Genomic DNA, 55,351 nt, shown 5'->3' on the forward strand with positions numbered 1-55,351 from the left:
CAAGGGCGTCCTCGACGGCGGCGCACCCGGCGTGCACCTCTACACGTACAACAAGCACGAGGCCGCGCTCGACCTGCTCGAGGGCGCGCAGCTGGACGGCTCGACACGCTGAGGTCGGCGCCCACGTCCCCCGAACCCCGCACCACCACGACACGAAGGCTGGACCCCATGAGCGAGACCCCGCAGTTCCCGACCGGCTCCGTGCTCGGCTACCCGCGCATCGGGCCGCGCCGCGAGCTCAAGAAGGCCGTGGAGGCCTTCTGGGCCGGGAGGTCCACGGCCGACGAGGTCGAGGCGACCGCCGCGGCGCTGCGCCGCCGGACGCGCGAGCGCCTCGTCGAGCTCGGCCTGCCGAAGGACACGGCCGCGATCCCGAGCGCGTTCTCCTTCTACGACCAGGTGCTCGACGCGACCGCGGTCGTCGGCGCGATCCCCGCGCGCTTCGCGGACCTCGTCGGTGAGGACGGCACGCTCGACCTCGCGGCGTACTCGACGGTCGCGCGCGGCCGTGGCGACGACCTGCCGCTCGAGATGACCAAGTGGTTCGACACCAACTACCACTACCTCGTCCCGGAGATCGGCCCGGAGACGACATTCTCGTACGTCGGCACGCGCCCGGTCGCGGAGTTCGTCGAGGCGCTCGCCGACGGCGTCCTGACCCGCCCGGTGATCGTCGGCCCGGTGACGTACCTGGCGCTCGCGAAGGCGACCGAGGGTGCGCCCGCGGATTTCGCGCCGATCGACCGGCTGCACGACCTGCTGCCCGTGTACGCGGACCTGCTGCGCGACCTCGCGGCGGCGGGGGCCACGTGGGTGCAGCTCGACGAGCCCGCGCTCGTCTCGGAGAGCATCGACGTGCCGGTCGAGCGTCTGCTCGCGGCGACCGCGGACGCGTACCGCGTGCTCGCGACCGAGCTCGCGCGCCCGCAGCGTCCCGCGCTGTTCGTCGCCGCCCCGTACGGGGACCTGGGCGCCGCGCTCCCGGTGCTCGCGGGCACCGACGTCGAGGCGATCGGGCTGGACCTGGTCAAGGGCACGGCGCCCACCGAGGCGGTCCCGGGCCTGGAGTCGAAGACGCTCGTCGCGGGCGTCGTCGACGGTCACAACATCTGGCGCGCGGACCTGGACGCCAAGCTGCAGGTGCTCGAGCAGCTCGAGGTCATCGGTGCGGGCGCGGTCGCGGTCGGCACGTCGACGTCGCTGTTCCACGTGCCGCACGACACGGCGGACGAGCCGAACCTGGACCCGACGCTGCGCTCGTGGCTCGCGTTCGCGGACCAGAAGGTCGCGGAGGTCGTCACCCTCGCGGAGGGCCTGTCCGAGGGCCGCGAGGCGATCCACGAGCAGCTGCTCGAGGCGTCCGACGCGGTCGCGTCGCGCCGCAGCGCGCCGGGGGTGGTGCGTCCCGAGGTGCGCGAGCGCACGGGCGGCCTGTCCGACGACGCGTTCGCGCGCGGCTCGTTCGACGAGCGCAAGGAGGCCCAGGCGCAGCGACTGAACCTCCCGCCGCTGCCGACGACCACCATCGGCTCGTTCCCGCAGACGCCCGAGATCCGTAAGGCCCGCGCGGCGCACGGCAAGGGCGAGCTGACCGACGAGCAGTACGTCGAGGAGATGAAGGCGGAGATCCGCCGCGTCGTGGAGCTGCAGGAGCGGATCGGTCTGGACGTGCTGGTGCACGGCGAGCCCGAGCGCAACGACATGGTGCAGTACTTCGCGGAGAACCTCGACGGCTTCGCGGTCACGGAGAACGGCTGGGTGCAGTCGTACGGCTCGCGCTGCACGCGCCCGTCGATCCTGTGGGGCGACGTGTCGCGGCCGAAGCCGATCACGGTCGACTGGACGACGTACACGCAGTCGCTCACGAGCAAGCCGGTCAAGGGCATGCTCACGGGCCCGGTGACGATCCTCGCGTGGAGCTTCGTGCGCGACGACCAGCCGCTGCGCGAGACCGCGAACCAGGTGGCCCTCGCGCTGCGCGACGAGATCACGGACCTCGAGGCCGCGGGCATCGCGGTGATCCAGGTCGACGAGCCCGCGCTGCGCGAGCTTCTCCCGCTGCGCGCGGCGGACCACGCGGACTACCTCGACTGGTCGGTGCGCTCGTTCCGGCTCGCGACGTCGGGCGTGCGTCCGGACACCCAGATCCACACGCACCTGTGCTACTCGGAGTTCGGCCAGATCATGGGTGCGATCGACGGTCTGGACGCGGACGTCACGTCCATCGAGGCGGCGCGTTCGAAGATGGAGATCGTCGAGGACATCGCGGCGGCGGGCTACCCGCGCGCGGTGGGCCCGGGCGTGTACGACATCCACTCGCCGCGCGTGCCGTCGGTCGAGGAGATCACCGAGCTGCTGACGGGTGCGGTCAAGGCCATCGCGCTCGACCAGCTGTGGGTCAACCCGGACTGCGGGCTCAAGACGCGCCGGTACGACGAGACCACGCCGAGCCTGGAGCACATGCTCGTGGCGACCCAGGCGGTCCGCGCCACGCTCTGAGACACCGCGCGAACGGGTCGGCCCAGCCCCGGGCCGACCCGTTCGTCGTCCCGACCCGAGCCCGCGCGTGCTGGACGCGGGCCGAGACCAGGGCGATCGCGAGCACGTCGGACGGTGGGTAACGTCCGGGAGGTGAGCCTGTTCGACGTGTCGCTCGAGGAGCTGCGGACCCGCACCAGCCAGAAGTGGCGCCGCTACCCGCCCGACGTGCTGCCGCTGTTCGTCGCGGAGATGGACGTGCGCGTGTGCGAGCCGGTGGTGGCGGCGGTGACCCACGCGCTGCGCCGCGGCGACACGGGCTACCCGGCCGGCCGGCCGTACCAGGAGGCCTTCGCGGGCTTCGCGGAGCGCCGCTGGGGCTGGGCGCCGGACCCGGCGACGACGGCCCTGGTGCCGGACGTCATGCAGGGCGTCTCGGAGCTGGTGCGGCTGCTCACGGACGACGACGGCGTGGTCGTCATCAACCCGCCGGTGTACCCGCCGTTCCGGGCGTTCGTGCGGCGCACGGGCCGCGCCGTGGAGCGTGCGGACCTGGGCGCGGACGGTCGCCTCGACCTCGCGGCGCTCGACGAGGCGTTCGGCCGGGCGCGGGCGGGCGGGCGGTCGGCGGTGTACCTGCTGTGCCACCCGCAGAACCCGACGGGCACGCTGCACGCCCCGGACGAGCTGCGCGCGGTCGGCGAGCTCGCGGCGCGGCACGGCGTGCGGGTGGTGTCCGACGAGGTGCACGCCCCGCTGGTGCTCGACGCGGACGTGCGGTTCGTGTCCGCGACGACGGTGATCCCCGGCGCGGTCGCGGTGCACTCGGCATCCAAGGCGTTCCACCTCGCGGGCCTGAAGGCGGCGCTGGCCGTGCCGGGCCCGGACGCCGTGGCGGACCTGGCCCGCCTGCCCGAACTGGTGTCGTCCGAGGTCGGGCACGTACCGGTCCTGGCGCACACCACGGCGCTCACGCACGGCGACGACTGGCTGGACGCGCTCCTGGAGTCGTTGCGGGACTCGCGTGCGCACCTGGGCGCGCTGCTCGACTCGCGGCTGCCGCGCACGCGGTGGACCCCGGGCGCGGCGACGTACTTCGCGTGGCTGGACCTGCGCGAGCAGCTGCCGGGCGAGGAGGACCCGGCGGCACGCCTGCTGGCGGACGCGCGCGTCGCGCTGAACGCGGGCCCGACGTTCGGGCGCCCGGGCGCGGGCTTCGCGCGGCTCAACTTCGCGACGTCCCGCGCGATCCTCACCGAGGCGGTCGAGCGCGTGGCGCGCAGCCTGCCCGCCTGAGGTCGCACGCGCGCGACCGGCCCGCGCGGTCGTGCGCGGGCCGGTCGCGGCGGGTGGCCGGTCAGGCCGACGCGGACGTGATCTCCGGCGTCGGGGCGGCGGTGCCGTGCTGCACCTCGATGCGCCGCGGCTTGGCCTCCTGGGCGACCGGGATGGTCAGCGTGAGGACGCCGTCGGTGTAGGTCGCGCTGATCGCGTCGAGCGCGAGCCCGCGGCCGAGCGTCAGCTGGCGCGCGTAGGTGCCGGACGGGCGCTCCTTGGCGAGCCACTGCACGTCCTCGTCGGTGCGCGGCGAGCGCTGCGCGCGGATGGTCAGCGTGCGGTCCTCGACGTTGACGTCGATGGTGCCCGGGTCGGCGCCCGGCAGGTCGACGTGCAGGACGTAGTGGTCGCCCGAGCGGTACAGGTCGACGGGCATCGCCTGCGAGAGCGCGGCGGTCCGGTCGGCGTTCAGGACGGACGTCAGGAGTCGGTCCATCTCCCGGAACGGGTCGGTACGAGTAGCCATACCCTCACCTCCTTCGCAGCGAGGTGCCGGACCACCCGGCGCCTCGGGTACGTACCGGGCGCGCGGCCCGGTGGGCTACGGCACTGTTCTAGCACTCTCACCGACCGAGTGCTAAACGAGGTTCGCTCAGGGCAGACGCGCGCCGGAGAGGTGCTCGACGATCCGCACGTCGGCGTCGAGCCACGGCACGTCGAGCCAGTGCGCACGCGGCAGCCACCGCAGCTCGTCGTGCTCGACGAGCGGCTCGGGCGTCCCGGCGCTCACCTCCGCGAACCACAGGCGCATCGCGTACGTCTCGGACAGCCGCCACGCACCCTCGTCGGGACCGACGACCTCGTCGCCGAGCGTGACGCGCACGCCCAGCTCCTCCCGCAGCTCACGGTGCAGAGCCTGCACCGGGCTCTCGCCGGCGTCGACCTTGCCGCCGGGGAACTCCCAGCGGCCGGCGAGGCTCGCGGGGGTCGCGCGGCGCGCCGCGAGCAGCGCGTACGGGTTGTCGAGGTCGTCGACGATCGCGGCGGCGACGACGAGCACGGGAGCCATGCGGCGAGTCTGCCAGGAGCGCCCCGGGCGGTCCCGCAGACGACGACGGCCCGCCCTCGTCAGGGCGAGCCGGTCGGGTGCCCGCTGCGCAAGGCCGGCCTCGAGGCCGCAACGGGGCGCGCCGCCAAGGCGGCGCGCCGCGGCCGCCCGGCGCGCTCCGCGCGCACCACCACCGACCAGTCGGCCGTCGAGCAGACTCCGACCCCGGCCGCCACCAACGACGCACAGCCCGCGACGCCCGAGTCCTGACCCCAGCACGAAGAGCGGCGCCCACCCGTTGGTTCCGCCCTTCGTCGTCCCACCGGTCAGCCCCTCGTCCACCTGTGGACGGCTCGAGCTCCACCGCTACGCGGCTCCACCCGCCCACAGGTGGACGACGGGACCCAACCTGACCGCGCGCACACAGGCGCCACCCTCAGGTCAGTGCCTCACGCCGGTCACGGATGGCGCCTGTGCACGCACTGCTCCGTGCGGAATCAGCCGCCGGCATCCGCGCGCATGGGGTGCCACCGCGACACGCGGCAGACGCAACGGGCGCGAGCGGTCACCTTTCCAGCGGTCGGTTGGGACGGCCGAGCTGCGCGGTCCGAACCGCGCGCGCGGCCGCGGCGTCGACAAGGGCGGCACCGCGCGCCGGCCGGGCCATGCTCAGCTCACGCACTGGCTCCCCCGTCACGGACGTGACCCGGAACAGGTCGTACTCGAGCACGGCCGGGCACTCCTGTGCGACCCGGCGGGCGTTGCCCTCGCACACCGACGGGCCGTCCGGTCCGGACGGGAACACGTCGCGCAGGTACTCGCTCGGCACCCAGCGACCGCCCAAGCCGGTCTCGTCGACGCCCTCGACGAAGTTGACACTGACGTCACGCCAGCGCGCCTCGACGCGTGCCGCAGAGATCGCCGCGGTCGTCTCCACATCAACGACGCGGATGGCGTAGCCGGCAGCGTCCAGACGCTGCGCGACCTCCAGACCAACGTCGGCACTGGACAGCACGGTGTCGATCACCACATCGAGGCGTTCGTCGATCGCGGCCTCACGCAGGAGGCGGGCGAGGTGCGACGACTCCTCATGTACGAGCGACGCGAGCTCCAGTGGCGCGAAGCGCTCCCCGGCCGCTTCCAGCTCGCGCACCTCGGGCGGCTTGATGACCGTCTCGTACGTGCCATCGGCGATCGCTTCACGCAGCAGCTCGTGCTTGAAGTCGTCGGCGTCGATGCTCAGCCACCGGTCAGCATCGGCGCCGAGCAGTGCGGCGCGCGCGTGGCTCTTGCCCGCCCCCGGCGGCCCGGCCAGGATCATCGCGCGGGGCGTGCGTCCGGACGCGACCCGACCCGCGAGCGAGTCCGCCAGCAGTCGCGCGTGCAGCAGTGCCCGCTCCGCGGTGGGCTTACCGCCGCGGAACCACGCGCGGTGATTGCGCGTCGCGTTCGGGCCCATCGCACTGAGCGGACCGCCTGCGCGCATCAGGCGTCGCACGGTCTCTCGGTGCGCCTCGAGCGCACCGGGCGACTCCTCGGTCATGCGGCCACGCCCAGAGATGCCGGCCGGGCGGTGGTGTCAGCGAGCTGGGGAATCACCGCGCAACGGTATCGACCCGATCGAGCACTTCGGTGTAGGTCTCGGCGTCGATCAAGCCGCGATGCAGCGCACGCTCGACCTGCTCCCACTCGCCGTTGTTCCCGGTCATCCAGTCCACACCGTCGGTGGCCCGGGCCGGCGCGTACGGCCACCGCGCGAGCTCGTCGACGAGCTGCCCCCGCTCGATCAAGCCCGCAACGAACCGCTGGATGATCTCCTCCGGCGACCCGCCCGAGAAGCCATCGCGAACCTCGGCCACCTTGAGTGCACGGTCCATCCGCTTGGACACCGCCGGCTGAGAAATCCCCAACTCCTGGGCGATCTGCGACTGCGGGACGACCGCCTTGAGCGAGCGCAACGCCCGCAGTTCCTCAAGGTCGTCCACGCTCTGACGCGCACGCAGGGAAACCACGCGCCTGAGCACAGCCTGGGGATCTTGCTGAAGCACACTCATCGTCACACCTCCGACATAACCCAGGCTATACCCGCGGTGCGCGCTCGTCTATGCGACCGCTTCGTCGGCGGGGTGCCGAACGCCCGCAGGGCCAAGCGGCCAGGATGTCGAACGTGAGCCCGACACGCTGGTACGACGACAAGCGCCCCGCAGAGGAGGAGGCCGCAGCGCTACTGCAGCAACTCTTCTCAAGTCTGGAGGCGGCAGAAGCGCGGTGCGATGCGTTCACTGTGCGAGCCGGCAGCATTCTCGAGGGCGACGACCGGGCAACCGCTTACGACCCGATCTCCTTCCAGGTGCGGTACCTCTTCGTCGCGGCATTTGACTACACGGGGGCTCTTCGCCGAACGCTCGAAGACCACGGGATGCCTGTCGTCGCCGTCTACCCGCTGGTTCGCGCGGCGCTCGAAGCTGCGGCACAAGTGCTGTGGCTGACGACAGGCGGCACCCGGAGCAAGCGGGTCTTCCGTGCCCTGCAGCGGGTGTGGGACGGCGCCAAGCTCTGCGACGAGGCTCTGCGGCACCTCGACCCAACTAGCCGGCCGCTGCTGCCCGAACTTCGGGAGCGGCTTGATGGACTCCTTGCAGCTGCAGGTGCGGGCCAGCGGTCGCTCGACCGCACTCCCCCATCGATGACCGACATCGTCATCGACGCCGGTCGACACTTCCAAACCGGGCGCCTGCGACCCATCGACGTCTGGCGGCTGTGCTCCTCGATGGCACACGCGAATCGCAGTGTCTCGCTCGCGGTGCTCGAGAGCCGCCAGGTCGGTCCTGGGAACGATCTCGGAGGCGAGTACGTGATGACGACCTCCTACCGTGTCGTCGCGGTGTTCGTCTCGGTGCTAGCCGAACTGATCGGGGCCGCCCTTGATGCTCAGGACCAACGCAACGCCCACGCGTAGCGGTGCCCCTTCTCGCGCACCCGGCCCCGAAGGGCGGACTCTCAGGCCGAGTTGGCCGTGCGGATGATGGTGATCGTCTCGGTGGGCGTGATGTCGCGGACGACGCTCGCGGCGCTGCCGGCGGGGATCTGGCCGACGGTCCACGGCGGGGTGTTCTGTGCGGTCATGATCGGCTCCTTCGCTACCGGGTGGGCGGCCCTGCGCCGCCGTGTCTTCCCCGGCCTGGTGGCGCAATCAGCGCCCGCGGAGAGGCGCGGGGTGCAACCCGAAGGGCGGTCGTGGTGGCGAGGTGCGGCGGGCTCAGTGAGCGCAGCGAACGCAGCCGCAGCTCGTCACCGTGGCCGGCGGCGCAGCCGCTTGCGTCCCGGGCCGCGCGGGCGAACATGGAGTGCCAGGACGGGGACGAGCGGCGCAGAACCACACGCGGCGACAGGCACCCGACCGAGATCGCGGCCATACCTGGGCCCCGTAGCTTGCTGGTGGGCCTCGCTAGCCGAACAGTGTGCGGTGGGTTCCCCCCGCCAGCGGAGTGGCCGGCTGGGCGAGCAGTGGCTCGAGGATCTCGGCCCACCGGGACCAGCGCTCAAGCCGCACACCTGCACCCAGGACGGCACGGTTGTACGTCGCGTCGAACAGCACATGCCGCCACGTCGGCTCGAGCGCGCCGAGCACCGTGGGGCGGTCGTCGACCAGGACGTCACCTCGCACGAGGGTCTTGTCCTTCGTGACGATCACACGTTCGCTCCAGCCATCGCCCACGTGCTGCTCGACCCAGGCGAGCTTGTCGCTCGTGCACGTCGGGTTCGCCAGAATCGGTGCGGTGCAGATCCGCACGTCCCACGCGTGCTCGAGCATCGCGTGCAGCGCTGCAGCAGCGCCGTCGACGGCGGGCAGGTCGGCGAAGAATCCAGCCTCACACACCAGATCACGGGCGGCAGCCCGCCAGTCGGCGGGGACCTGGTCGTCAACGTAGAACCGGCTCAGGTCCGCGTACTCGCGCCCGGGTGCGTGCGGCCACCTGTCAGCCCACCGCTGCCAGAAGCCAGCGGCGAAGTCGACGACCACGCCGTCCATATCGACGAGCACGATCAGAGCGCGCCCGGGCACACGTGCGGCTGGCGTCGCTGATCGGCTGGGCTGATCTGGCATGTGTGCCTCCTTCCAGAGAGCGTGCGCCGTGCGCGTGGGGCGAGGAGAGTTCAGTTGCAGCGGGCTCATCACCCTGACGATCGCGCAGAGCAATACCTGGCATCAGGGAGAAGTGGTCCCCGCACCACCGTCATCGCGGCCTCGGAGCATCGGCTCGAGCGAGAGCTCGCGACACGCTGGATGCCCCGACGCCCAGGACCCGGCCGATGTAGGCGAGGCTGGCACCCTGTGCGCGCATCCTGACCGCAGCGGCGGTGCGATCAGGGGTCATCACGCTTGGTCGGCCCCCGATGCGGCCCTGTGCACGCGCATGCTCGAGACCGCGGCGGGTGTTGTCACGAATGGTGTCGACGCGCAGCTGCGCGAAGACCGCCACGATGCCGAACAAGGCACGACCCATCGGGGTCGTCGTGTCGATCTCTGGCTCGGTGAGCGACTTGATGTTGATGCCGCGGTCATGCAGGTCGTTGATGGTTTCGATGGCCATCTTCTCGCTGCCTGCTATGCGATCCAGGCGCCGCACGAGCAGCGTGTCCCCAGGACGTAGGTAGTCCAGGCAAGCAACCCACTGCGGACGTTCCAGCACTCTGCTGGACTCGCCGTGGTCGACGAAAACCCGCGCGGCGCCCGCCACTCGCAGCTCGGCCTCCTGCGCCGCAGAGCTCTGTTCGCGCCGAGACACCCGTGCGTAGCCGACGGTGGTGCTCACCGCCCTTCCTCGCCTCGATCACTACCGGGGCGGCTGCCCGACCCGTGGGGACGCGCCAGCCCCCGAACCGGTCGGACACCCGAAGATCCGCGGGCCGCGCCGGTCGCAGGTCGCGGGTAGCTGACACGCAGGACAGCGCGCGCCCGCGCCACCACCGGATCCTCCGCGCCTTCCGGCCCGGACTGCCGATCGAGGGCGATCCGTCGGAACGTCGGCACGAGTGAGCCCGGCTCCGGGTCGTACGCGAGCAGGTCCGGCCGGCTGAGCATCGAGGCCTGGTTCCACTGCTCGGGCGTCACGCGCGAGAAGTCCAGCGTGAACCGCGACCGCTCCGCGACGTGCTCCATGAACACCTTCGAGGTGCGGCCGTTGCCCTCGCGGAACGGGTGCGCTTGGTTCAGGTAGGCGAACACCGTGGCCGCCCGCTCCCCGAACTGCTCGCGGTCCAGCTCCCGCCACGCGGTGCCGGCGACGAGCCGGTGCACGTCGCTCAGGTAGCGCTCGACCTCACCGCCGCGGACCTCCGCGAAGCCGCGGCCCACACCCTTGAACATCTCGACCGTGCGGTACTCCCCCGCCCACTCGTAGACGTCCTGGAACAGATGCCGGTGGATCGCGCGCACGTGCGCCGCGTCGTACGTCCGCGCGATCGCCACCTCACCACTCACCAGCTCACGCTGGCGCACCGCTGCGCGCCCGTACTCCTTGACGTGCAGGGCGCCAGCATCGCGCTCGTCTAGCAGATTCCGCAGGGTGCTCTCATCCGGCGGGGGGTAGAAGTACGACTCCCACGAGTCGAACCCTCCGGCCATCAACGAGCCACGGAGACCTTGCGTCGGCGCTCGGCCGCAGCGTCGACACGGCGCAGGTACTCCGCCCGGTCGATCGCGCCTCGCGCCTCGTCGGTCAGGTTCTCCACGTCCTCGCGGTTGGGCTCCCAACCCTCGTGCCACGCACTGGCCAGGGACTGCACCACCGCGCGCCGCTGGGTGTCATCGAGCTGTGCGAACAGCTCAGGCCAGCGCTCCTCGACATCGAACTTCGTAGCCACGGCGCGGCTCCCCTCTCCTGGGCCAGGCACCAGTCTACCGGACCAACCAAAAACGGTCCATATCAGGTTTCGGTGCGCCCCGGTTTCGGTGGTGAGTTTCGGTGCGCCGGCTCCCGTTCGGCGTCGACGTCGACGCGCTGCGCCGGCCGACCGACCGGAAACGATCGGATCCGGCGGGTTGTAGAAGTTCTACAAGCCTTGACGTCCAGCGGCTGGTCTATGGCGGCCGTCAGGCTCGGTTCAGAGTTCGCCCACCATGGGCGAGGTGCTGGCGAGCATGGTCTTGAGCAATCCACGGACTCGACTGTCGAGGTCACCGCGCAGCGGTCGGATGCCGTCGAGGTCCCACCCCTCGGGATCGGGGAGCGACCAGGTCTCGACGTGCGGATGCACAGGCAGGGCGAGGTTCGGCTTGAGCGCGATCACGATGTCCGCCTGAGCGACCAGCTCGGGCGTGACGGGCCGCGGGACCTGATCGCTCCGGTCGATGCCGAGCTCAGCCAGCGAGGCCAGAACCGTCGCGTCGACCCGGTCGCCCGGCTCGGTGCCGGCGGACAGCACGCCTACCGTGTCGCGGGCCCTAGCGACCGCCAAACCTGCGGCGAGCTGGGAGCGGCCGGCGTTGTGCACGCAGACGAACAGCACCGTTCGCCGGACGTTCGCCTCTGCCTGGTTCCGGGTTGTGTTCACATCTGTCAATATAGAGACATGTCGATGCAGTGCGAAGTCGTGATCGTCGGATCGGGCCCCGCCGGGTACACCGCGGGGATCTACGCCGCCCGGGCGGGCCTGTCCCCGCTGATCGTCGCGGGGTCGGTGACCGCCGGCGGTGCGCTGGTGAACACCACCGAGGTGGAGAACTTCCCCGGCTTCCCCGACGGCATCCAGGGCCCGGAGCTGATGGACAAGCTGCGCGCGCAGGCCGAGAAGTTCGGGGCGCAGGTGCTCCTGGACGACGTGACCGCCCTGGACCTGACCGGGCCGGTGAAGAGCGTGACCACCGGCAGCGGTGCGGTGTTCACCGCGCGGGCGGTCGTGCTGGCCACCGGCTCGGCGTACCGCGAGCTCGGGCTGGCCGATGAGAAGCGGCTGTCCGGGCGGGGGGTGTCCTGGTGCGCCACCTGCGACGGGTTCTTCTTCCGCGGGCGGGAGGTGGTCGTGGTCGGCGGCGGGGACTCCGCGGTCGAGGAGGCCACGTTCCTGACCCGGTTCGCCTCGAAGGTGACCCTGGTGCACCGCCGCGACACGCTGCGGGCCTCGAAGATCATGGCCGACCGCGCCGCGGCGAACCCGAAGATCGCGTTCGCGTGGAACAGCGAGGTCGTCGCGATCCACGGCGAGGACAAGGTCACCCGGCTGACGCTGCGCGACACCGTCACCGGCGCCACCCGCGAGCACCCGGCCACCGGGGTGTTCGTCGCGATCGGGCACGTGCCGCGCAGCGAGCTGCTGACCGGGCAGGTCGACCTCGACGAGAACGGGTACGTGCGGGTGCAGGGCCGCACCACCCTGACGGACGTGCCCGGGGTGTTCGCCTGCGGCGACGTCGTCGACCACACCTACCGCCAGGCCATCACCGCGGCCGGGTCCGGCGCGGCCGCGGCCCTGGACGCCCAGCACTACCTGACCGGGCTCGGCGACGTCGGCATCGCCGGCCCCGTCGCGCCTGGTGTCGCCCACCAGCTGCTGGAGGTCTGATGCCTACCACCATCGTCACCGACGCCACCTTCGAGGCCGAGGTGCTGCGCTCCGAGGTCCCGGTGATCGTCGACTTCTGGGCCACCTGGTGCGGCCCGTGCCGCCAGGTCGCCCCGGTGCTCGAGCAGTTGTCCGAGGACTACGCGGGGCGCGTGAGAATCGTCAAGCTCGACGCCGACGCCAACCCGCAGACCGTCAGCGCCGCCGGCGTGGTGTCCATCCCGACGCTGAGCTTCTACGTCGACGGGGCACCGGTGAAGGCGTTGATCGGCGCCAAGCCCCGCCAGGTCATCGCCGCCGAGATCGACGACCTGCTCACCTGAGCACGCCCCTCCGAGACGAAGGACCTGGTTCGTGGCTCAGACCTTGCCCGCACCCCAGCAGCTCGCCCCCCGGCGCCTGTCCACCCTGGACCGGTGGCTGCCGGCCTGGATCGGGGCGGCGATGCTCGCCGGCCTCGCGCTCGGCCGGTTCGTGCCGTCGCTCGCCGACGGGCTGGCGCAGCTGGAGGTCGGCGGGATCTCGCTGCCGATCGGGCTCGGGCTGCTGGTGATGATGTACCCGGTGCTGGCCAAGGTCCGCTACGACCGCGTCAGCGCGGTCACCGGCGACACGCGCCTGCTCGTCAGCTCCCTGGTCCTGAACTGGATCCTCGGGCCGGCGCTGATGTTCGCCCTGGCGTGGGTGTTCCTGCCCGACCTGCCCGAGTACCGCACCGGCCTGATCATCGTCGGCCTGGCCCGGTGCATCGCGATGGTGGTGATCTGGAACGACCTGGCCTGCGGGGACCGGGAGGCCGCGGCCGTGCTGGTCGCGATCAACTCCGTCTTCCAGGTCGTGGCGTTCTCCCTGCTCGGCTGGTTCTACCTCAGCGTCCTGCCGGGCTGGCTCGGCCTGGACACCCAGGGTCTGGACGTCTCGGTCGGGCAGATCGCGCTCAACGTGCTGGTCTTCCTCGGCGTCCCGCTGGCCGCCGGGTTCGCCTCCCGCGCGATCGGCGAGCGCACCCGGGGCCGGGACTGGTACGAGTCGCGGTTCGTGCCGCGGATCGGGCCGTGGGCGCTGTACGGGCTGCTGTTCACGATCGTGCTGCTGTTCGCCCTGCAGGGCGACGCCGTGACCCGCAACCCCCTCGACGTCGCCCGCATCGCCCTGCCGCTGCTGGTCTACTTCGCCGTGATGTGGGCCCTCGGGCTGGCCACCGGCAAGGCGCTGGCCCTGGGCTACGCACGCTCGACGACGCTGGCGTTCACCGCCGCCGGCAACAACTTCGAGCTCGCCATCGCGGTCGCGATCGGCACCTTCGGCGCCACCTCCGGGCAGGCGCTGGCCGGTGTCGTCGGACCGCTCATCGAGGTCCCCGTCCTCGTCGGCCTCGTCTACGTCTCCCTGTGGGCGGCACGCCGGTGGTTCGCCACCGACCCCTACGCCACCCCGGCACCGCAGGAGGTCCGCCCGTGAGCACCCTCTCCCCCGAACGGCCGGCGCCGACTGGCTCGGACTGCACCCCCACACCCGAGGCGCACGCGATGGGCGCGCAGGCCGCCACCCAGGTCGCGACCATGCTCAAGGCGCTGGCCGACCCGCTGCGGCTGCGGATGCTGTCGTTCATCACCACCAGCTCCACCGGTGAGGCGTGCGTGTGCGACATCGCCACCGTCGCCGACGTCTCCCAGCCGACCGTCTCCCACCACCTCAAGGTCCTCAAGGACGTCGGCGTGCTCACCTCCGAGCGACGCGGCACCTGGGTCTGGTACCGCGTCGCCCCCGACGTGCGCGGCGCGGTCACCGCCCTGCTGGACTCCTTCGCCCCCGCGGCGCTGGACGCTGCTCACCACCGCGCCCGCCCGCTGACCGGTCTCGGCGACGTCGACGCCACCCTGACCCGGGTCGCCGACGACCTCGCCCCCCGGTTCCCGGACCTCGACGCGGAGCTGGTGCTGCGCACCGTGCGCGAGTCCTACGCCGCGCTGGCCCGCGGCGCCGGCACCGCCGCGCACCTGGTACCGACGGCACAGCGGTTCGCCGCCCAGCGCCTGGCCGACATCACCCGCGCCACCGCCCCGGGCGGGCACGTGCCGCAGGTGCTGTTCGTGTGCGTGGCCAACGCCGGCCGCTCCCAGCTCGCCGCGGCCCTGCTGCACCACTACGCGGGCGACGCCGTCATCGCCCGCTCCGCCGGGTCCGCCCCGGCCGCGGCGGTGCACGCCACGGTCCGCCCGCTGCTCGAGGAGCTCGGCACCGACGCCGAGGCGGTGTTCCCCAAGCCGCTGACGGACGACGCCGTCCGTGCCGCGGACGTCGTGATCACCATGGGCTGCGGCGACACCTGCCCGATCCTGCCGGGCAAGCGCTACGAGGACTGGGTCGTCGGCGACCCCGCCCTGGCCTCCCCCGAGGGCGTCGCGGCCATCCGCGACGACATCGACGCGCGCGTGCGCGCCCTGCTCGCCGACCTGCTGCCGCCCACCACCGACCGACCCGAGGAGCACCCCTGATGACCGACACCGCCACCGACACCACGACCGACGGCGCGACCACCAAGCCCAGCGTGCTGTTCGTCTGCGTGCACAACGCCGGCCGCTCGCAGATGGCCGCCGGGTGGCTGCGGCACCTGTCCGGCGGCGCCGTGGAGGTCCGCTCGGCCGGGTCGATGCCCGCCGACCAGATCAACCCCGCCGCCGTGGAGGCGATGCTCGAGGAGGGCATCGACATCCGCGCCGAGAAGCCGAAGGTCCTGACCACCGAGGCCGTGCAGGCCTCCGACGTCGTGGTCACCATGGGCTGCGGCGACGCGTGCCCGTTCTACCCCGGCAAGCGGTACGAGGACTGGAAGCTCGAGGACCCCGCCGGTCAGGGCGTCGAGGCCGTCCGCCCGATCCGCGACGAGATCCGCACCCGCATCCTCACCCTGCTCACCGAGCTCGGCGTCCAGCCGGTCAACGCCTGACCGCGCCTGCGACGACGGCCCGGACGCTGCGGCGTCCGGGCCGCGTGGCGTTCACCCGCCGGCCAGGGTCTTCTGCAGCAGCGTCGTGCCCAGCCACCGGTCGAACTTGCGACCCACCCGCTCCAAGCGCCCCGCCGGGTCGAACCCGGCGCGCCGGTGCAGCGCCAGCGAGGCCGCGGTGTCCCCGTCCGCGACCACCGCGATCACCTCCCGAGCGCCGGCCGCCGCAGCCTGCTCCAGGACCGAGGCGAGCAGGCGGGTGCCGATACCGCGCCCGGTCGCCGCCGGGTCGAGGTAGATCGTGTCCTCGACCGTGTGCGCGTACGCCGGCCGCGGCCGCCACGGACCAACGTACGCGAACCCCGCCACCTGCCCGTCCAGCAGCGCGACCAGGAACGGCCACCCCGCGCCGGTGACGGCGCCGAGCTTGTCCCGCCACACCGCCTCACCGGGCGGGTCGAGCTCGAACGTCGCGGTCGACGTGGCCACGTAGTGGTCGTAGATCCGCGCGAGCCCCGCGACGTCGCCACTGGTCGCGGCGCGCACCTGCACGCTCACTCGGTGCCGTTCCCCGGCTGGTCGCCCGAGCGGCCGTGCACGACACCGGTGGCGAAGCCGATGCTCGCCGGCGCCCCGATCCCCAGGGTGACCAGCTGCGGCTCGGGTGCGCTGCCGCAGCACGAGCCGCCGTCGGCGTCGAGATCGGTCGAGCACACCCCGGTCTCGGGCAGCTCGAGCTCGACCGCGTCCGCACCGGCGCGGTCCCCGGCCAGCGCCGCGGCGATCGAGCGGACCTGCTCGTACCCGGTGGCGAGCAGGAACGTCGGGGCGCGCCCGTAGGACTTCATCCCGACCAGGTAGAACCCGTCGTCCGGGTGGGACAGCAGCGTCTCCCCGTGCGGGGGCACCGTCCCGCAGGAGTGGAAGTTCGGGTCGATCAGCTCGGCCAGCCGCGCCGGGGACTCCACCACCGGGTCCAGGTCCAGGCGCACCTCACGCAGCATGTCCAGGTCGGGACGGAACCCGGTCGCGTTCACGATCGCGTGCACCTGCAGGTCCAGCGCCTCCTCGCGCGCGCGGCCCAGCACCCGCACGCCGTCCCCGGTCGGCACGAGCTGCTCGATCGACACCCGGGTCACCAGCGTCAGCCGGCCCGCCTCGACGGCGTCCCTCAGCCGGGTACCGAGCAGCCCGCGCGCGGGCAGCTCATCGGCCGCACCCCCGCCGAACAGCCGCCGCGCCGAGCCGGCGCGGATCGCCCACGTGATCGTCGTACCCGGCGCGGACTCGGCCAGCTCCACCAGGCTCAGCAGGGTGTTCGCCGCCGAGTGCCCCATGCCCACCACGAGGGTGTGCCGCCCGGCGAACCGCTCCCGCTGCGCACCGAGCACGTCGGGCAGCGGCCCGGTCACGAAGGCCGCTGCCTGGCGCTCCCCGACCGCCGGCAGGCCGCTGGCACCCAGCGGGTTCGACGTCGCGTACGTGCCGGACGCGTCGATCACCGCCCGCGCCAGCACGTCCTGCACCTGCCCGTCCGGGGTCACGGTCCGCAACCGGTACCCGCGACGCTCCCGACCCAGGGTGCGGGTCTTGTCCGCACCGTCACGCGCCACCGCCAGCACCCGGGTGCCCGTGCGCAGCCGCGAGGCGATCGCCGGCACACCCGCCAGCGGAGCCAGGTAGTCGCACACCAGGTCCGCACCCGTCGGGAGCGCGTCCGCGTCCGGCGCTACCCACCCGGTCGGCTCCAGCAGCCGACGAGCAGCCGCGTCGACGTCATAGCGCCACGGCGAGAACAACCGCACGTGCCCCCACGACGCCACGGCCGCCCCCGCACGCTCGCCCGCCTCGAGCACCAGCGGCTCCAGCCCCCGCTCCAGCAGGTGCGCCGCCGCCGCCAACCCCACCGGCCCGGCACCGATCACGACGACCGGCAGCTCCTCACGCACGACCTCGGCCATGACCACTCCTCGCATTGAAGTACGTCGATAGGTGACGCCGAGCAACGTATCCACAACCGTCGATGCGTGGCAAGATGGCTGCCATGACCGCAACACCGCTGCCGCTCGCCACGCCGCCGTCGACCGGCACGTGCTGCGCACCGCTGACCCGGGCAGCGGCCGAGCCGGAGACGGCACGCGAGCTCGCGCGGGTGTTCAAGGCGCTCAGCGACCCCACCCGCGTCCAGCTGCTCTCGATCGTCGCGGCCCACCAGGACCGCGAGGCGTGCGTGTGCGACCTGACCGAGCCCGTCGGCCTCGCCCAGCCGACCGTCAGCCACCACCTCAAGATCCTCGTCGACGCCGGCCTGCTCACCCGCGAGCAGCGCGGACGATGGGCGTACTACTCCCTGGTGCCCGGCGCCCTCGATCACATCGCGCACAGACTCGACGCCGCGGTGGGATAGCAACAACGTCTGCGGTCTGGCTCGATCCCCCGAAACCCCGGACCGGAACCGGAACCAACCGATACCTGGGTCTGCCCCCGGTCTGGTTGACACTCGGGGTTTGCGGTAGTCAGGCCGCGTCTGCGGCCGTGTAGATCATCTCAAACTCGACGGGCGTGAGCTTGCCGAGGGCGCGTTGGCGTCGTCGGCGGTTGTACTTGGTCTCGATCCAGGTCACGATCGCCAGGCGCAGGTCGTCGCGGGTGTGCCAGCGGCGGGTGTTCAGGACGTTCTTCTGCAGCAGGGAGAAGAAGCTCTCCATGCTCGCGTTGTCGCCCGCGCCGTAGGAGCGGCCCATCGACCCGACCAGGCCGTTGTTCGCCAGCAGCCGCTGGGTCGCCTTCGCACGGAACTGGCCGCCTCGGTCCGAATGACACACCGTGCCGGCCGGTGAGCGCAGCGCGATCGCGTTGCGCATCGCCGCCCGCGCCAGGGACGACTTCATGCGCGAGTCGATGGAGTACCCGACGATCTTGTTCGAGTAGACGTCCTTGATCGCGCAGATGTAGAGCTTGCCCTCGGCGGTGGGGTGTTCCGAGATGTCCCACAGCCACACCTTGTCCGGGGCGTCCGCGACGAACTCGTGACGGACCACGCCATGCTCGTCGACCACGGCGAGCAGGTCGTCGTGCGGCGCGGGACCGCTCGATCCGGCCTTGGACCGTCTCTTGTGGTGGCTCGCGGTGATGCCGGCGAGCCGGCACAGCCGGTGCACCCGGTTCTCCCCGACGCTGATCGCGTGCTCGTCGGCCAGTTCGTCGGTGATGAACCGGTAGCCGAGCGTCGCGTCGTCGCCATGGATCTCGTAGATCGCGTCCAGGACGTGCGCGTCGTCCCAATCCCGCCGAGACACGGGGTCCTTGAGCCACTTGTAGTACCCCTGGGTCGACAGGCCCAGGACCCGGCACGCCACCGCGACCGGCACCCGCACTCGGGCGCCGGCCGCGGCCATCTCACGGACGAGCGGGAAGACTATTTTCCCGGCAGACCCGCCTGCGCCAGGTAGGCGGCCGCGCGACGCAGGACCTCGTTCTCCTGCTCCAACACCCGGATCCGCCTGCGCGCCTCACGCAACTCGGCGCGCTCGGCCTGCGTCGGCCCGGACCGGCGACCGTCCTCGACATCGGCCTGCTTCATCCAGTTCGACAACGACCCTTCGGAGATACCGAAGTCCTTCGCGATCTGCGTCAGCGGCACCTGCCCCTTGCGGGCCACGGCCACGACGTCATCACGGAACTCCTTGGGATACGGCTTCGCCACGGGGACATCCTTCCAGCGAGGACCAGATCCTCACAGGTCAGGTGTCAACCAAACTCGGGGCAGACCCCCTCGAAAGAACCGGGCGACGTATGTGGTGGATGCGGCCGGGGCCCGGCGCACGTCGCCCGAAATCGATCGTTTGCGGTTGGGCGCGCCGCGCAGAGGTCTCAGCCCCTGGGGCGGTCGCGCCGGACCGCATCGCCAAGCCAGGGTCTTGACGGCAGGCGTGAACGTCGTTCACACTGGCGCACGTCATCCGGTGTGGATGACGTTCACACCCCGGGGGAGCATGGACATCGAACTGGTTGGGCTGGCCGAGGTCGCAGCTCTCGCCAACACCAAGACGACCGTTGTGTCGAACTGGCGGACCCGCGACCGACGCTTCCCTCAGCCCGTCAGCGAGCTCCGCAGCGGCCCGGTGTTCGACCGGGACGCCATCGTCAAGTACCTACGGAGAAGAGGACGCCCAATGGCACACGTGATTTCAACGATCAACCTCAAGGGTGGCGTCGGGAAGACGACGACCACCGTCGCTCTGGCCGAGATGCTGTCTGCCGAGTTCGGCAAGCGAGTGCTCGTGGTCGACCTCGATCCTCAGACCAACGCGACAACGGTCCTGATCGGGGAGCAGCGGTGGCGCGACCTCAACGACGCGGGGCACACCCTCGCGACGCTGTTCACCGATGCCCTGGCCGGTGACAGCGAGGCCCCTAAGTTCGACCTTGAGAAGTCGCTTCAGCGGTCGGCGTCGCCGGTCGAGGCCGTGCGCAACGTGGACCTGCTGCCGTCGTCGCTGGACCTCATCGACGTGCAGGACCGCCTGGGAACGCTGCCGCCGGGTCGGTTCTTCTCCAACAATCCGACCGACCTGCTGCGCCGCGCAGTGAAGCCGATCCTGGATGGCTACGACTACGTTCTGATCGACTGCCCGCCCAACCTTGGGATCGTCACCCTCAACGGGTTGCGCATCTCTGACGGGTACATCATCCCGACCATCCCTGACGTGCTCTCGACGTACGGCATCCCGCAGATCCAGTCCCGCGTCAAGGCGTTCGCCGACAGCCTGAGCGAGTCGATCGCCGAGGTTGGCATCGTCATCACGAAGTACCGCAAGGGCACCAACGTGCACGAGACCACCATCGAGCGGCTTGAGGACGACCCGAACCTCCCGATCGTGTTCGACACGCGCATCCCCGAGGGCAACGCGATCGCCGCATCGGTTGAGCACACCACCATCTCGACCCTCCGGCAGAAGTACGCCTACCAAGGCGGCTTCGAGGCGTTCCGCGCGCTGACCGAGGAGTTCATCGAGGCCGTCGAGGACCTGGCGTGAGCACAGAGCGACACTCGGACGTGGCCGGCGCGGCACAGCAACTCGGCGATGCAGTGCTTGCTCTTGGCGCGACACGCCCTGACCTGGCGGTCGGTATCGCGGCTCTCGCGACGGCGGTGGCCGCGGAAGCCGCTCGCACGCCTCGGTTCGCCAACGCAATCCAGGCGGCCTTCACCCAGCCAGCCGAGGCCTCGACAGGTCAGCCCCGGGCGCGCCGTCCTGCGCGTCGCGCACCCGGGCCGATCGACCCCTTCGCGGTGTACGCGGACGGGGGCGAGTCGCGCCTCCGCGAGCAGCTCCTCGCCCTCGAACTAGAGCAGCTGCGCGACATCGTGGCTCAACACGGGATGGACCACGACCGACTGGCGATGAAGTGGAAGGACTCCTCGCGAGTCGTCGACCGGATCGTGGAGAAGGTCACCAGTCGGGTCGCAAAGGGCTCGGCATTCCGAGACGCGTAGCCGCGCCCCGGACGCGTCGCGGGGCGTGACACTAGACACCCAGCTCCACTAGGAGGAGAACGATGGCGAGTGAAGCCTGTCCAGTCTGCGGCGAGGAAGCCGACGCCGACGAGATCGACCCCCACGGGCACTTCGGATCAGACGACGACTCCTGTGCGATCTGCGGTGATGAGCACTTCGTGGTGGGCAACGTCCCCGACCACGAGTGGACCAACGGGATCTAGCCCCACACCAGCGGCCGGTGAGGTGGTCCTACGTGACGCACAGCATCCGACAGGCACGCCGGGAGGGTCCCCGGGCGGCGCCCTAGCGTCAGTAGTGTGGCACCCATGTCGAACGTCGTCTCGCTGCCCTCCGTCAGGCCCAAGGTGCTCGAGTTCTTCGCCGGCATTGGCCTCGCCCGGATGGGTCTGGAGAGGGCCGGCTTCCAGGTCGTGTGGGCCTGACTACGCTGAAGATCGTTGCCATTGACCGTTCCTGGCGGCTTCCTGGCCGACAGGTCATGTCCTCGTGTTCTTCGGTTCCTGCGCAGCCGTGTCACGGACACGGCCGCATACACGAGTACCGCTCCGCACACTGCGTCCAGCAGCCAGTGGTTCGCGGTGACCACGACGACCACGGTGGTCAGTACGGGATAGGCGTGGACCCACAATCCACGGCGTCCGGGCACCAGGCGGCGCAGGGCCAGTGCGCACCACACGGCCCAGCCCACGTGCATGGAGGGCATGGCCGCGAGCTGGTTGCTCAGCTGCCCGAACCCTCGGGGCGCGGAGGCCTGAGCGCTCCACCATCCCCATCGGGCGGTCTCGCGCAGGGTGTCGACGTAGCCGGGCATGAAGCGCGGGGGAGCCACGGGGTAGGCCAGGTAACAGATCAGGGCCGCGATGGTGGCCAGGACCAGGGCGTTGCGCAGGCGACGGTAGTCCTGGGGACGTCGTCGGGCCACGGCGAACAACACGACCGGAGTGATGAGGTAGTGCAGGAGGGCGTACCAGTAGGCCGCGATCACAGCCAGGACGGGAACCGCGGCCAGGGCCTGGTTGCACGCCAGCTCCACGTTCAGGTGCAGGACGCGTTGCAGATCGACGATGTCCATGGCGTGGCGTATCGCCGAGGCCCGGTTGTCGCTGGCCAGCTGACGGCTGGCGGTGTAGCCGACGTACAGGGCGACCAGCAGCGACAACTCTTTCCACACCGACGGCGTGTGGACACTCGGTGCGGGGGCGAGGGGCGAGGCGCCCTGAAGAACCACATGGCCACGCCTGATCGCCACGGGGCTGGAGGTACCACGCCAGGAGGCTCGTGCGTGCTGCTGGGGCTGGGAGGTCCTCACCTGTATCACCCCCACGTGCTCGGTGGTGGCGCTTGGCAGCGCAGTCATGGTGGGCCGACCAGCGCACCTGGTCGGGTCCCTCGGGGTGGTGTGTGGGTGCGGTGGCGTTGGTTCGCCTCCGGTCTCGCACGCCGTGCATGGGGAGGGTGGTTGGGCCCGGCCGGGGGGAGCGGCCGGGCCCAACCGGTCTCAGACCTCCTGTGGCGTGGCGTCCACGGGGGTGAGGTCCTCTCGGCGCCCTGCCTTGATCGTCATGACTGCGGTGACCATGACCGCGGTGACCAGCAGGACTCCGGTGGCCCACAGCAGGGCGGTGTGCAGGCCCTCGGTGAAGGCGCTCTGGGCCTGGGTGGCGATGCGCGCGGCGGTAGCCCTCATGGGCGCGGGCACCTGGGAGGCCATGTGGGTGGACGCGCCGAGGGAGTCGCGGATCTTGTCGATGTTCGCGGCGGGCATCTGCGCGGGGAACCCGCTCACGGGCAGTTGGTCGCGGTAGACCGACTGCATGATGCTGCCCAGGACCGCGATGCCCAGGGCGGCGCCGAGTTGGCGGGCCAGGTCGTTCATGGCCGAGCCCACGCCCTGTTTGGCCGCGGGCAGCGCGTCGGTGATGGCACTGGTCGCTGGGGTCATGGCCAGGCCCATCCCGAATCCCAGGGGCAGCAGGCCACCGATCAACACACCGTAGGGGCTGTCGGTGTCCAACTGGGCCAGCACGGCGAACCCGGTGGCCACCAGGAGCAGACCGGTGACCATGACCGGTGTGGCCCCGAGCTTGCCGGCGGCGCGCGGGGCGATGACCCGGGAGGCGGGCATCAGAACGACGGCCATGGGCAAGACGGCCAGGGCCGCCTTCAGGGCGCTCTTGCCTTCGACGAGTTGCAGGTACTACACGATCAGGAACACGAAGCCGAAGAAACCGAAGAACTGCCACGTCACCGTCAAGGTCCCGGCGCTGAAACCGCGCAGCTTGAACAGCCGCGGGTCCAGGAGGGGCTCGTCGCGGGTGAGTTCCCAGATGACGAAGATGGCCAGGATCACGATGCCCGCGCCCAGGCCGCCCAGGGTGCGTGTGGAGTCCCAGCCCTGGGTGGGGGCTTCGATGATCGAGTACACCAGGACGCCCAGACCGGCCACGGAGACCAGGGCACCGATGATGTCCAGGCTCGGCGCGGTGGGGTCAGCGGACTCGGGGATGAACCGCACCGTGCCCACCAGGGCCACCAGGCCCAGGGCGATGTTGAAGGCGAACACCGAACGCCAGGACCAGAACTCCAGCAGGACCCCGGCGGCCAGCAGGCCGAGCATGGCGCTGGCCCCGGAGACGCCGGCCCAGGTGCCCACCGCGCGTACGCGTCGTTCGGGCGGGAAGGTGCTGGTGATGGTGGACAGGGTCGCGGGCATCACCAGGGCCGCGCCCACTCCCAGGATCCCTTGGACGGCGATGAGGTGTTCGACCTCGTTGACCGTCATGGCGACCCCGGCCCCGGCCACGAAGATGACCAGACCGGCGATCAGGGCTCGGCGGCGTCCGTAGCGGTCACCGATGGCACCGGCCGGCAACAAGAGCGCGGCGAAGACCAGGGCGTAGCAGTCCGCCACCCAGGCGATCTGGGTCTGGGTAGCGCCCAGGTCCGCAGCGATCGAGGGGGTGGCGAGGTTGAGCGCGGGCACGGCGGAGACCACCGCCGCCAATGCGAACATGATCACCGGCAGGACGGCCGGTCCGATAGGTCGGGTAGCCGCGGTGGGCGCGCGGTGTGTGGCGGGCGAGCTGGCCATGACTGCCTCCCTGTATTTCACCCTTGGCGAATTGAAGGTGGCAGGGTCGCCGGCTACATTTCAAGCATGATGAATTCCGGTGCGCGGAGAGACCCTCAGATGCAGGGGTGGCGCCCGCTCGCCCCGGGACGAACCACCCTCCTGGGACGTTCCATGGGGGTCTTGGGCCGAGGTCATCGGGCTATTGCGGGTCAGAGCGGTACCGGGAGGGCCCCGCGGTGCGGTGTGGGGGTCCGGTGGTGATGAATAGTCCGCGACGCGGTCGGCGTACCGGTAGTCCAGACACCCGGGCCCAGATCCTGGCCGTGGCGCGCCGCCACCTGCTGGACCAGGGGTACCAGGGTCTGCGCATGCGGGCGGTGGCCGCCGAGGCGGGGGTGGACGCGGCCCTGGTGAGTTACTACTTCGGGTCCAAGAAGGGCCTGTTCGGGGCCGCGTTGGCGTTGACGGCCAACCCTCCCGAGGCCTTGCGCGCGGCGATTGCCGGTGACCTGGCCACCCTGCCCGAACGGGTGCTGCGCACCTTGGTCACCGCCTGGGACGACCCGGTGCAGGGGGAACCACTGCGCTTGATGATCAACGCGGCGGCACACGAGCCGGACCTGGTGCGCCTGCTGCGCGAGGTGGTGCAGACCGAGATGGTCCACCAGCTCGCCGAGCGGTTCGGTGGCCTGGACGCCACCGCCCGGGCCGCCGCGTTCGGCGCCCAGCTCGCGGGGTTGATCCTGGTGCGTTACCTGCTGGTGGTCGAGCCCGTCGCGTCCATGCCGGTGGAGGACCTGGTGCGCTTTGCTGCTCCCGGCCTGCACGCGGCGATGCAGGGGCCCACCGGTCGGCCCCGATCGATCGCGGCCGTCGATGGCCCCAGGGGCACGGTCGCCAACAGCCCGCGGCCCCGCAGGGCGCACTGAGGAGGCGCCCCGACCGCCTTCAGCCTGCGCACAGGAACTCCCAGATCCGCTGGGCGGCGGTGCCCGCGCCGTCCATGTCCCCGATCGCGGTGGCCATCGCCTGGGCGTTGCGGCGGTAGGCCGGGTCCGCCAGGACGGTGCGCACCGCACGTCGGATCACCGGGGCGCACCAGCGGTGTTGTTGGATCCGCAGGCCCGCCCCGGCGTCCATCACGTGTTCGAGGTTGACCTGCTGTTCCAGGACCGTGCCGACTCCGATCAGGGGCGTTCCGGCGGCCATGGTGGTCTGTACCGTGCCCTGACCGCCGTGGCCGACCAGCACGTCGGCGAGTCGACTGGCCGCCAGTGCGGGAACGAACCGGTCGGTCACCAGGACATTCGGGCCGGTTCCGGTCACCGCGTACACCTCCTCCAGTGCACACACCGCGGGCGGCACGAGGATCACGGCGTTCCACAGGTCTTCCTCGGTGGGCCCCTGTCGACGACGGCTGAAGACTGGGCGGTAGTCGACGGGTGAATCGTGAGCAGCCCGCGGTACTGCTGTGGGGTGATCAGCGTGGAGGACTGGGCCGAGATTCGTCGGCTGCACAGGTCAGAGCGGTTGTCGCAGGCGGCGATCGCGCGGCGTCTGGGGATCTCTCGGAACACGGTCGCCAAGGCGCTGGCCTCGGCCGAGCCGCCGCGGTACTCCCGGCCCGCGGCAGGGTCGGCGGTCGACGCGTTCGAGGCGGCGATCCGCCGTGAGCTGGCGTTGGACGCGAGGATGCCCGCGACGGTGATCGCCGAGCGGATCGGCTGGACGCGGTCGATGACGGTGCTCAAGGTGAGGGTCGCGCAGCTGCGGCCGTTGTTCGTGCCGCCGGACCCGTCCGACCGGGTCGAGTACGAGGCGGGCGGGGTTGCGCAGTGCGATCTGTGGTTTCCGCCGGTGCCTGTCCCGGTCGGTGGCGGCGCCGCGCGGGTGCTGCCGGTGCTGGCGATGACGTGCGGGTACTCGCGGATGACCTCGGCGGTGATGATCCCGAGTCGCAAGGCCGGGGACATCCTGGCCGGGATGTGGCAGATCGTCGCCGGCTGGGATGCCTGCCCGCGCACGTTGGTCTGGGACCGGGAGGCCGCGATCGGCGGGTCCGGCAAGCCGACCCTGGAGGCGACCTCGTTCGTCGGGACCCTCGGCGTCCGGCTACGCCTGGCCCCGCCGCGTGATCCGGAGTTCAAGGGGCTGGTCGAGCGGCGCAACGGGTTCTTCGAGACCTCGTTCCTGCCCGGGCGCACGTTCACCTCCCCGGGCGACTTCACCACGCAGATCAGCGCGTGGCTGCCGGCGCGGGCCGCGACCCGGCCGCTGCGCGCCCTGGGCGGCGCGCGGCCGCTGGACCGCTGGGACGCCGATCGGGCCGCGATGGTCACGTTGCCGCCGATCGCGCCTGTCAACGCCGGGCGAATCTTGACCCCCTGGTGCTGGTTGAACTTTGACCCCCCTGATGGTCTTGACTACTTGGTCTTGCGGTGGGCGCGTGTGCGGTAGGAGTCACCGTCCAGGGGGATGACGTGGGCGTGATGGACGAGGCGGTCGATGGTCGCGGCTGCGACGACGTCGTCGCCGAGGGTCTCGCCCCAGCGGGAGAAGGGCAGGTTCGAGGTCACGATCACGGACCCGGTCTCGTAGCGGGACGCGATGAGCTGGAAGAACAGGGCGGCTGCGGCTGGGTCGAACGGCAGGTAGCCGACCTCGTCGATGATCAGTAGCCGGTAGCGGTTCAGGCGGCGTAGCTCGCGCTCGAGGTTGCCGCGCTCGTGGGCGTCGCTCAGGCGGGTCAGCCAGCCGTTCGCGGAGTCGAACGCGACGGGGAACGCGGCTTCGGCGGCTTTGATGCCCATCGCGATCGCGAGGTGGGTCTTGCCGGTCCCGGGTGGCCCGAGCAGCACGACGTTCTCTCGGCGTGCCACGAACGTGGTCGTGGCCAGGTGCGCGATCACGTCCCGGGGTGCGGCCGGCAGGTGTTCGAAGGTGAAGTCCTCCAGGGTCTTGACTGCGGGGAAGTGCGCGGCCGAGATCCGCATCCGGGTGCCGTTCGCGGTTCGGGAGGCGACCTGGCGGCCCAGGACGGCGGCGAGGTATTCCTCGTGGGTCCAGCCCTCGGTGCGGGCCTGGTCGCCGAGGGTCGCGAACGTGTCGGCGATCACGGGGGTCTTGAGCTCACGGGCGCAGAACGTGATCTGCCCGGCGGTGTCCTTGCCGGTGGCGCTCACCGCACGACCTGCAGGTTCGGGCGCGGGGCGGGGACGGGCAACGCGAACATCTCGTCGTAGTCGCTCAACTCCCGCAAGCCCACGTCCGTCGCGGTGACGGGGCCGCGGGTCGCGGCGCAGCGGTCCTTGAACGCGGTCCGCAGCTCAGCGGCGGCGGCGACGTGCGCGGGGTCGGTGATGACCTGCCGGGACGCCCAGGACCGGGCGTGGTCGGCCACGACCTGCCCCGCGTACGTGACCATGACCCGGTCCAGCCCGGGATGGATGTCCACGAACCGGCCGATGACCTGCGGGTCCACCGAGTAGTCGTTGCCCGCGACCCGCACGTAGTAGTCCCGCGCCAGGCGCACCCGCAGCGGTGGGGCGCTCGTCGGCGCGACCGGTGGCAGGGCCCCCATCGCGGCGAGGTCCGCGCCGAGCAGGTCGACCGGGCGGGCGCCGGTGGCCCGCACCTTGCGCTCGTTCGCGCGCGGCAGCCACGCCGCGAGCTGGGCGTTGAAGTCGACGCCGCCGGTGAACGAGCGCCCGGGCATGAACGAGGTCTGCAAGTACTGGTTGGCTCGCTCGACGACGCCCTTGGCCTCCGGGTCCCGGGCCGCGGTCTGATAGATCCGCGTCCCCAACGTCCCGGCGAACGTCCGGGCGGGCAACGTCAGGCGCTTGTGCTGACCGATGCCCGCCTCGTTGTCCCAGACCAGCGTCTTGGGCACCGCACCCAGACCGGCCAGCAGCTGCCACATCCCGGCCAGCAGGTCCCCCGACAGCCGCGAGGGCAGCATGACCGCCATCACGAACCGGGAGTACGCCGCGACCATCGTCAGCACCGGCGGCGCGATCCACGCCCCGGCCCCGTCGGGGATCACCTTGGCCGGGAACCACAGGTCGCACTGCACGATATGCCCGGCCGCATACGTCGTGCGGTCGGCGGGGTCCGCGCCGCGGAACAACGGGCGCAGCAACGCGACCCGGGCCCGCAGCACCGAAGACGAGCCCGTCCACCCGACCCGCTCACCGATCACCGTCGCGGGCATGTCCGGGAACTGCCCGAGCAACTCCCGGATCGCCGGCTCGAACGCATCGACCGCCGAACCCGCAGGCTTGCGGTGGTACTTCGGCGGCTCGTGCGCGGCCAACGCGACCCGCACCGTGTTCCGCGCGATACCCAACCGGCGCGCGATCGTCTTGATCCCCAACCCCTCAGCTCGATGCAGCCGACGGATCTCAGCCCAGTCCTCCACAGTGATCACTCCTCCACTCTTCAGCGAAGGGGGGTCAACATTCGCTCGGCGCCAGGGGGTCAGTCTTCACGCGGCATCGACACGCGCCGACCGTCGGGCTGCATCATCGGATCCGGCTCGGGCGGGACTACTACGTGCGCCTGGACGCCAACGACTATTCGGTCGACCCGCGCGTGATCGGCCGGTTCGTCGACGTGCGCGCCGACCTGCACCGGGTCACCGCGAGCTGCGCCGGGCAGGTCGTGGCCGAGCACGCCCGCTGCTGGGCCTCCGGCGCGACCATCACCGACCCGGCCCACCGGGCGACCGCGAAGGCGCTGCGCGCGGACCTGGCTGCCCGGCGCCAGCAGCGCCTCACGCGTGAGCACGCCGACGGGCACGTCGTGGCGCTGCGCGCTCTGCCGGACTACGACGCCCTGTTCGGCGTCGACTTCGACGCCCGCCCTCGATCAGCGGCGGGAGACAGCCAGACGATCGCCGACGGGACGTAGTAGATGACCACCACCACGAAGAGCAGGCCGGTCCCGGACGGGCTGGACTCCAAGCTCGCCTACCTGACCCGCGTGCTCAAGACCCCCACGATCGGGCGGACCTGGGAGTCGTTGGCCGCAACCGCGCGCGAGGCGAACTGGTCGCACGAGGAGTACCTCGCCGCGGTCCTGGAACGCCAGGTCGCCGACCGGGAGTCCGCCGGCACCACGATGCGCATCCGCACCGCGCACTTCCCCGCGATCAAGACCCTCGAGGACTTCAACCTCGAGCACCTGCCCTCCCTGCGCAAGGACGTGCTCGCGCACCTGGCGACCGCGACGTTCGTGCCCAAGGCCGAGAACGTCGTGCTGCTCGGCACGCCCCCAGCGGCGGGGACTGCCGTTCGTCGTCGAGCGGCGCGGTACGGGTGCGGGTCTCAGCGGATGCCGTGCGTCACCGCCCACGAGACCGCCTCGGACCGCGTCGAGACGCCGATCTTGCGGTAGACGCTGCGGACCTGCGACTTGACGGTGTTGCGGGTGACGAAGAGGCGGGTCGCGATCTCCTCGAGGGTGACGTCCTCGGCGAGCTCCGCGAGCACGACGCGCTCACGCCGGGTGAGAGTCTCCGCACCCGTGAGGGGGGCGGTGGTCTCGAGCATGCTCATTCTGTCCTCCGATCGGTGCACGGCCCCGGTCCTGGACCGGGTGCCGCGGGGCGTTCGGAGGATGAGAGCGTGCAGACGCACGACTATGACGCCGTTTCGCCCGACTTCTTCTCACCGTGTTCCGCACCCCACGGTCGTCCTGCTGTGCCCACAATGAACGCGGAACCGTCGGCCTGATACACCCGGTCCCCGTGGGCCGCTCGGCTTTCACCCGTTCGGCCCTCGCGCCGCCGGGGCGCAACCGCTTCGACGGCTGCGCGCCCCGGACGACCTGTGAACACCCGCCGGAGGGTCCTCCCGACCGGCGGCCCGATCAACCCGCCGCGTGCGCGGCGTACTCCTGCGCGGTGAGCAGCGGACCGGCCTCGGCGACGTCGACCTTGATCAGCCAGCCCGCGCCGAACGGGTCGGAGTTGACGACGGACGGGTCGTCCACGGCGGCGGTGTTCACCTCGACGACCGTGCCGGTCACGGGCGAGAACAGCTCGGACACGGACTTCGTCGACTCGATCTCGCCGATCACGGTGCCGGCGGCGATCGACTCGCCGACCGCCGGGAGCTCGAGGTAGACGATGTCGCCGAGCGCCTCGGCCGCCACGGACGTGATGCCGACGGTCGCGGGTGCGCCGTCGGTGAGCCACTCGTGCTCGAGGGTGTACTTGAGGTCGCCGGGCAGGTCGGTCATGAGGGTGCTCCGCTCTGGTGTCGCTAGGTGAGGTCTACCGGGGACGACGGTAGAAGGGAAGAGGCACGACGCGCACCGGCTCGTGCCGGCCGCGGACGTCGACCGCGAGCTCCGTGCCCTCGGCGGACACCTCGGGCGTCACGTACGCCATCGCGACGGGGTGGCCGAGCGTGGGCGACGGGGCGCCCGACGTCACGGTCCCGACGACCGCGCCGGTCGCCGTGACCACCGGGTAGCCGTGCCGGGCCGCGCGGCGCGACAGTCCCTGCAGCCCGACGAGCGTGCGGGCCGGGACGGCGTGCGCGCGGGACTCGAGCGCCTCACGCCCGACGAAGGGCAGCGGCTCGCCCGCGGCGTCGACCTTGTCGAGCTTGACCACGCGGCCCAGGCCCGCGTCGTGCGGCGTGGTCGTGGTGTCGAGCTCGTTGCCGTACAGGGGCATGCCCGCCTCGAGGCGCAGCGAGTCGCGTGCGGACAGGCCGGCGGGCACGAGGCCCAGCGGCGAGCCCGCGTCGAGCAGCGCGCGCCACAGCGTCGGCGCGTCGCCGGCGGGGACGAACAGCTCGAAGCCGTCCTCGCCCGTGTACCCGGTCCGTGCGACGAGCGCGTCGAGCCCCGCGACGCGCGCGGGCACCGACGCGTAGTACCGCAGCGCGGCCACCGCGTCCGCCTCGGCGGGGTCCGCGACGAGGCGGACGACGATCTCCTGCGCCCGGGGCCCCTGCACCGCGACGAGCGCGGTCTGCTCGGACCGGTCCGTGAGGGTCACGTCGTCGCGCCCCGCGAACCGCTCGGCGAGCGCGTCGCGCACGACGTCCACGTTCGACGCGTTCGCGACGACGAGGTAGCGGCGGCCGCGCTCGTCGTCCGGGTGCCGGTACACGACGAGGTCGTCGAGGACGCCCCCGTCGGCCTGGCAGATCATCGTGTAGCGCGCGCGGCCCGGCTCGAGCGCCGTGAGGTTCCCGACGAGCGCGCGGTCGAGCGCGTCGCCCGCACCCGGACCCTCGACCTCCAGCTCGCCCATGTGCGACAGGTCGAACAGGCCCGCGGCGGTGCGCACCGCGGTGTGCTCGGCGACGTCCGAGCCGTACCGCAGCGGCATCTGCCACCCGGCGAAGTCGGTGAGCGCCGCACCCAGCGCGACGTGCTCGTCGTGCAGCGGGGACGGCCGCGCCTGGTCGCTCATGCTCGGTCCTCTCGTCGTGCGGGTGAGGTGGTCGGGTGGCTCACTCGGCGAACGCCTCGACGGGCGGGCACGAGCAGACCAGGTTGCGGTCCCCGCGCGCGCCGTCGATGCGGCGCACGGGCGGCCAGTACTTGCCGCGGCGCAGGCTCGCCAGCGGGAACGCGGCGCGCTCACGGGAGTACGCGTGCGTCCACTCGTCGGCGCTCACGGACTGCGCGGTGTGCGGCGCGTGCCGCAGCGGCGAGTCCTCGAGCGGCCACGTGCCGGCGGCGACCTCGTCGATCTCGGCGCGGATCGCGACCATCGCGTCGACGAACCGGTCGAGCTCGCCCAGGTCCTCGCTCTCGGTCGGCTCGACCATGAGCGTGCCCGGCACGGGGAACGCGAGCGTCGGCGCGTGGAACCCGTAGTCCATGAGCCGCTTCGCGACGTCCTCCGCGGTCACGCCCGTGCGCCTGGTGATCTCCCGCAGGTCGAGGATGCACTCGTGCGCGACCAGCCCGTTCGGGCCCGTGTAGAGCACCGGGAAGTGCTCACGCAGGCGCGTCGCGAGGTAGTTCGCGGCGAGCACCGCGACCTCGGTCGCGCGGCGCAGCCCGTCGGGACCCATGAGCGCGACGTACGCCCACGAGATGGGCAGGATGCCCGCCGAGCCCCACGGCGCCGCGGAGACGGCCGGCACGTGCGACGCGTGCGCCGCCGCGTCGGGCGTGCGCGGGCTCGTCGTCGGGTCGCCCGGCAGGTACGGCGCGAGGTGCGCCGCGACCGCGACGGGACCCACGCCCGGGCCGCCGCCGCCGTGCGGGATGCAGAACGTCTTGTGCAGGTTGAGGTGGCTCACGTCGCCACCCATCTCGCCCGGGCGGGCCAGGCCGACGAGCGCGTTGAGGTTGGCGCCGTCGATGTAGACCTGGCCGCCCGCGTCGTGCACGAGGTCGCACACCTGGCGCACGTGCTCCTCGTACACGCCGTGCGTGGACGGGTACGTGATCATGATCGCCGCGACCCGCGGGCCGTGCTCCTCGAGCTTCGCGCGCAGGTCGTCGAGCAGGATCTCGCCGTCCTCGGCCGTCGCGACGACGACCACGCGCAGGCCCGCGAGCGCCGCCGACGCCGCGTTCGTGCCGTGCGCGGACGCCGGGATGAGGCAGACGTCGCGCTGCGCCTCACCGCGGTCACGGTGGTACGCCTTGATCGCGAGCAGCCCGGCGAACTCGCCCTGCGACCCGCCGTTCGGCTGCACCGACACCGCCGCGTACCCGGTGATCTCCGCGAGCCAGTCCTGCAGCTGCGTGACGAGCTCGGCGTAGCCCTGCGTCTGGTCCGCCGGCGCGTAGGGGTGCACGTCCGCGAACTGCGGCCAGGAGATGGGCTCCATCTCGGCGGTCGCGTTGAGCTTCATGGTGCACGAGCCCAGCGGGATCATCGTGCGGTCCAGCGCGAGGTCCTGGTCCGAGAGGCGACGCAGGTAGCGCAGCATCGCCGTCTCGGAGCGGTACAGGTGGAACACCGGGTGCGTGAGGTACTCGTCGGTGCGCACGGCCCAGTCCGGGAGGGCCGTCGGGGCGGCCATCGGGCCGTACGCGAACGCCTCGCCGCGGACCGTGAACGACCCGCTGGGCGACGTCCACTGCTCGTCGTGGGTGCCGGACGGCGCGTCCGTCACCCCGGCGGCGACGAACGCCAGGACCACGGCCAGCACGTCGTCGTCGTCGGTGGTCTCGTCGACGCTCGCCTGCACGTGGTCCGCGTCCGGCGCCCACAGGTTGACGCCCTGGCGCACGCCGGCGGCGACGACGTCCGCCGCACGGCCCGGGACGACCGTGCGCACCGTGTCGAAGACGACCTCGTGCTCGACCTCGACGCCCAGGTCGCGCAGGCGCGCGGCGAGCGTCGCCGCGTGGCCGTGCGCGCGGGACGCGATGGTGCGCAGGCCGTCGGGGCCGTGGTGGACCGCGTACATCGACGCGACGATCGCGAGCAGCGCCTGCGCGGTGCAGATGTTGCTCGTCGCCTTCTCACGGCGGATGTGCTGCTCACGCGTCTGCAGCGCGAGGCGGTACGCGGGCGCGCCGTCCGCGTCGACCGACACCCCGACGAGCCGGCCGGGCAGCATCCGCTCGAGGCCCGAGCGCACCGCCATGAACGCGGCGTGCGGGCCGCCGCCGAACAGCGGGACGCCGAACCGCTGCGCCGAGCCGACCGCGACGTCCGCGCCGAGCGTCCCCGGCGAGGTGAGCAGCGTGAGCGCGAGCAGGTCCGCCGCGACCGTCACCAGGCCGCCGCGCTCCTTCGTCGCCGCGATCACGTCCCGCAGGTCGCGGACCTCGCCGGACGCCGCGACCTGCTGCACGACGAGCCCGATGAGGTCACCCTCGACCTGCGGCAGCCCCTGCGACAGGTCGGCCACCACCACGGGCAGGCCGATCGCCTCCGCGCGGCCGACCGTCACCGCGAGCGACTGCCCGAACAGCTGGTCGTCGAGCACGACCGTGCCCGCCTTGCCGCGCTGCGCGCGCCACATCAGCGCGACTGCCTCCGCGACCGCGGTGGCCTCGTCGAGCAGGCTGGCGTTCGCCACGGGCAGCCCGGTGAGGTCCTCGACCATCGTCTGGAAGTTCAGCAGCGCCTCCAGGCGGCCCTGGCTGATCTCGGGCTGGTACGGCGTGTACGCGGTGTACCAGCCCGGCGACTCGAGCACGTTGCGGCGGATCACCGGCGGCGTCGTCGTGCCGTAGTAGCCCTGGCCGATCATCGGGCGCAGCACCTGGTTCTTGCCCGCGATCTCGCGCAGTGCCGCCTGCACCTCGGCCTCGCCCTGCGCCTCGGGCAGCGCGAGCGGACGACCCGTGCGGATCGACGCGGGCACCGCCGCGTCGATCAGGTCCTCGAGCCGCTCGTAGCCGACGACCGCGAGCATCGCGTCCGTCTCCGCGCCGCGGCGGGGGCCGACGTGACGGTCGGAGAAGTCGAGCGCGGCGGGGGCCGGGCCGGTGGGGGCCGAGTGGGGCGTGGTCTTCGACACGGGCTGCTCCGGGGGTCGCCCGGCGTCGGCCGGGACGGGCGGTGGGCTCCCCGCTCTGTCATCCGCCGCGTACGACGACCTGAGAGTTTTGCCGGTCCGCCATGGCTGGTCCCAGCCCGGGGCGCGCCGGCTTGCACCGTCGGTGGGCCGTCCCGTGGTGGGACGGCCGCTTTCCAGAGTTGCCTCGCCGTGGCGGTACAGGGGCCTGAGAGATTCCCGGGGAGGGTTGCTCCTTCGGCGCCCGCTGCGCGGGACTCTCCCGCCTCGGTTCGAGCAGCATGTTCAGTTGACCTACCGCCCCAGGCTACCGGCTCCCCCACCGTCTCCCCCACCGTCTCCCCCACCGTCGGCGGCACCGGGATCATAGGCGGGGGTTTCCACGGCGAGACGGTGGGCAATTGCGGAGGAGTCGTGGTTAGCCTGGCGCGGTGAGCCAGCACCCGCAGGGGCCGAGCACGACGAGCGCCGATGCGTCCGCCCCCGCTGCGACGGCTCCCGTGCGGGCCGCGGTGGTCGTGGTCTCGGACCGGAGCGCGGCGGGCGCGCGCGAGGACCGCTCCGGCCCCGCGGCCGTCGCCGCGCTGCGCGACGCGGGGTTCGCGGTACCGGACGCGGTCGTCGTGCCGGACGGTGCGGCGTCGGTGCGCGGCGCGGTCGAGGACGCGATGGCGCGCGGCGCACGCGTCGTCGTGACGTCGGGCGGCACGGGCGTCGGGCCGCGTGACGAGACGCCCGAGGGCACGCGCCCGCTGCTCGCCAAGGAGCTGCCCGGCATCCCGGAGCTGCTGCGGCGCTCGTCGGACGTCCCCACCGCGGTGCTCGGCCGGGGGCTCGCGGGCGTGACGGACGCGGGCGTCGTCGTGGTCAACCTGCCCGGCTCCCCGGGCGGCGTGCGCGAGGGGCTCGCGGTGCTCGCACCGCTCCTGCCCCACCTGCTGAGCCAGGTGGGCGGGGGTGATCACGCATGATCACGCGGATCTGCGACGAGCCTCTTGACCTGCTGTTTCACGTGGAACATGTGCAGAGCCCGCGCGCGGGGGCGGTCGCGACGTTCGTCGGGCTGGTCCGCGACCACGACCCGTCGGTGACCGGCGAGGTCGTCGGGCTCGAGTACAGCGCGCACCCGGACGCCGAGGCCGTGCTGCGCCGGATCGCCGACGACGTCGCGGCGGACGACGACGTGCTCGGCGTCGCGGTCAGCCACCGGGTCGGGCACCTGCGCGTGGGCGAGGCGGCGATCGTCGTCGCCGTCGCCGCGGCGCACCGGGCCGAGGCGTTCGACGCGTGCCGCCGGCTCGTCGAGACCGTCAAGGCCGAGCTGCCGGTGTGGAAGCGCGAGCTGCTCGCGAACGGCACGCACCATTGGGTCGGGCTGTGACCGGCGGGTCCGGCGCGACGACGACGCGCGGGCAGCTCGTCGACCGGTTCGGCCGCGCGCACCACGACCTGCGCATCTCGCTGACCGACCGCTGCTCGCTGCGCTGCACGTACTGCATGCCCGCCGAGGGCGTCCCGTGGCTCGCTCGCTCGACGATGCTCTCGACCGACGAGATCGTGCGCGTCGCGCGCGTGGGCGTGGCGCTCGGGATCCGCGAGATCCGGCTGACCGGCGGTGAGCCGCTGCTGCGGGTCGACGTGGTCGACGTCGTGCGCCGGCTCGCCGCGATGACCACGCCCGACGGCGCGCCGGTCGAGGTGTCGCTCACCACCAACGCGCTGCGCCTGCCCGCGCTGGCCGCTCCCCTGCGCGACGCGGGCCTGCGCCGCGTCAACGTCAGCCTCGACACGCTCGACCGCGCGCGGTTCCTCGAGCTCACGCGCCGCGACAAGCTCGTCGAGACGCTCGCGGGCATCGCGGCGGCCGACGCCGCCGGGCTGCACCCCGTCAAGATCAACGCGGTCGCGATGCGCGGCGTCAACGACGACGAGGTGGTCGCGCTCACCCGGTTCGCCGTGGAGCGCGGCTACCAGATGCGGTTCATCGAGCAGATGCCGCTCGACGGCGGGCACACGTGGGACCGGCACGTCATGGTCACGCAGGCCGAGATCCTCGAGCGGCTGCGCGGCGCGTTCCGGCTCGACGAGGTGCCCGGCCGCGGGGCCGCACCCGCCGAGCTGTGGACCGTCGACGGCGGGCCGGCCACGGTTGGCGTCATCGCGTCCGTCACCGCGCCGTTCTGCGGCGCGTGCGACCGGCTGCGCCTCACCGCGGACGGCCAGCTGCGCGCGTGCCTGTTCTCGCAGGCCGAGGTCGACACGCGCGAGGTCCTGCGGTCCGACGAGCCCGCGGAGGCGGTCGACGAGGGCCTCGCCGCGGCGTTCCACGCGTGCCTGGCCGGCAAGAAGGCCGGGCACGACATCGACGACCCGACGTTCCTGCAGCCGCGCCGGCCCATGAGCGCGATCGGCGGCTGACCGCCCCGGGCGCCGCGACGCGGGCGGGTCAGCCGCCCGCGAACGGGGGCAGGACGTCGAGCGTGGCTCCCCCGGCCACCTCGTCGGACGCCTCCAGGCGGCGACCGTCGGCGAGCAGCGCGCACCGGTCGAGGACCGGCGCGAGCGCCGGGTGGCGGGTCAGCAGGTCCGCGCGCACCGCCGCGCCCGAGCCGGCCGGGACCTGCTCCGAGTCGACACCCGCGGCCTCGGCGGCGGCCGCGAAGTAGCGGACCGTGATCACGGCGCACCCCACGCCGCGGCGGCCGAGTCGACGTCGGCGAGCAGGGCCGCGATCTCGTCGGGCGAGCGGCCCGCGGCGGCGAGGCCCGCGACGAACATCGACACCGGGACGGCCGGACGCGCCACCGAGTGCGCGACCCCGCTCGACAGCTCGAGCAGACGGTCCACGTCGACGAGCGCGGGATCCACCCCCAGGCGGGTCGTGAGGTGCTCGACCCACTGCGGCAGGTCGGCACCGGGGGCGCGGCGAGGATCGGTCATGACGGGCTCCGTCCCTGGTCGGCTGGATGGTCGCTGGGGTCGTCGGCCGGGTGGTCGGCGACGTGCTCCGCCTCGATCGTCCCATCCCCGGGACGTGCGGGGGCGTCCCCGGTGCGCGGGGCCTGCGTGCGGGGGGCGCGCGTGAGCGCGGCGGACAGGGCGCGGACGGACGGCCACGTGTCCGCGTCCGCCCCGACACCGCCGGGGTCCGGCACGTCGACGAGCGTGAGACCGCCGACGAGCCGCCGCACGGACGCCCCGCGCACCCCCGCCCCCAGCGCGACGACCGCTGCGTCGAGCGCCGCCCGCCGGTACGCCGCGACGAGGTGCTGGGGCGCGCCCTCGTCGTCCACCAGCCGGGCGCCGTCGACACCGGCCCGTGCGGCGGCCGCGACGAGCGCGGCCACCACCTCGCCGGCGCGCGGGACGTCGCACGCGAGCACGACGACGACCTCGGCCGGGTGCCCGCGCAGCGTCGCGAGCAGCGTCAGCCCCGCGGCCAGACCCGCGACGGGACCACCCAGCGGCGGGTCCTCGAGGGTCGTCGGGACACCCGGGCGCGCGAGCTGCGGGGGCGCGACCAGCACCCGCCGCCGCGCGTCCGCGACCGCCGCGAGCGCGTGGTCCACCAGGGCCAGCCCCCCGACGACGAGCCCCGGCTTCACGTCCCCGGGCCGCTGGCCGCCCAACCGCCGCGCGGCACCGCCCGCGAGCACGAGGGCGTCGAACGGCAGCCCGCGCTCCTCGGGCGCGCCGAGAACCGCGGCGTCAGTCACGTGCGGGTCGGTCGCGTGCGGGTCAGTCACGCGTGGGCCGGTCACATGCGGGTCAGTCACGTGCGGGTCGGTCACGTGCGGGCTCGTCACGTGCGGTGCCAGTCACCCGACTTGCCACCCGTCTTCGCCTCGAGCCGCACGTGCTCGATGTGCACGGACTTGTCGAGCCCCTTGACCATGTCGACCACCGCGAGCGCCGCCACGGACACGGCGGTGAGCGCCTCCATCTCGACACCCGTGCGGTCCGCGGTGCGCACGCTCGCCGTGATCCGCACGCCGTCGTCGTCGACCACGAGGTCCACCACGGCCCCGTGCACCCCGATGACGTGCGCGAGCGGCAGCAGCTCGGGTGTGCGCTTGGCCGCGGCGATGCCGGCGATCCGCGCGACCGCGAGCACGTCGCCCTTGGGCACCGAGTCGTCCCGCAGCGCCGCGACCACGGCCGGCGGGCACGCGACCAGGCCCGTGGCCGTGGCGGAGCGGACCGTGGGCTGCTTCGCGGTCACGTCGACCATGCGGGCCTGCCCGCGCGCGTCGAGGTGCGTGAGCGGCTGGGCGGGATGCTGGGCGGGATGCTGGCTGGGACCGGTCATGTCCAGAAGACCTCCAGGGTGTCGCCGGCGCGGACCTCGTCCACGTCGGCGGGGATGACGGCGAGCCCCTCGGCGACGGCGAGCCGCGCGACGAGGTGCGAGCCGGACCCGCGCGCGGTGGCGCGCCGCACGCGGACAGCAGGGCCGGGCTCCGTGCTGGGCTCGGAGCCGGACGCGGAGCCGGAGCCGGCAGCGGGCACGCGGCGCACGGGCATGAGCTGGGCGCGGCCCGGCGGGGTGCGCCAGCCCTCGTCGGCCACGGCGGCGACGCGCGGCCGCTCGGGGTGCGCGCCGAGCATCCGGCGCACCGCGGGCCGCACGAACATCTCGAACGACGCGAACGCGCTCACCGGGTTGCCCGGCAACGTCCACACGGGCGTCCCGGACGGCAGCCGGCCGAGCCCCTGCGGCTTGCCCGGCTGCACGGCCACGGGCACGAGCTCGACCCCGGGCTCGTCGGCCAGCGCGGCCTTGACCACGTCGAACGCGCCCGCGCTGACCCCGCCCGAGGTCACGATGCCGTCGACCGTGCCGTGGTCGCCCCCGTCGAGCTCGTGCAGCAGGCGGCGCAGCGCGCCCGGGTCGTCCCTCACCGGGCCGAGGCGCAGCGCGTCGGCGCCCGCAGCCTGCACCGCGGCGGCGAGCAGCCACGAGTTCGAGTCCGGGATCTGCCCGCGCCGCAGCGCCGTCCCGGGCGCGACGAGCTCGTCACCGGTGGACACCACCGCGATCCGGGGCCGGCGGTGCACGACGAGGGTCGCGCGGCCGACCGATGCCGCGGCCGCGACGTGCGCCGGGCCGACGAGGTCGCCCGCCCGCAGCACGACCTCGCCCGCGGCGGCGTCCTCGCCGGTGCCGCGCACGTGCTGCCCCGAGGTCACGGCCGCGCGCACCTCGACGTCGCCGCCGCTCGTCGCCCACGCGTGGTCTCCGGCGTCCTGACCACCGGTGCGGGGAGAGGTGAGCTCGACGGGCACGACGGCGTCCGCGCCGGGCGGGACCGGCGCGCCCGTCATGATCCGCACCGCGGTGCCCGGGGCGACCACGGGCGCGTCGTCGGACCCGGCCGCGACGTCACCCACCACCCGCAGCACCACCGGGCCGTCGGGGGTGGCCGCCGCGACGTCCGCCGCGCGCACCGCGTACCCGTCCATCGCGGAGTTGTCCCAGCGCGGCAGGGGGCCGTCGGTCGTCACGTCCTGCGCGAGCACCTGCCCCACGGCCTCCAGCAGCGGGACCAGCACGGGCGGCAGCGGTGCCGCGAGCGCGAGCGCCGCCGCCCGGTGCTCGTCGAGACCTCGCACGCTGCCCCTCCCCTCGTCGTCGCCCGATCCTGCCACCGCGCAGGTCAGGACGGTGTGCGTGCCCGCCAGGCGACGACGCCACCGGTGAGGTTCGCGGCCTGCACGCCCGCCGCGCGCAGCACCTGCGCCGCGGCGTGCGAGCGCGCGCCGGCGTGGCACACGACGACGACGTCGCGGCCGTGCTCCCACGCGCGCAGCGCGGACCCGTCGAGCACGCGTGCGAGCGGCACGTGCACCGCGCCCGGGAACGGCGTGGCCTCGACCTCGTACGCCTCGCGCACGTCGACGACGACGACCGGGTCGGCCGGGTCGTCGAGCCGCTCCGCCAGGGCGTCGACGCTGACGGCCGCCACGTCGTCGGTCGGCACGTCGTCGGTCGGCACGTCGTCGGCCGGTCCGGCGACGAGGGCCTCGGGGGGCGGCGCGGATGCGGCCGCGCGCGGGACGACCGGGACCTGCGACCAGCGCGCGCGCAGCGCGTCGACCACGAGCACGCGCCCCAGCAGCGGCTCCCCCACGCCGCACACGAGCTTGACGACCTCGGTCGCCATGAGCGACCCCACCTGCCCGCACAGCGCACCGAGCACGCCCGCCTCGGCGCACGAGGGCACCTCGTCGGGCCGCGGCTCGCGCGGGAACAGGTCACGCAGCGTGACGCCCGCACCGCTCGGCGGCGCGGACCAGAACACGCTCACCTGCGCGTCGAACCGCAGCACCGAGCCCCACACCACGGGCACACCGAGGGCGGCGGCGGTGTCGGACACCAGGTAGCGGGTCGGGAAGTTGTCGGTGCCGTCGACCAGCACGTCATAGCCCGCGAGCACGTCGGCGGCGTTCTCGCGGGTGAGCCGCACGTCGTGCCGGACGACGACGACGCCCGGGTCGATCGCCGCGACCGCGTCGGCCGCCGAGTCGACCTTGCGCCGCCCGACGTCCGACGAGCCGTGGACCACCTGCCGCTGCAGGTTGCTGAGGTCGACCTCGTCGTCGTCGACGACGCCGATCGTGCCCACGCCCGCGGCCGCGAGGTACTGCAGCACCGGGGCGCCCAGCCCGCCCGCGCCCAGCACGCACACGCGCGCGGACCGCAGCCGGCGCTGGCCGGTCAGGCCGATGCCCGGCAGCAGCAGGTGCCGGGCGCTGCGCACCCGCTGCTCGTCGTCGAGCTCGACGACAGGCTCCACGACCGCGGGAATGCGCACGCGCCCAACCTACGTCGCGGCACCCGCCCGACGCCCAGCCGATCGGGTGGGGAAAATCGCGCGCGGCGCGACGTCCCGCACCCGACGGGCCCGGTCAGTCGAAGTCGAGCAGGTCACCCAGCCAGGAGTCGCGCTTCTTCTTGCGCCGGTAGCGGGGGTCGCCGTAGCGCGGGTCGTACGACGAGCCGTAGCGGGACCGGTCGTCGCGGGACTCGTCGTACCTGGGCTCGCCATACCTGGGCGCGTCGTACCTGGGTTCGTCGTACCTGGGCGCGCGGGCGTCCTGCGGCGGCGTGCCGTACACCGGTGCTCCGGGCGGCGTGGCCGGTGCCGCCGCGCCCGGAGCGGGGAGCGCCGCCGCCCGGTCGAGGATCTTGTCGAGCTCGCCGCGGTCCAGCCAGATCCCGCGGCACGTCGGGCAGTAGTCGATCTCGACGCCCTGCCGCTCGGACATCACGAGCTCGGCCTGGTCGACGGGGCACTTCATGGCACGCTCCTGCGGGTTCGGGGGCCTGACCTCACCCCAACGAGCAGACGGCCCCGCTGGTGCCCGGATCGTCCGGACCCGTCGTCGGCCAGGCTCAGAGCGTGCGCTGCCAGGCCACGATGCGGTCGACCGCCTCGCGCACCACGTCGGGCGACGACGCGAACGACAGCCGCACGTACCGCGAGCCGTCGACGGGGTCGAAGTCCGTGCCGGGCGTGAGCGCGACGCCGGCCTCGTCGAGCAGCTGCGCGCACCACGTCACGGAGTCGAGGCCCGCGGCGGACACGTCGCCGTACAGGTAGAACGCGCCGTCCGCGGGCGCCACGTGCGTCCAGCCGAGCTCGGGCAGCCGCTCGAGCAGGAGCGCGCGCGAGCCCGCGTACCGCTCGACGTTCTCGCGTGCGGCGGCCATGCCCTCGGGCGAGAACGCGGCGACGCCCGCGTGCTGCGCGAGCGCGGGCGGGCACAGCGCGACGTTCCCGGCGAGCGCGTCCACGGGCGAGACCAGGTCGTCGGGCAGGACGAGCCAGCCGAGCCGCCAGCCCGTCATCGCCCAGTACTTGGAGAACGAGTTGACGACGACCGCGCCCGCGTCCAGGTAGCGCGCGGCGGTCGCGACCTCCGCGTCGGTGTACGTGATGCCGTGGTAGATCTCGTCGCTCACGAGCCGCACGCCGTGCGCGCCGCACCATCCGGCCAGGGCCTCGAGCTCGGCGGCGTCGATCATCGTCCCCGTCGGGTTGGCGGGCGACGCGACGACGAGCCCGTCGAGCGGACGCTGCGCGTGCGCCTCCTCGAGCATCGCGACCGTCGGCTGGAACCGGGTGGCCGGGCCGGCGGCGAGCTCGACGACCTCGCACCCGAGCGCCGCGAGGATGTTGGTGTACGCGGGGTAGCCGGGGCGCGCGAGCGCGACGCGATCGCCCACGTCGAACGCGGCGAGGAACGTGAGCATGAACCCGCCCGACGAGCCCGTGGTCACGGCGATCCGGGCGGGGTCGAGGTCCACGCCGTACCAGCGGGCGTAGTGCGCGGCGATCGCGGCGCGCAGCCCGGGGGCACCGAGCGCCTCGGTGTAGCCCAGGTCGCCGGTGGTCAGCAGCTCCACGGCACGCCGCCGCACCACGTCGGACGCGCCGGTGGCCGGTTCGCCCGCGCACAGGTTGAGCACGTGCTCGCCCGCGGCGCGCCGCGCGTTGGCCGCCGCGATGATCTCCATGACCGCGAACGGGGGGACGTGGGCCCGGGCTGCAACCTTCACGCCCTCATCCTGCCCGCCCGCAGGCTCGGCGCGCGGCCCGGGTCAGGGGGCGGAGGTGGAGAGCGCGGCGCGGACGTGCGCGACGACGCCGTCGGCGGCGGCCTCGATCTGGGCGAGGCAGTCCTCGAAGTCCTGCATGCCGCCGTACCAGGGGTCGTCGATGTCGAGCACGTGCTCGGGCTCGCCGGGGCCGACGACGGGCGCGGCGGGGTCGAACCGGCGGAGCATGACGATGCGGTCGGCCACCTCGGCGGGTGCGAGCCGGCGCAGCGCGCGGGCGTGCTGCGCGGTGGCGGGCAGGAGCAGGTCGCGGGACGTCAGCTCGGTCGCGGTGACGCGGTGCGCGCGGTGGCCGCCGCCGGTCGGGTAGCCGTGCGCGGCGAGCACGGAGCGGGCGCGGCGGTCGACGGGGTTGCCGTGCTCCTCGTCGGACACCCCGGAGGAGTCGACGACGACGAGTTCCCCCAGCCCGGCGGCCTCGAACCGGTCCCGCAGGACGATCTCGGCCATCGGAGAGCGGCAGATGTTGCCCGTGCACACGGTCATCACGCGGTAGGTCACGCCTCATCCTCCCCCAGCGGGGTGGCCCGCTGGCCTGCGTGTTCACCTCCGCTTGACTTTGGGTTCACCCACCCGCACCCTGGACACAGCACCGGTGACACGAGTCAACGGACATACCGAAGCCTCGGGCGCCTCGACGTGGAGCCGCCACCCGCCGGTGCCGTACCACGGTGACCCACCCTCACCGCCGCTTCCTTGTGCGGGCAGCTCCCGGGCGACGGCGCCCTGGCTCTGCTCGGTCCGGCGCCCCGTCACGGACGCCGGTGACCCGCGCTGCCCGACGCCCCCCGGCGTGGCAGCCGAGAACGGAGATGACCGGATGCCTCCCCTCGCCCACCCGTCACGGACCGGGGTACCGCGCCCCGCGCCCGACCCGCGACCCCTGCCGGCCCGCCGCACGGTCGTCGCGCTCGTCGCAGCCGCCGCGCTCGTCGTGTCGCTGCTCCAGGCCGTCGCCCTCAGCCCCGACCGCGCGCAGGCCGCGACCGTCGGCTCGGGCAGCTACGCCGACTCCGCCCCCGCCGGTGCCGCCGTGCCCACCGAGTGCAACGACCGCCCGATCACCAACCCGCGCGCGCACGTCACGTCGAGCTTCCCGTCGGGTGCGATCCCGACGAACGACTGGTGGACCTCGCTGCTGTGGCGCAAGTTCGACTGCTCCGCGGTCTCCGCGGCGCTCGCGGCCCACCCGGCCGTCTTCCAGGCCTACACCGACGGCCTGGGCGTGAGCTACCCGACGACCCCGTCCATCTCCGGCACCGCCACGGGCGTCTCCGAGTACCACTACTCCTACGCGGAGGACGTGCGGATCGGCCTCGCGGGCCTGACCGCCGACGGCAAGGTCGACGGCTACTCCGACTGGACCGTGAGCGAGCTGTGGAGCAACGGCTCGAGCAGCCTGCGCACGACGTTCGGGCACGGCCTGCCGTTCGTCTACGCGACCAAGACCGGCGCGGGCGACGCGACCCTGACGACGCAGGGCACGCCCACGGTGTGGAGCAACAGCGGCGGAGCGATCGGGTTCACGGTCAACGGCCACGACTACGCCGCGTACGCCCCCACGGGCGCCACGTGGACGGTCTCGGGCACCACGATCCGCTCGTCCCTCTACAACCGTGACTTCTTCTCCGTGGCGGTGCTGCCGGCCACGGGCAGCGCGTCCGGCCGGGCCGCCGCCCTCGCCGCGTACGCGCCGTACGCGCACAACCACGTCACGGGCACCAAGGTCTCCTGGTCGTACGACGAGGCGTCGGCGAAGATGACCGCGACGTACGCGTTCACCACGCAGGCCAAGCAGGGCTCCGGCACCGGCACGGTCTTCGCGCTCTACCCGCACCAGCGCGACCACCTCACGGGCGTCACGCCGAGCAGCTACTCCTACGTCTCGCCGCGCGGCCCGATGCGCGTCGTGATCGGGGCGTCGCAGTTCCGCACGGTCACCACGTTCAACGGCGTGCTCCCGCAGCTCGCCAACACGGGCTTCTCGTCGGGCGCGGACGCCTCCCAGCTGGCCGGGTACGTCGACGACGTCGCCGCGACCGACCCGTTCGCGGGCTTCGGTGAGGACACGTACTGGACGGGCAAGGCCATCGGCCGCGCCACGCAGGTCATCCAGATCGCCAACCTCACCGGCAACACCGCGGCGCGGGACACGCTGCTGAGCAAGGTCAAGGCGCGCCTCACCGACTGGATGACCGCGTCGCCCGGCGAGACGCAGCGCCTGTTCGCGTACAACCAGGCGTGGGGCACGCTGATCGGCTACCCCGCCTCCTACGGCTCGGACACCGACCTCAACGACCACCACTTCCACTACGGCTACTACGTGGTGGGCGCGGCGACCGTCGCGCAGTTCGACCCCGCGTGGGCCGCGAGCTCGGCGTACGGGTCGATGGTCAACACCGTCATCAAGGACGCGGCGAACTGGGACCGCACCGACACGCGCTTCCCGTTCCTGCGCGACTTCGACATCTACGCCGGGCACGACTGGGCGTCCGGGCACGGCGCGTTCGGCGCCGGCAACAACCAGGAGTCGTCGTCGGAGGGCATGAACTTCGCGTCCGGGCTCATCCAGTGGGGCCAGGCCACGGGCAACACCACCGTGCGTGACCTGGGCATCTACCTCTACACGACCCAGGCGTCCGCTATCCAGAACTACTGGTTCGACGACGACGACGAGGCGTTCCCCGCCGCGTTCGGCCACTCGACGGTCGGCATGGTCTGGGGCGACGGCGGCGCCTACGCCACGTGGTTCTCCGCCGAGCCCGAGATGATCCAGGGCATCAACCTGCTGCCCTCCACCGCGGGCCACCTGTACCTGGGCTACAACCCGGCCTACATCACGCGGAACATCGCCGAGCTCGAACGCAACAACGGCGGACCCGCGACGGTCTGGCAGGACATCATCTGGGAGTTCCAGGCGCTCGCCGACGCCCCGAAGGCCCTGGCCCAGTTCCGGTCGCAGGCCTCGTCGTACGCCGTCGAGGAGGGCGAGTCCCGGGCGCACACGTTCTACTGGTTGAAGAACCTCGCGGGCGTCGGCACGGTCGACCGGTCGGTCACCGCGAGCACGCCGCTGCACGCGGTGTTCCTCAAGAACGGGGTGCGCACCTACCAGGCCGCGAACATGAGCGGCTCGGCGACCACCGTCCGGTTCTCCGACGGCACGACGCTCACCGTCCCGGCCCGCTCGGTGGCCGCGACGACGAGCGACGGGGCGACGACGAACCCCACGCCCACGCCCACGCCGACGGTCACGCCGACACCCACGCCCACGTCGAGCCCCACGCCCACGTCGAGCCCCACGCCCACGTCGAGCCCCACGCCCACGTCGAGCCCCACGCCGACGACGAGCCCGACGCCGACCCCGAGCCCCACGCCGACCACCGGCACGGGCGTCCCGGCCACGTCGCGCATCCAGGCCGAGGCGTACAGCGCGGCCTCGGGCGTGGACACGCAGGCCACGTCCGACGTGGACGGCGGGCAGAACGTCGGCTGGATCGCCGACGGCGACTGGCTGCGGTTCGACGGCGTGGACTTCGGCAGCACGCCGCGCACGCAGTTCGTCGCGCGCGTCGCGTCCGGCGCGGACGGCGGGGTCAGCGGCCTCGTCCAGGTGCGGCTCGGCTCGCCGACCGCACCGCCGATCGGGAGCTTCGCGATCGGCAGCACCGGCGGCTGGCAGGAGTGGCGCACGGTCCCGGGCAACATCGTCGGGACCACCGGCACGCACACCGTCTACATCACGTTCGACTCCGGCCAGCCGGCGAACTTCGTGAACGTCAACTGGTTCACCTTCCAGTGAGCGTCCCACCGAGCGGCCCACCGCCGGCGCTGACCGGCGGCGGGTGACACAGCGGGGCCCGGCCGATCGCACCCGGCCGGGCCCCGCGGCGTCGTCGTCCGGACGCGCGTGCCGTCAGGTCGACGCGCGCGTCACCACGTGGAACACGTCGTCCGGCCGGGTCGGCCGCGGCCGCGCCGGGTCGAGCGCCGCGAGCACCGCCTGGGCCAGGTACTCGGCCTGCGCGTCGATGGCCTGCCACACGGTCGTCAGCGGCGGGGTCGCCAGACGGGCGACCGGGATGTCGTCCACCCCGATCACCGCGAGGTCCTGCGGCACGAGCAAACCCTGGTCGTGCGCCGCGGCCAGGACCGCGAGCGCCACCTCGTCGTTGTACGCGGCGACTCCCGTCGCGGGCTCGTCGGCCCGCCACGCCGCGAGCGCCGCGGACGCCGAGCCGACCGTCAGCTCGACCTCCGTCACGCGCGGCTCCGGGAGGCCGAGGCGCGCGCACGCGGCACGGACACCCGAGATGCGGCGCTCCGCGAACGCGGACAGCCGCGCGTCGGCCGGCGCCGCGTACGCGAGCACCCGGTGCCCCCGCTGCGCGAGGTGCTCGACCTGGAGCTGGCCGATCGCGGCCTGCGGCACGGAGAACGTCTGGGGGTGCGGGTCCTCGTCGAGCGCCGCGTCGACGACGACGATGCCCGCACGCGTCATGGCACGCGCGTCCTGCTCGGCGAACGGCAGCAGCCCCAGCACCGCGCACGGCGTCACCGCGCGCCACAGGTCGGTCAGCGGCCGCGACCCGCGGCTGATGTGCACCAGCACCGACAGGCCGTGCTCGTGCAGCGACGTGGTGACGTGGTCGATCAGCGAGTCCAGCAGCGGCCCGACCGTCCAGTCCGGCAGGACGCACAGCACCAGGTCGCTGCGCCCCGAGCGCAGCGCCCGCGCCGCGGCCGACGGCGTGTAGCCGAGCCGCGCGGCCGTGTCGAGGACACGCTTGCGGGTCGCGTCGGTGATGACGACTCCCTGCTTCGCGTTGAGCACGTAGCTCACGGTGGTGCGCGAGACCCCGCTCTCGCGGGCGACGTCAGCACTGGTGACCCGCACGGCTGACCTCCTCGTCCCATCCTCGCGACACCGGCACGGCTGCTCGATCGTAGACCTGATCAGGCACGACGCGGCCGCGCACGCACGTCCCGGCGCACCGGGGCGCCGGGACGTGCGTGGTGCGAGGTCAGCGCACGGTGAGGGTGCGGCTCGCGCTCGCGGGGAGGTGATCGGCGGATCCGGCGTACCGGACGGTCACCGTGCCGGTGCGCGAGACGCGCGGCAGCGCGAGCACCAGACGGCCGTCCCGCAGCGCGCGCGTCGCGACGGTCCGGCCACCCACGGCCACGCTCACCTTGCCGGTGGGCGTCCGGCCGGCGCCCGTCACGTCGACCACGATCGTCGGGCGCGAGCCGCGCGCGGCGTGCCAGGACGCGGCCCCGAGACGCACGCGCGCCTCGGCACGCGTGACGCGCAGCGACGCGGAGGTCTGCGAGGCGGCGACGTCCGCCGTCCCCGCGTACGCGACCGTGAGCCGGTGCGTGCCCGCGCGCAGCGTCGCGGGCAGGGTGAGCCGCGCACGGCCCGACGCGTCGAGCGTCGCGGACGCGAGCACCCTCGAGCCCTCACGCACCTGGACCGTGCCGGTCGGCGGGGTGGCGCCACCGGTCACGGTGACCGCCACGCGCGCCGCCGTGCCGTACGTCGAGGTCGCGGCGAGCTGCGCGGTCGTCGTCGACGCCGTGCGGCCGAACACCGACGTGCGCGAGCCGAGGTCGAGCAGCACCGTCTCGCCGGTGGCGTCGGCCAGCCCGTCGTTGTCCGTCACCGCCCACACCGTGCCGTCGCCCGCGATCGTCAGACCCTCGAGCTTCTCCTGCGTCCAGCCGGCCGTCGCCCGCAGGTCGGGCAGCACGTCGTGCGCGAGCGTCTTGGTCAGCGGCGCGACCGCGCCGGGTGCCGGGTCCGCCGGGACGTCGACGGTGTACACGCGCTTGACCGCGGCGCTCGGACCGTTGAGCTTGTCCCGCTCGACGACGGCGAGCGTGTCGGCGTCGACCGCGACGACCTCGGAGAGACCGACCCAGTCCCCCGCGACGTCGGTCGACGACAGCGGGTATCCGAACCACGACCACGAGCCGTCGGCCACGTCGTACCGCCCGAGGCGCGCGGTGCCGCCCAGCCCGCCCGGGTCGCTCGTCAGGCCGCGCTGCAACGCGACCCACACGTGCTCGCCCGACGCGTCGTCGACCGTCGTGACGCCCTCGACCCCCCACTTGGTGAGGCCCGCGGCCACGTCCGCCGGCAACGTGACGCGCTCGACGACCGCGCCGTACGCGTTGGTCCGCACGAGCTGGTTGCCGGCACCGGTCGCCCCCTCGACCCCGAGCCAGAACCCGCCGGCGCGCCGCGTCGCGACGCCCTCGACGTCGAGGGAGACGCCCTCGCCGTGCTCGGTCACGCGCAGCTGCCGGTCGATCACCGCGGGCGTGCCCGAGACGTCGAGCGAGAGCAGTCGCGTGTCGGCGTACGCGGCGTCGGTCGCGGTCCACAGCCGCTGCGCGTCGCGCCGGTCCGCCGCGAGCGCACCCAGCGCACCCCACCCGATCGGGGCACCCGACGCGTCCGCGGACACGACGGACGGGAACGCGGGCGTCCCCGCCGCGGGCGCGTGCTGCGCGCCGCGGCCGAGCACCGTGACCGCGGAGCGCACGCCCGCGGCGGGGGTGTCGGTCTCGGACGAGACGATCAGCAGGTCCCGCGACGGCACCGGCAGGATGCCCTCGGGTCCGTTGGTCGTCGCGAGCACCTGCGAGAAGACCGGTCGCGTCGGGTCGGACACGTCGTACACCGCGACGAAGTTCGAGCGCTCGGAGCCGACGAACGCGTACGGCGTGCCGCCGAACGTCGCGACCGCGAGCCCCTCGATCTCGACGCCCTTCTTCCCGGCCCGGTCCTCGGTGTGCAGACCGACCCGCACCGCGAGCCGCTCGAGCGACGCACCCGCGTCCCACACGACCTCGCCCGTGGTCACGTCGAAGACGGACCAGCCGCGCGTGCCGCCCTTCCAGTCGCCCTCGTTCGCGGTCGCGACGTGCGTCGCGTCGAGCCACGCGACGGCGTCGGGCTCGCGCGGCCGCGCGGGCAGCGTGCCGCTCTGGTCGACCACACCGTCCTTCGCGGTGTCGACGCCCGTGAGCGCCTGCGTCCCCGCGGAGAACACGCGCGTGACCTCGCCGCTCGCGACGTCCACCAGCACGACGCCGTTGTTCTCCTGGAGCGTCACCGCGACGGTCGCACCCGACGGGTCGACCGCGACGTACTCCGGCTCGGGGTCCTGCGGCGTGTCCAGCCCGGCCGCGACGAACGCGGGCAGCGGCTGCGTGCCGTCCGTGAACGGCACGGCCCGCAGCGCCCACGTCGCCGGGTCGTCCCGGTCCGGCAGGTCGAGCAGCTGCAGGAAGCCGCCGGGCAGCTGCGGCAGGTCGCCCTTGGCCCCGCCCGCGGGGCGCGCGTCCTCGTCGCGCTGGTTCTCGATCGCGATCGCGGCGTGCGCGCGGTCGGGGGTCAGCGCGATCGAGTCCGGCTGCCCACCGAGCTCGAGCGTGCGCACGACGTCGTGCGTCGCGAGGTCCACGACCACGAGCGCACCCGACGGCGCGGTGAACGACGGCGACGTGTCGACGACGACCAGCACGTACCCGCCGACCACCGCGACGCTCGTCGGCTCCGCGTGCGCACCCACCCCCAGGTCCGCCGCGAGGTCGAGCGTGCCCGCGCCCACCGGCCGGGCGGGGTCGGTGACGTCGACGAACCCGATGCGCCGCGCGAGCGCGTCGGTGTGCACGAACGTGCGGCCGTCGTCGGACACCGCCGAGATCTCCGCGACGGTCACGTCGCTCGCGGGCGCGCCCGCGGGGCGGTTCAGGTACACGGGGTACGTCGCCAGGCGGTGGAACGTCGCGTCGGGCGAGGGCGGCGTCCACCCGTCGTCCGACCAGCCGGGCGCGGGCGCGAGTGCGGTCGCGAGCGGGGCCGCGGGTGCGGTCGTCGCCGTCGCGGGTGCGACGACGAGGGCCGTCGCGGCGAGCGTGCCGACGAGCACGCACGCGACGGTCGTGCGCACCGGGCGCGCACGGTGGGGGTGGGCAGGCAGCATGGAGGTCCTCCTCAGGACGGGGGGCGCACGCACTGTCGCGGCGGCCCGTGTCCCGCTGCGGAACCGCAGGTGAACGCTCTGCGGCGAGGGCGCGACGGTTCGTCGCGCACGTGCCGTGAATCGCTCCCTGTGCACGTCACGCGCCGTCGTGTAGGCTTCCAGGGCGTTCATGTCGCGGGCACCCGTCCGCTGCGCTCTTCGGTTCAGCATCGAAGCAGGACCGCGAGCCAGGACGGCACCCTCCGTCACCGATTCACGAGATTCACCCATCCCGCCCCGGCGGGGTGCGAGAGTAGTCAGCATCTTCACCAGTCTTCATCCCCTGTCCCCGACAGGTCCCCGGCCCGCCGCGCCACGCTGGCGCCAGGCCGACGAGGACCTCTGGGTCGCCACGATCGCCGACGAGTACGCGGGCCTCGCCCAGCGGACTCCCGCCGGTCTGCGCGTCAGCGACCGCTTCACGCGGCCCCTCGGCGTCGTCGCGACCTGGGCCGCGGCCGACGTGCTGCTCGTGCCCGCCCGTGCGACCCGCCCCCACTCGCGTGCTCACCGAGCACGCGCCCACACACGTCCGTGCCCGTCGGGGCGCGGCGAGCGAGGTCGCGCCCGCGGCCGCGCCCCTCGAACGAGAAGAGACATCATGGCCACCGGAACGGTGAAGTGGTTCAACGCGGAGAAGGGCTACGGCTTCATCGCCCCGTCCGACGGTTCCGCTGACGTGTTCGCGCACTACAGCGCGATCGCGACGCAGGGCTTCCGTACCCTCGAGGAGAACCAGCAGGTCGAGTTCGACGTCACGCAGGGCCCCAAGGGCCCGCAGGCGGAGAACATCCGCCCGCTCTGACTCGAGCACGCGAAGGGGGCCGTACCCGGCTGGGTACGGCCCCCTTCGTCATGCCCGGGGTTCGTCAGACGCGACGGAAGCGTGCGACCACGTGGCACTCGAACGGGTCGCGTGCCGCGAGGCCCACCTCGTTGAGGTAGCGCACGACGATCGCGTACGACCGGAACAGCGACGTCTCGGTGTACGGCACGTCGAGCGCGCGGCACTGCTCGCGCACCAGCAGGCGCGCCTTCGCCAGGTGCGGGCGCGGCATCGACGGGAACAGGTGGTGCTCCACCTGGTAGTTCAGGCCGCCCATGAGCGACGTCGCCCACCAGCCGCCGCGCACGTTGCGGGACGTGCGGACCTGCTTGGAGAAGAAGTCGAGCTTCGAGTCCCGCGCGATGACCGGCATTCCCTTGTGGTTGGGCGCGAACGACGCACCCATGTACACGCCGAACACCGCGACCTGCACGCCGACGAACGCGAACGCCATGCCGATCGGCAGGAACCAGAACACCGGCACCCAGAACGCGGCGAACCGCAGCACGATCAGGCCCAGCTCGGTCCACCGCTGCTCGACCTTCTCGCGCCCCAGCAGGTGCTGGAAGCCCAGGCGGTGCAGGTTCAGGCCCTCGAGCGTGAGCAGCGGGAAGAACAGCCAGCCCTGGCGGCGCGTGATGAGCGCCTGCAGGCCGCGCGCCTTGACCGCGTCCTCCTCGAGGAAGGAGATCGTGTCGACGTCGATGTCCGGGTCCTTGCCGACCTTGTTCGGGTTGGCGTGGTGGCGGTTGTGCTTGGTGTTCCACCAGGACAGGCTCACGCCGACGACGCCGCACGCGAGGACGCGCGCGAGCCGGTCGTTGGCCTTGCCGCCCGCGAGCACCTGCTTGTGCGCGGCCTCGTGCGTGAGGAACGCGGTCTGCGTGAGCAGGACGCCCAGCCCGCCGGCGATCAGGAGCTGGAACCACGAGTGGCCGAGCAGGAAGAACCCGGCGAGCGCGCCGGCGAACCCGGCGGCGAGGACGGCACCGACGCCGCCGTAGAACCCGTACGCGCGGCGCAGCAGCCCGCGGTCGCGCACCTTTGCGGCGACCTCGGTGTACGCGTGCGTGAGATGGGGGAAAGAGGTGTCCCGCCGGACCGTCGCGCGGAAGCCGGCGGGCAGCTCGGTCGCAGTGGTCGGGGACGCGGTCGCAGAGGGAGAAGCGATGAAGCACCTGCTCGTTCCGGGGCCCGCAGCGGCGGGCGACGTTGCCAAAGGCGGATGCCTGTCGCCGGCCCACCGTACCCCGGCGGCCTGTGCCGGGCAGGGGAATCGTGGGCGGGCCGTGTGTGGGTCCCGGGCCGTAGCGTGCGCGTCATGCACGCCGCCGAGGTCGTCCGCCGCCGCCTGCGGGCCCAGCACCTGCGCGGTCGTCGGCTCGAGCACCCAGCCGAGGTGGTCTGCGCGCTGCTCGCCGTGCAGGGTCAGGAGCTGCCCGTCGCGCGGTGGTCGCTCGGTCGTCGTCTGGCGGACGCGACCGACGCGGACGTGCGCCGCGCGCTCGACGACGGTGAGGTCCTGCGCACGCACGCGCTGCGGCCCACCTGGCACCTGCTCGCGCGGGAGGACCTGCGCTGGGTGCTCGCGCTGACCTCGCCGCGCGTGCTGCGGGCGTGCGCGCCGGCGTTCCGGCGCACCGGCCTGGACGACGAGACGCTGGCCCGCACCGACGTGCTCGTCGCGCGCGTCGTCGAGCGTCTGTCCGCGAAGGCGCACCCCACGCGCACGGAGGTCGGTGCGGCGCTCGCCGCGGAGGGGTTCGAGGCCGGGCCGGAGACCGTGGGCTTTGCGATGATGCACGCCGAGCTCGGGGGCCTCGTCGTCAGCGGGCGGGCCCGCGGCGCGCTGCACACCTACGCGCCGGCCGACGAACGCGCACCCGCGGGCCTCGACCTCGCGGGCGACGAGGCGCTCGTCGAGCTCGTGCGCCGCTTCCTCGCAGGGCACGGGCCCGCCGCGGTCCGGGACGTCGCGTGGTGGGCGACGCTCACGCTCACGCAGGTGCGCCGCGCGCTGGCCGCGCTGGGCGACGCGGTCGAGCGGGTGGAGGTCGACGGGCACGAGCTGTGGTGGGTGCCGTCCGAAGACGAGCTCGCCGAACCCGCGTCGGACGGGCCGCGCGTCGACGTCCTGCAGGTCTACGACGAGGTGTTCGGCTCGTTCCCGACGACGAGGTCCCTGGCCGACCCCGCCGGCCTGGGCGCCGCGCGGCCCACCGACTACGCGTCGCTGCACGTGGTGCTCGTCGACGAGCAGCTCACGGCCTGGTGGCAGCGGCGGGTGGAGCGCGGCGTGGTCGAGGCGCGTGTCCACCCGCTGCGCGCGCTCTCGTCTGCCGAGCGCGCCGCGGTGCTCGCGGAGTTCGAGGCCTACGGCCGCTTCGCCGACCAGGAGGTCGCGGTCACGCTCCCCTGATCCTGCCCTGATGCTGCCCTGACGCCCGCTCCCGGGCGACAGTCCGTCATCCCGTTCCGGGCAGGGAACAGCCCGTGGGCCGGGCCCCTGTCGGGGCCCTGCCGCGAGGGACGAGGTCGCGGCTCCCACGGGCTGCGGTGACTGCCGTGGATTCTCTCGCCGCCCTGCCGTGGTCCTGGACCCCGGCCGAGCTCTGCGAACGGATCGAGCAATCCGTCCGAGTACTCGGGCGACTAGCGGACAGTCACCTCACGCGTCCGAAGAAACTTCATGTCTCCGACCACCTCCTTCCCGTGTGCGTCCGACGCTAACCCCGCCCCCCGCACCCCCGCACCCCTAATTCCCACCCCACCAACCCCGCGACCCCCTGGCCTCGACCCCACCCCCACCCACTCCCGCCCACCCCGCGCTTACTCCGGGTTCCGGGTCCCATACCGCGAGCAACCACGGCCTCAACCACCCCACGCCCGCCCACCCCGCGGTTGCTCCGGGTCCAGGGTCGGACACCGCGAGCAACAACGGTCTCGACCCACCTCCCGCCCACCCCGCGCTTGCTCCGGGTCCGCGCGCGCAGAGCGCGAGCAACCACGGTCTCGACCACCCCAGTCCCGCCCAGCCTGCGGTTGCTCCGGGTTCGGGGTCGGATACCGCGAGGAAGGGCGGGGTCGTGGCGGGGTGGCGCGGTGGTGGAGGGGCGGTGGCGTGGGGTGGGAGGTGGGAAGGTGGGGGCGTGATGCTGAAGACCGCCGCCGAGCTGACCGCCATGCGACCCGCCGGGAGGTTCGTCGCCGGGGTGCTGTCCTCGCTGCGCGACGTCGCGAGGGTCGGCACGACGCTCCAGGAGCTCGACGACCACGCGCACCGGATGATCGACGCCGCGGGCGCGCACTCCGTGTACCTGGGGTACCACCCGAGCTTCGGCGCGATCCCCTACCCGGGCGTGCTGTGCACATCGGTCAACGACGCCGCGCTGCACGGCCTGCCGTCGCCGTACGTGCTCGCCGACGGCGACGTGCTGTCGATCGACTTCGCCGCGCAGGTGCAGGGCTGGGTCGCGGACTCCGCGATCACGTTTC

The 55,351-nt window shown here is 73.0% G+C and carries 56 protein-coding genes, 2 pseudogenes and 1 riboswitch (2 of these 59 running past the window's edge); of the genes and pseudogenes, 24 read left to right on the forward strand and 34 right to left on the reverse strand.

Features of this window, described 5'->3' with window-relative positions:
* The 3 genes from ACT17Q_RS15330 to ACT17Q_RS15340 all read left to right on the forward strand — a co-directional run.
* On the forward strand, positions 1-112 hold the 3' portion of the coding sequence (locus ACT17Q_RS15330; protein WP_444663509.1) for a methylenetetrahydrofolate reductase. The gene continues 932 nt to the left of window position 1, outside the view; the window shows 112 of its 1,044 coding nt (coding positions 933-1,044); its start codon lies beyond the left edge, outside the window; its stop codon occupies positions 110-112.
* Between the two features lie 56 nt (positions 113-168).
* Complete coding sequence (gene metE, locus ACT17Q_RS15335) at positions 169-2,499, forward strand: 5-methyltetrahydropteroyltriglutamate--homocysteine S-methyltransferase (RefSeq protein ID WP_444663511.1); 2,331 nt, start codon at positions 169-171, stop codon at positions 2,497-2,499.
* 132 nt (positions 2,500-2,631) lie between these two features.
* A complete protein-coding gene (locus tag ACT17Q_RS15340; RefSeq protein WP_444663513.1) occupies positions 2,632-3,774 on the forward strand; it encodes a MalY/PatB family protein in 1,143 nt (380 codons plus the stop codon).
* 61 nt (positions 3,775-3,835) lie between these two features.
* On the opposite strand, the gene ACT17Q_RS15345 is transcribed toward ACT17Q_RS15340, so the two are convergent.
* From ACT17Q_RS15345 to ACT17Q_RS15360, 4 genes are all read right to left on the reverse strand, one after another.
* On the reverse strand, positions 3,836-4,282 hold the full coding sequence (locus ACT17Q_RS15345) for an Hsp20/alpha crystallin family protein (RefSeq protein ID WP_268530707.1): 447 nt from the start codon (positions 4,280-4,282) through the stop codon (positions 3,836-3,838).
* Between the two features lie 126 nt (positions 4,283-4,408).
* A complete protein-coding gene (locus ACT17Q_RS15350; protein WP_444663515.1) occupies positions 4,409-4,825 on the reverse strand; it encodes a (deoxy)nucleoside triphosphate pyrophosphohydrolase in 417 nt (138 codons plus the stop codon).
* 544 nt (positions 4,826-5,369) lie between these two features.
* Positions 5,370-6,347, reverse strand: coding sequence for a zeta toxin family protein (locus ACT17Q_RS15355; RefSeq protein WP_444663517.1), 978 nt, complete (start codon positions 6,345-6,347; stop codon positions 5,370-5,372).
* A 52-nt stretch (positions 6,348-6,399) separates the two neighbouring features.
* Positions 6,400-6,858 (reverse strand): hypothetical protein, encoded by a 459-nt coding sequence (locus ACT17Q_RS15360; protein WP_444663519.1) that lies wholly within the window; start codon positions 6,856-6,858, stop codon positions 6,400-6,402.
* A gap of 113 nt (positions 6,859-6,971) precedes the next feature.
* Here ACT17Q_RS15360 and ACT17Q_RS15365 point away from each other — a divergent pair, with 113 nt between their 5' ends.
* Complete coding sequence (locus ACT17Q_RS15365) at positions 6,972-7,763, forward strand: hypothetical protein (protein ID WP_444663521.1); 792 nt, start codon at positions 6,972-6,974, stop codon at positions 7,761-7,763.
* Positions 7,764-7,804: 41 nt separating this feature from the next.
* Here the strand turns inward: ACT17Q_RS15365 and ACT17Q_RS15370 are convergent, their stop codons facing one another.
* The 6 genes from ACT17Q_RS15370 to ACT17Q_RS15395 all read right to left on the reverse strand — a co-directional run bounded on the left by ACT17Q_RS15370 (position 7,805) and on the right by ACT17Q_RS15395 (position 11,362).
* The gene (locus tag ACT17Q_RS15370; protein WP_444663523.1) at positions 7,805-7,930 is read right to left on the reverse strand and encodes a hypothetical protein; all 126 of its coding nucleotides are present in this window, start codon (positions 7,928-7,930) and stop codon (positions 7,805-7,807) included.
* A 322-nt stretch (positions 7,931-8,252) separates the two neighbouring features.
* Positions 8,253-8,981 carry a 5' nucleotidase, NT5C type gene (locus ACT17Q_RS15375; protein WP_444665406.1) on the reverse strand — a complete coding sequence of 243 codons (729 nt, stop codon included), beginning with the start codon at positions 8,979-8,981 and terminating at the stop codon, positions 8,253-8,255.
* Positions 8,982-9,042: 61 nt separating this feature from the next.
* Positions 9,043-9,621 (reverse strand): recombinase family protein, encoded by a 579-nt coding sequence (locus ACT17Q_RS15380; protein ID WP_444663525.1) that lies wholly within the window; start codon positions 9,619-9,621, stop codon positions 9,043-9,045.
* The gene (locus ACT17Q_RS15385; protein ID WP_444663527.1) at positions 9,618-10,433 is read right to left on the reverse strand and encodes a Fic/DOC family protein; all 816 of its coding nucleotides are present in this window, start codon (positions 10,431-10,433) and stop codon (positions 9,618-9,620) included. Before ACT17Q_RS15385 ends, ACT17Q_RS15380 begins: the two co-directional genes overlap by 4 nt.
* Complete coding sequence (locus ACT17Q_RS15390; protein ID WP_444663529.1) at positions 10,433-10,672, reverse strand: antitoxin VbhA family protein; 240 nt, start codon at positions 10,670-10,672, stop codon at positions 10,433-10,435. The genes ACT17Q_RS15385 and ACT17Q_RS15390 overlap by 1 nt, the downstream gene beginning before the upstream one ends.
* A 240-nt stretch (positions 10,673-10,912) precedes the next feature.
* Positions 10,913-11,362: an arsenate-mycothiol transferase ArsC gene (locus tag ACT17Q_RS15395; protein WP_444663531.1), complete on the reverse strand. Its 450-nt coding sequence runs from the start codon at positions 11,360-11,362 to the stop codon at positions 10,913-10,915.
* 24 nt (positions 11,363-11,386) lie between these two features.
* Between ACT17Q_RS15395 and trxB the strand changes: the two genes are divergently transcribed.
* The 5 genes from trxB to ACT17Q_RS15420 are packed head-to-tail and all read left to right on the forward strand — an operon-like array spanning position 11,387 to position 15,320.
* A complete protein-coding gene (trxB, locus tag ACT17Q_RS15400; protein WP_444665407.1) occupies positions 11,387-12,370 on the forward strand; it encodes a thioredoxin-disulfide reductase in 984 nt (327 codons plus the stop codon).
* The gene (gene trxA, locus ACT17Q_RS15405) at positions 12,370-12,693 is read left to right on the forward strand and encodes a thioredoxin (RefSeq protein ID WP_444663533.1); all 324 of its coding nucleotides are present in this window, start codon (positions 12,370-12,372) and stop codon (positions 12,691-12,693) included. The genes trxB and trxA overlap by 1 nt, the downstream gene beginning before the upstream one ends.
* Positions 12,694-12,724: 31 nt before the next feature.
* Positions 12,725-13,831, forward strand: coding sequence for an ACR3 family arsenite efflux transporter (gene arsB, locus ACT17Q_RS15410; RefSeq protein WP_444663535.1), 1,107 nt, complete (start codon positions 12,725-12,727; stop codon positions 13,829-13,831).
* Complete coding sequence (locus ACT17Q_RS15415; RefSeq protein WP_444663537.1) at positions 13,828-14,868, forward strand: metalloregulator ArsR/SmtB family transcription factor; 1,041 nt, start codon at positions 13,828-13,830, stop codon at positions 14,866-14,868. Before arsB ends, ACT17Q_RS15415 begins: the two co-directional genes overlap by 4 nt.
* A complete protein-coding gene (locus tag ACT17Q_RS15420) occupies positions 14,868-15,320 on the forward strand; it encodes an arsenate reductase ArsC (RefSeq protein ID WP_444663539.1) in 453 nt (150 codons plus the stop codon). The genes ACT17Q_RS15415 and ACT17Q_RS15420 overlap by 1 nt, the downstream gene beginning before the upstream one ends.
* 51 nt (positions 15,321-15,371) lie before the next feature.
* Here the strand turns inward: ACT17Q_RS15420 and ACT17Q_RS15425 are convergent, their stop codons facing one another.
* Together ACT17Q_RS15425 and ACT17Q_RS15430 are read right to left on the reverse strand one after the other, a co-directional pair.
* Positions 15,372-15,878, reverse strand: a complete 507-nt coding sequence (locus ACT17Q_RS15425; protein ID WP_444663540.1) for a GNAT family N-acetyltransferase — start codon at positions 15,876-15,878, stop codon at positions 15,372-15,374.
* Positions 15,875-17,281, reverse strand: coding sequence for an FAD-dependent oxidoreductase (locus ACT17Q_RS15430; RefSeq protein WP_444663542.1), 1,407 nt, complete (start codon positions 17,279-17,281; stop codon positions 15,875-15,877). The genes ACT17Q_RS15425 and ACT17Q_RS15430 overlap by 4 nt, the downstream gene beginning before the upstream one ends.
* Positions 17,282-17,343: 62 nt before the next feature.
* Here ACT17Q_RS15430 and ACT17Q_RS15435 point away from each other — a divergent pair, with 62 nt between their 5' ends.
* Complete coding sequence (locus ACT17Q_RS15435; RefSeq protein WP_444663544.1) at positions 17,344-17,727, forward strand: ArsR/SmtB family transcription factor; 384 nt, start codon at positions 17,344-17,346, stop codon at positions 17,725-17,727.
* A 109-nt stretch (positions 17,728-17,836) separates the two neighbouring features.
* On the opposite strand, the gene ACT17Q_RS15440 is transcribed toward ACT17Q_RS15435, so the two are convergent.
* Positions 17,837-19,026, reverse strand: a protein-coding gene (locus tag ACT17Q_RS15440; protein WP_094180236.1) for an IS3 family transposase whose coding sequence is annotated in 2 segments (ribosomal slippage) — positions 17,837-18,745 and positions 18,748-19,026 — 1,188 coding nt in all. Because the reading frame shifts where the segments join, the coding sequence is not laid out codon by codon here.
* A 289-nt stretch (positions 19,027-19,315) separates the two neighbouring features.
* Between ACT17Q_RS15440 and ACT17Q_RS15445 the strand changes: the two genes are divergently transcribed.
* The 3 genes from ACT17Q_RS15445 (at position 19,316) to ACT17Q_RS15455 (ending at position 21,044) form a co-directional block, all read left to right on the forward strand.
* Entirely contained in the window at positions 19,316-20,359 is a 1,044-nt protein-coding gene (locus ACT17Q_RS15445) for a ParA family protein (RefSeq protein ID WP_444663546.1), read from the forward strand.
* Positions 20,356-20,820 (forward strand): hypothetical protein, encoded by a 465-nt coding sequence (locus ACT17Q_RS15450; protein WP_444663548.1) that lies wholly within the window; start codon positions 20,356-20,358, stop codon positions 20,818-20,820. The genes ACT17Q_RS15445 and ACT17Q_RS15450 overlap by 4 nt, the downstream gene beginning before the upstream one ends.
* 62 nt (positions 20,821-20,882) lie before the next feature.
* On the forward strand, positions 20,883-21,044 hold the full coding sequence (locus tag ACT17Q_RS15455) for a hypothetical protein (protein ID WP_444663549.1): 162 nt from the start codon (positions 20,883-20,885) through the stop codon (positions 21,042-21,044).
* Here the strand turns inward: ACT17Q_RS15455 and ACT17Q_RS15460 are convergent.
* Together ACT17Q_RS15460 and ACT17Q_RS15465 are read right to left on the reverse strand one after the other, a co-directional pair.
* A complete protein-coding gene (locus tag ACT17Q_RS15460; RefSeq protein ID WP_444663550.1) occupies positions 21,041-22,093 on the reverse strand; it encodes a phosphatase PAP2 family protein in 1,053 nt (350 codons plus the stop codon). The genes ACT17Q_RS15455 and ACT17Q_RS15460 overlap by 4 nt on opposite strands.
* 249 nt (positions 22,094-22,342) lie before the next feature.
* A pseudogene (locus ACT17Q_RS15465) lies at positions 22,343-23,935 on the reverse strand (MFS transporter).
* A gap of 305 nt (positions 23,936-24,240) precedes the next feature.
* Between ACT17Q_RS15465 and ACT17Q_RS15470 the strand changes: the two are divergent.
* Positions 24,241-24,846 carry a TetR/AcrR family transcriptional regulator gene (locus tag ACT17Q_RS15470; RefSeq protein WP_444663552.1) on the forward strand — a complete coding sequence of 202 codons (606 nt, stop codon included), beginning with the start codon at positions 24,241-24,243 and terminating at the stop codon, positions 24,844-24,846.
* Between the two features lie 19 nt (positions 24,847-24,865).
* Here ACT17Q_RS15470 and ACT17Q_RS15475 read toward each other — a convergent pair whose 3' ends face one another.
* Complete coding sequence (locus ACT17Q_RS15475) at positions 24,866-25,291, reverse strand: glycosyltransferase (protein WP_444663554.1); 426 nt, start codon at positions 25,289-25,291, stop codon at positions 24,866-24,868.
* Between the two features lie 102 nt (positions 25,292-25,393).
* Between ACT17Q_RS15475 and istA (ACT17Q_RS15480) the strand changes: the two genes are divergently transcribed.
* Positions 25,394-26,374 carry an IS21 family transposase gene (istA, locus tag ACT17Q_RS15480; RefSeq protein ID WP_444663556.1) on the forward strand — a complete coding sequence of 327 codons (981 nt, stop codon included), beginning with the start codon at positions 25,394-25,396 and terminating at the stop codon, positions 26,372-26,374.
* On the opposite strand, the gene istB is transcribed toward istA (ACT17Q_RS15480), so the two are convergent.
* Both istB and istA (ACT17Q_RS15490) read right to left on the reverse strand, forming a co-directional pair.
* Entirely contained in the window at positions 26,341-27,099 is a 759-nt protein-coding gene (gene istB, locus ACT17Q_RS15485) for an IS21-like element helper ATPase IstB (protein WP_094180903.1), read from the reverse strand. The two genes, istA (ACT17Q_RS15480) and istB, sit on opposite strands and share 34 nt — an antisense overlap.
* Positions 27,096-28,346, reverse strand: coding sequence for an IS21 family transposase (gene istA / locus ACT17Q_RS15490; RefSeq protein ID WP_444663558.1), 1,251 nt, complete (start codon positions 28,344-28,346; stop codon positions 27,096-27,098). The genes istB and istA (ACT17Q_RS15490) overlap by 4 nt, the downstream gene beginning before the upstream one ends.
* A 74-nt stretch (positions 28,347-28,420) precedes the next feature.
* Between istA (ACT17Q_RS15490) and ACT17Q_RS15495 the strand changes: the two are divergent.
* A pseudogene (locus ACT17Q_RS15495) lies at positions 28,421-28,828 on the forward strand (Mu transposase domain-containing protein); the annotation flags it as partial.
* A 3-nt stretch (positions 28,829-28,831) separates the two neighbouring features.
* Positions 28,832-29,314, forward strand: coding sequence for an ATP-binding protein (locus ACT17Q_RS15500; RefSeq protein WP_444663560.1), 483 nt, complete (start codon positions 28,832-28,834; stop codon positions 29,312-29,314).
* On the opposite strand, the gene ACT17Q_RS15505 is transcribed toward ACT17Q_RS15500, so the two are convergent.
* The 4 genes from ACT17Q_RS15505 to gcvP form a co-directional block, all read right to left on the reverse strand.
* On the reverse strand, positions 29,245-29,475 hold the full coding sequence (locus ACT17Q_RS15505; protein ID WP_444663562.1) for a LuxR C-terminal-related transcriptional regulator: 231 nt from the start codon (positions 29,473-29,475) through the stop codon (positions 29,245-29,247). The genes ACT17Q_RS15500 and ACT17Q_RS15505 overlap by 70 nt on opposite strands.
* 313 nt (positions 29,476-29,788) lie before the next feature.
* Positions 29,789-30,160, reverse strand: a complete 372-nt coding sequence (gcvH, locus tag ACT17Q_RS15510; protein ID WP_444663564.1) for a glycine cleavage system protein GcvH — start codon at positions 30,158-30,160, stop codon at positions 29,789-29,791.
* A 34-nt stretch (positions 30,161-30,194) separates the two neighbouring features.
* Complete coding sequence (gcvT, locus tag ACT17Q_RS15515) at positions 30,195-31,349, reverse strand: glycine cleavage system aminomethyltransferase GcvT (RefSeq protein ID WP_444663566.1); 1,155 nt, start codon at positions 31,347-31,349, stop codon at positions 30,195-30,197.
* A 40-nt stretch (positions 31,350-31,389) separates the two neighbouring features.
* Positions 31,390-34,374: an aminomethyl-transferring glycine dehydrogenase gene (gene gcvP, locus ACT17Q_RS15520; RefSeq protein ID WP_444663568.1), complete on the reverse strand. Its 2,985-nt coding sequence runs from the start codon at positions 34,372-34,374 to the stop codon at positions 31,390-31,392.
* Between the two features lie 183 nt (positions 34,375-34,557).
* Positions 34,558-34,646, reverse strand: a riboswitch (glycine riboswitch).
* Positions 34,647-34,871: 225 nt separating this feature from the next.
* Here gcvP and ACT17Q_RS15525 point away from each other — a divergent pair.
* From ACT17Q_RS15525 to moaA, 3 genes are read left to right on the forward strand one after another with little or no spacing between them, the layout of a single operon-like run.
* A complete protein-coding gene (locus tag ACT17Q_RS15525; RefSeq protein ID WP_444665408.1) occupies positions 34,872-35,342 on the forward strand; it encodes a MogA/MoaB family molybdenum cofactor biosynthesis protein in 471 nt (156 codons plus the stop codon).
* Positions 35,339-35,752: a molybdopterin synthase catalytic subunit gene (locus ACT17Q_RS15530; RefSeq protein ID WP_268533968.1), complete on the forward strand. Its 414-nt coding sequence runs from the start codon at positions 35,339-35,341 to the stop codon at positions 35,750-35,752. The genes ACT17Q_RS15525 and ACT17Q_RS15530 overlap by 4 nt, the downstream gene beginning before the upstream one ends.
* Complete coding sequence (gene moaA / locus ACT17Q_RS15535) at positions 35,749-36,789, forward strand: GTP 3',8-cyclase MoaA (RefSeq protein WP_268533969.1); 1,041 nt, start codon at positions 35,749-35,751, stop codon at positions 36,787-36,789. Before ACT17Q_RS15530 ends, moaA begins: the two co-directional genes overlap by 4 nt.
* Before the next feature lie 28 nt (positions 36,790-36,817).
* Here the strand turns inward: moaA and ACT17Q_RS15540 are convergent, their stop codons facing one another.
* From ACT17Q_RS15540 to ACT17Q_RS15580, 9 genes are all read right to left on the reverse strand, one after another.
* Positions 36,818-37,051, reverse strand: coding sequence for a MoaD/ThiS family protein (locus ACT17Q_RS15540; RefSeq protein ID WP_094182417.1), 234 nt, complete (start codon positions 37,049-37,051; stop codon positions 36,818-36,820).
* A complete protein-coding gene (locus ACT17Q_RS15545) occupies positions 37,048-37,311 on the reverse strand; it encodes a DUF6457 domain-containing protein (RefSeq protein WP_141319703.1) in 264 nt (87 codons plus the stop codon). The genes ACT17Q_RS15540 and ACT17Q_RS15545 overlap by 4 nt, the downstream gene beginning before the upstream one ends.
* Entirely contained in the window at positions 37,308-38,087 is a 780-nt protein-coding gene (mobA, locus tag ACT17Q_RS15550; protein WP_444663571.1) for a molybdenum cofactor guanylyltransferase, read from the reverse strand. Before mobA ends, ACT17Q_RS15545 begins: the two co-directional genes overlap by 4 nt.
* An 86-nt stretch (positions 38,088-38,173) precedes the next feature.
* Positions 38,174-38,680 (reverse strand): cyclic pyranopterin monophosphate synthase MoaC, encoded by a 507-nt coding sequence (gene moaC / locus ACT17Q_RS15555; RefSeq protein ID WP_268533973.1) that lies wholly within the window; start codon positions 38,678-38,680, stop codon positions 38,174-38,176.
* Positions 38,677-39,984 (reverse strand): molybdopterin molybdotransferase MoeA, encoded by a 1,308-nt coding sequence (locus ACT17Q_RS15560; RefSeq protein ID WP_444663573.1) that lies wholly within the window; start codon positions 39,982-39,984, stop codon positions 38,677-38,679. The genes moaC and ACT17Q_RS15560 overlap by 4 nt, the downstream gene beginning before the upstream one ends.
* 44 nt (positions 39,985-40,028) lie before the next feature.
* Complete coding sequence (locus tag ACT17Q_RS15565) at positions 40,029-41,186, reverse strand: ThiF family adenylyltransferase (protein ID WP_444663575.1); 1,158 nt, start codon at positions 41,184-41,186, stop codon at positions 40,029-40,031.
* A 94-nt stretch (positions 41,187-41,280) separates the two neighbouring features.
* Positions 41,281-41,673, reverse strand: a complete 393-nt coding sequence (locus tag ACT17Q_RS15570; protein WP_444663577.1) for a TFIIB-type zinc ribbon-containing protein — start codon at positions 41,671-41,673, stop codon at positions 41,281-41,283.
* Between the two features lie 94 nt (positions 41,674-41,767).
* Positions 41,768-42,934 (reverse strand): aminotransferase class I/II-fold pyridoxal phosphate-dependent enzyme, encoded by a 1,167-nt coding sequence (locus tag ACT17Q_RS15575; protein WP_268533980.1) that lies wholly within the window; start codon positions 42,932-42,934, stop codon positions 41,768-41,770.
* Between the two features lie 42 nt (positions 42,935-42,976).
* On the reverse strand, positions 42,977-43,495 hold the full coding sequence (locus ACT17Q_RS15580) for a low molecular weight protein-tyrosine-phosphatase (protein ID WP_444663579.1): 519 nt from the start codon (positions 43,493-43,495) through the stop codon (positions 42,977-42,979).
* Positions 43,496-43,814: 319 nt separating this feature from the next.
* On the opposite strand from ACT17Q_RS15580, the gene ACT17Q_RS15585 reads away from it, so the two are divergent.
* Positions 43,815-46,796, forward strand: coding sequence for a glycosyl hydrolase (locus ACT17Q_RS15585; protein ID WP_444663581.1), 2,982 nt, complete (start codon positions 43,815-43,817; stop codon positions 46,794-46,796).
* A 114-nt stretch (positions 46,797-46,910) separates the two neighbouring features.
* Here ACT17Q_RS15585 and ACT17Q_RS15590 read toward each other — a convergent pair whose 3' ends face one another.
* Both ACT17Q_RS15590 and ACT17Q_RS15595 read right to left on the reverse strand, forming a co-directional pair.
* Entirely contained in the window at positions 46,911-47,891 is a 981-nt protein-coding gene (locus tag ACT17Q_RS15590; RefSeq protein WP_141319717.1) for a LacI family DNA-binding transcriptional regulator, read from the reverse strand.
* A gap of 127 nt (positions 47,892-48,018) precedes the next feature.
* A complete protein-coding gene (locus ACT17Q_RS15595; RefSeq protein ID WP_444663583.1) occupies positions 48,019-50,991 on the reverse strand; it encodes an esterase-like activity of phytase family protein in 2,973 nt (990 codons plus the stop codon).
* 640 nt (positions 50,992-51,631) lie between these two features.
* Between ACT17Q_RS15595 and ACT17Q_RS15600 the strand changes: the two genes are divergently transcribed.
* Positions 51,632-51,835 (forward strand): cold-shock protein, encoded by a 204-nt coding sequence (locus ACT17Q_RS15600; RefSeq protein ID WP_094181560.1) that lies wholly within the window; start codon positions 51,632-51,634, stop codon positions 51,833-51,835.
* Positions 51,836-51,899: 64 nt separating this feature from the next.
* On the opposite strand, the gene ACT17Q_RS15605 is transcribed toward ACT17Q_RS15600, so the two are convergent.
* Entirely contained in the window at positions 51,900-53,027 is a 1,128-nt protein-coding gene (locus tag ACT17Q_RS15605) for a fatty acid desaturase family protein (protein ID WP_444665409.1), read from the reverse strand.
* 150 nt (positions 53,028-53,177) lie between these two features.
* Here ACT17Q_RS15605 and ACT17Q_RS15610 point away from each other — a divergent pair, with 150 nt between their 5' ends.
* Positions 53,178-54,275: a winged helix DNA-binding domain-containing protein gene (locus ACT17Q_RS15610; protein WP_444663585.1), complete on the forward strand. Its 1,098-nt coding sequence runs from the start codon at positions 53,178-53,180 to the stop codon at positions 54,273-54,275.
* 733 nt (positions 54,276-55,008) lie between these two features.
* Positions 55,009-55,351: the 5' portion of a type I methionyl aminopeptidase gene (map, locus tag ACT17Q_RS15615; protein WP_444665410.1), read on the forward strand. Its footprint extends 419 nt past the window's final position; the window shows 343 of its 762 coding nt (coding positions 1-343); the start codon lies at positions 55,009-55,011; its stop codon lies off the right edge, out of view.

Origin of the sequence: Cellulomonas sp. CW35, from assembly GCF_052378485.1 — a bacterium.
GTDB lineage: Bacteria > Actinomycetota > Actinomycetes > Actinomycetales > Cellulomonadaceae > Cellulomonas > Cellulomonas uda.

Excerpts from the sequence above, each read along its gene's own strand:
- metE (WP_444663511.1), top strand. The coding sequence starts at position 169 with ATGAGCGAGACCCCGCAGTTCCCGACCGGCTCCGTGCTCGGCTACCCG.
- ACT17Q_RS15345 (WP_268530707.1), bottom strand. The coding sequence starts at position 4,282 with ATGGCTACTCGTACCGACCCGTTCCGGGAGATGGACCGACTCCTGACG.
- ACT17Q_RS15350 (WP_444663515.1), bottom strand. The coding sequence starts at position 4,825 with ATGGCTCCCGTGCTCGTCGTCGCCGCCGCGATCGTCGACGACCTCGAC.
- ACT17Q_RS15355 (WP_444663517.1), bottom strand. The coding sequence starts at position 6,347 with ATGACCGAGGAGTCGCCCGGTGCGCTCGAGGCGCACCGAGAGACCGTG.
- ACT17Q_RS15360 (WP_444663519.1), bottom strand. The coding sequence starts at position 6,858 with ATGAGTGTGCTTCAGCAAGATCCCCAGGCTGTGCTCAGGCGCGTGGTT.
- ACT17Q_RS15370 (WP_444663523.1), bottom strand. The coding sequence starts at position 7,930 with ATGACCGCACAGAACACCCCGCCGTGGACCGTCGGCCAGATCCCCGCC.
- ACT17Q_RS15375 (WP_444665406.1), bottom strand. The coding sequence starts at position 8,981 with ATGAGCCCGCTGCAACTGAACTCTCCTCGCCCCACGCGCACGGCGCAC.
- ACT17Q_RS15385 (WP_444663527.1), bottom strand. The coding sequence starts at position 10,433 with ATGGCCGGAGGGTTCGACTCGTGGGAGTCGTACTTCTACCCCCCGCCG.
- trxB (WP_444665407.1), top strand. The coding sequence starts at position 11,387 with ATGCAGTGCGAAGTCGTGATCGTCGGATCGGGCCCCGCCGGGTACACC.
- trxA (WP_444663533.1), top strand. The coding sequence starts at position 12,370 with ATGCCTACCACCATCGTCACCGACGCCACCTTCGAGGCCGAGGTGCTG.
- ACT17Q_RS15420 (WP_444663539.1), top strand. The coding sequence starts at position 14,868 with ATGACCGACACCGCCACCGACACCACGACCGACGGCGCGACCACCAAG.
- ACT17Q_RS15430 (WP_444663542.1), bottom strand. The coding sequence starts at position 17,281 with ATGGCCGAGGTCGTGCGTGAGGAGCTGCCGGTCGTCGTGATCGGTGCC.
- ACT17Q_RS15435 (WP_444663544.1), top strand. The coding sequence starts at position 17,344 with ATGCGTGGCAAGATGGCTGCCATGACCGCAACACCGCTGCCGCTCGCC.
- ACT17Q_RS15445 (WP_444663546.1), top strand. The coding sequence starts at position 19,316 with ATGGACATCGAACTGGTTGGGCTGGCCGAGGTCGCAGCTCTCGCCAAC.
- ACT17Q_RS15455 (WP_444663549.1), top strand. The coding sequence starts at position 20,883 with ATGGCGAGTGAAGCCTGTCCAGTCTGCGGCGAGGAAGCCGACGCCGAC.
- ACT17Q_RS15500 (WP_444663560.1), top strand. The coding sequence starts at position 28,832 with ATGACCACCACCACGAAGAGCAGGCCGGTCCCGGACGGGCTGGACTCC.
- ACT17Q_RS15505 (WP_444663562.1), bottom strand. The coding sequence starts at position 29,475 with ATGAGCATGCTCGAGACCACCGCCCCCCTCACGGGTGCGGAGACTCTC.
- gcvH (WP_444663564.1), bottom strand. The coding sequence starts at position 30,160 with ATGACCGACCTGCCCGGCGACCTCAAGTACACCCTCGAGCACGAGTGG.
- gcvT (WP_444663566.1), bottom strand. The coding sequence starts at position 31,349 with ATGAGCGACCAGGCGCGGCCGTCCCCGCTGCACGACGAGCACGTCGCG.
- ACT17Q_RS15530 (WP_268533968.1), top strand. The coding sequence starts at position 35,339 with ATGATCACGCGGATCTGCGACGAGCCTCTTGACCTGCTGTTTCACGTG.
- ACT17Q_RS15545 (WP_141319703.1), bottom strand. The coding sequence starts at position 37,311 with ATGACCGATCCTCGCCGCGCCCCCGGTGCCGACCTGCCGCAGTGGGTC.
- moaC (WP_268533973.1), bottom strand. The coding sequence starts at position 38,680 with ATGACCGGTCCCAGCCAGCATCCCGCCCAGCATCCCGCCCAGCCGCTC.
- ACT17Q_RS15570 (WP_444663577.1), bottom strand. The coding sequence starts at position 41,673 with ATGAAGTGCCCCGTCGACCAGGCCGAGCTCGTGATGTCCGAGCGGCAG.
- ACT17Q_RS15585 (WP_444663581.1), top strand. The coding sequence starts at position 43,815 with ATGCCTCCCCTCGCCCACCCGTCACGGACCGGGGTACCGCGCCCCGCG.
- ACT17Q_RS15595 (WP_444663583.1), bottom strand. The coding sequence starts at position 50,991 with ATGCTGCCTGCCCACCCCCACCGTGCGCGCCCGGTGCGCACGACCGTC.
- ACT17Q_RS15600 (WP_094181560.1), top strand. The coding sequence starts at position 51,632 with ATGGCCACCGGAACGGTGAAGTGGTTCAACGCGGAGAAGGGCTACGGC.
- ACT17Q_RS15610 (WP_444663585.1), top strand. The coding sequence starts at position 53,178 with ATGCACGCCGCCGAGGTCGTCCGCCGCCGCCTGCGGGCCCAGCACCTG.